Origin of the sequence: Vibrio sp. McD22-P3 (assembly GCF_021568915.1) — a bacterium.
In the GTDB taxonomy this organism is placed as follows: domain Bacteria; phylum Pseudomonadota; class Gammaproteobacteria; order Enterobacterales; family Vibrionaceae; genus Vibrio; species Vibrio mediterranei.
The window spans coordinates 346,028-403,698 of sequence record NZ_JAKGTN010000002.1 but is presented as its reverse complement, the minus strand read 5'-3'; the positions used below and the strand labels follow the sequence as shown (position 1 = coordinate 403,698).

The window sequence follows — 57,671 nt, the reverse complement described above, 5'->3', positions numbered from 1 at the left end:
GCGCGAGTAACCATCCATCATCGCCGCCTCTTCTAACGCAAAAGGAATCGTGCGGAAGTAGTTACCCAGCATATACAGCGCTACTGGCAATGTTTGCACAATATAGATGGCGAAGAGACAGAACAGACTACCCCACATACTGGTCGCTAACCCGACGTTTACCGCCATTTGATACAGCGGTACCATCAACAGTACGCCGCCCACCATATAAACGAAGAGCACCGAGCGCTGAACAATTACCTGCCCAGTAAATCGCAGGCGCGAAATGGAATAAGCCCCCATGACTGCGAATATGAGTGACACCGTAGCCGCTCCCGCAGATATGGCGAAACTATTCAGCATAAACCGGCCAAAGGGAAACACATCAGAGTTACTGGCGTATTTCGCCATAATGGCGTCTTTCTTATCTTGAGGCAGCTTAGGGTTCTCAAGAATCTTTTGTATTGCTGCCGGTATCTCTACCTGTTTTTGCTCAGTTAAACCTAATAATTCCTTATAGGCGTCGAGATTAACGACCTGCGGAATCAATGACGGGTTGCCCCAGTCAAACTGATGTTTTAGTGAAGTCGACAGAATTTGCGCAAATGGAAGTAAGCAGAAGCTCACCAGTAAGAAAATTGCTAACGCAAATCCAATACGTCCTTTAATTGTTGGTTTTCCTAACATAATGAATTACCACTTAAGAATTTTCTTAACATAGAACCAAATCAGCACACACAAGACGCTGAACTGAATCACGGAGGTTGCAGCAGCAAGCCCTTGATCAATGACCCCGGTGAAGGCTTGGTAGTACGTAAATACTGGAAGAGTTTGAACATTGGGCGCTAAAAGGAACACGTCTTCAAAGCGGTTCAGGTTCCAAATCAAACGTAGAATCACTACCGTTGCCAATACGAAATAAATCTCTGGCAGCGTCACATGGAAGAAACGTCCAATTGGTCCATAACCGTCAATCGCCGCCGCTTCGTATTGGTCTTTAGGAATCGACGTCAACTTGGATAGGATCAATAGATATGCAATTGGGAAATGCTTCCAAACATCAAAGATAATAACGACCCAAACAGCCGAACCCGGCTCACCAATGAGGTTGGTTCGTTGATTCCAGATATGCAGTACATCAACCATTAACCAGTTAAAGACACCGTTGACAGGGTCAAAAAGAAATTGCCAACCAAACACAACGGAAATAACCGGTGCAAAATATGGCATAAGGATAGCAGCACTCACTAGGCCACGACCTCGGAACGGATTACGCATCAATAATGCGACTGCGAGTCCTAACAACGTAGTGCCAGCAACAGTACCAAATAGGTAGATACCGGTTGTTGCAATTGATGAGTAATAGTCTGGATTTGCCAGTAAGCGAGCGTAGTTGGCAATCCCGACAAAAGTTTTGTCACCGTTCAGCTTTACATCAAAGAAGCTTAGATAAACATTAAAAACGATTGGATAGAGTATCAAAAGCCCAATAATGCCAATGGTCGGAGCGACAAGCTTCCACCCGAACCGCGCTTCTGCTCTCTCTAATGGTGTCATGGTAATTCCTTGTTAATCTGAGGCAGCGCACCATGCTGCCCCGTAAAGGTTCTTAGTGAAGGTGCGCCGCTGGTTAGCCAGCGACGTCTTTTGCTATGCAGAGTTAGTTTTTGATAAGCTGCTGCATCTCGTTTTCAGCCCAATCCAACGATTTTTGCGTGTCTTGTCCTTCAATCACAGAGCTATAGATCATGCGTGGAATGATTTGTTTCGAGAAGATTTCACCAGATTCAGGGAACGCCTTACCGTCCACAATGGAGAAGTTCTTGATGTTCTCAAAACCGGCAATGATCTCCTTAATGGACTCTTTACCATAGTTAGCAAAAATGCCTTTTGGATCATTAAGGAATTCATCAGTTTCAGCGATGTCTCGAAGCATAGGAAGGTGGCCACCAGGTGCCATATGAGAGTATGCAACAACCTGATCTTTCTCGTTCATGTATTCAATGAACGCTTTAGTCGCTTCCACTTCATCCTTGTTGTCGTTCTTCATGATAGAGAAACCAACCAAGGTACCAAATGTAGAAGCTGAAGTATGAGTGATTGCTGGAGCTAAACGCGTGTTCTTCGCTAGATTAGGATCAAACGTCGCGCCTTTAAGATCTTTGAAGTTCTCGTTACTCAATGAACTTGCCGCAGCTTCGGCGAGTGCAATGTCATCCATGATATACGTGGAGTAGAAGAACATCGCTAGCTTGCCTTGCAAATAGTAGTCACGTGCGCGCCATGTTTGTGGACCCGGAGGTGTGTACTTTGAAAGATCTTTATAAAAGTCTAAAACTTCTTTTTGCGCTTCAGAGTTGAATATTAGGTTGCCGTCTTTATCAAACTGACCTGCATCGTTTGATAGGGCAAACTGCGTATAAACTTGCTCAGCATAGCTATCCGCTTTAGTGCCAATTAAGATGCCGTATTGGTTTTCCTGAGGCTTATTAAAGTACTTCGCCGCTTTTTGAATGTTTTCCCATGTTGTCGGTGGCTCTAAACCCGCTTCCTCAAACCAGTCAGCACGATACCAAATACCTTGAACCCAACCACGATATGGTAGAGCAACAAATTTATTGTTGTCTGGGTCTTCTACCAACTTCAATGAACCTTTATAAAAACGGTCTTTACCTACTGCTTCTATGGTTGCGGTCGTGGCGTCTAAATCAACAATGCCTTGCTCAGCAAACGCTAATGACAGGTTAGAGCCTACTTCAATCATAGCTGGGAGCGTATTCGATGCGGCAGCTGCAGCAATCTGCTTTGGCATGTCATTTTCATCTACTGCCACTACTTTTACATCGATACCTGGGTTCAATGCTTCGAACACATCAGCCATCACTTCTATCGTCTGAAGGCGGTCTGATTGGGTTTGTGTTGTCCAATACTCAACTGTAGTCGCTTGTGCAAGGCTGGATAAGCCTAAACTAGCTACGGCAAGTCCAAGGGTCAGAGTTTTTAGTTTCATCGTTATATCCTTTACGATTTAGGATTCATGTAATTTATGAGTCGCCAGCTAGGCTGGCTCTATTTTCTACTTAGCTAACCACATCACTTGATATGGTTGTACAGTAACAACACCACTTAAGTCGTTACCAGAAATCAAATCGTGAGAGACTCCTTTAAGCACTGCATTGGTATCTAGCTCAACCGCTTGATTTGAAATATTAATAGCCACCAATATTTGCTCATCACGCACAAAAGTGACCAATTGCTCACTGGTTGCCACTACACGCTGACTTGCGCTAGGAGCAAATGCTCTCTGTTGCTTACGAATACCCAGAATATGTTTAAAGCGAGATAGCACTTGGGCACGACGAGATTCTGGATTAGCCAACTCAGTTTCCACTTCAGTACGTTCGAGCTTTTCACGGTTAATCGCGCGGTTATACCCTAGGCGTTCCAATCCTTCTATATCGTTTCCCGACCCCAATAGACTGTGTACATATATTCCAGGAACCCCCGCCATCGAAATGAGAATGGACTGGGCCGCCATAAAGCGATCTAGGTTAGTTTGGTCATCCGAATTCGCATCACGGATGGCATCGAAATAGTTGATATTCAGCTCATAAGGGCTTTGTGTACCGTCACCGTTATCTTTGTATGAAACGCGGCCACCATTGGTCTGCACTACCGATAGTAAATGGTCGACTTGCTCTTTGTTTAAGATACCTTCTACAGGACGCACACCAATGCCATCATGAGAGGCTAAAAAGTTGAAGAATGTGGTCTGTTCCGAACACGGCTCTAAGCTCGACATCCATTCAACAATCTTTTCACTGTTGCCAGTTTGCAATGTATGCAGTGTTAATGGCGGTAGCGGGAACTGGTACACCAAATGAGCTTCATTCTCACCATTGCCGAAATAACTAATATTGTCGTTATGCGGTACATTGGTTTCAGTGATCAATTTAACGTGAGGAGCCACGGCACTCATTAATGCTCGCAGCGCCTGAACAATGGCATGAGTTTGGGGCTGATGAATACAAGGGGTATCCAACTCTTTCCACATAAATCCAATCGCATCAAGGCGAATAAAAGAGGCTCCTTGCTGAGCATAAAACAGCAGTAGCTCGGCAATTTTCTGAAACACTTCAGGACAACGGAAATTAAGGTCAATTTGATCTTCGCTGAACGTAGTCCAGATATGTTTTGTACCGTTTGCGGTTTCAAAAGTCGTCAGTAATGGTAATGCTCTAGGGCGTGTAACTGAACTGTAGTCTCGGTTTGGATTAGCTTCGGTGAAAAACTCTCGATACTGCGTTTCCCCTTTTAAATACCCTTGAAACCAATCACTGGATTTTGAAATATGGTTGATCACCCCATCAAACATTAGGTCATAGTTGTTCGACAATGATTGAACATCTTGCCAATCACCCAATTCTGGGTTGATTTTCCAATAATCAACGACAGAAAATCCGTCGTCTGAGGTATAGGGATAACACGGGAGAATATGCACCGCAGAGAGCACATCCGCAGCATTATCGTTTAAGAACTCTCTTAGGGTATGAAGAGGTGCTTCTCCTTGTTTTTTGATTGAATCACCATACGTAATCAGCATGATGTCGTTTTGATCTACCCATTGCTTTTTGCCCACATACTCAGGCTGATTCGCAATAACATTGAGAAGGTTGGGGATGAGTTCATTAAGTTGAGCTGGCGAATACACACCTGCCAAGATTTGTTGCAGGTCTTTTTTAACTTGAGAGTTAGCCGTCTGTTCCTGAGCCATGTTGATATCCATTATTACAAATCAAACAACCAAAACCGGTTTTGATACTTTTCCAAAAAATAGTGGCTTTTAATTTAACCACTTGATAATTGCGACTTGCACCTAGTCTAAACAGGCTTTATTGATTATTAATTGAGCCAAGTCTCATTTTTTCAGATAACCAAAACCGGTTTTGGATTATCGTGAATTCGATCACTAATTTGTAAAACTATCATTATATCCGTTTATATAATCCTCTAAATTACGTCCAACCACATTCAGAAATTATAGGGAAAGTGAAACATGAATATCCTCCTTACACACTTTCGTGTAGGCGAAACTGATGGCGTATCTCTTGAGATGGACAAATGGAAATGGGCTCTGGAGAGCTTGGGCCATAAGGTTTTCTATCTAGCCGGGAGTTCAGGCAGTACAGACGCTGATCTCGTGCCAGAGTTACATTATTTAGAGCCATTCAACGACAAAATCATTCACAACGCTTATGTGAGCCGCGATGATTACGCATCAGAATCGGTTTTGTTAGACGCCATTGAACATCGAGCCAATGACATTGCCGCAGGTATCATCAAGGTTATCGACCAACGAGATATTGACATTATTGTCCCAAATAACATGCTGTCACTTGGCTATCACCTACCAGCCGCACTCGGTATTATGAAAGCGGTCGAAGCCACGCAGACTCGTGTTATTTGCCATCATCATGATTTTCATTGGGAACGTGTTAAATACTCAAACCCAACGTCTCCAGGCATTCAGCAACTGCTCAACACCCTCTTTCCTCCTAAACACCCACTGGTTGAGCACTGTGTGATCAACCGTATCGCGCAAACAGAACTTCAAAAACGCCGCGACATCGAATCTACGGTGGTGCCTAATGTGTTCGATTTTCAGGGCAGTGATTGGAAAGTTGATGAATACAATCAAGATCTGCGAGCACGATTCGGTGTCGGCGCAAATGATATCCTGTTTCTGCAAGCAACACGTATTGTTGCAAGAAAAGGCATCGAACTGGCAATCGACTTGATTGATGCAATGAGCAGACAGCGTGAAGAGCTCGTTGGAAAAACGCTCTATAACGGAGAAATATTTAGTGCAGACAGTCGCTTAATCCTTATGTTTGCAGGAATGTGTGAAGAAGACAGTTATCTTGACTTATTGAAGAATAAAGCCAAGGCCTGCAACGTGGAATTACTGTTTATCAATGATTGGGTAGGTCATTCTCGCGGTGAGAAAGAAGGGCAAAAAGTCTATTCTTTGTGGGACGTCTACTCACACGCAGACATCATCACCTACCCTAGTTTGCTAGAAGGTTGGGGAAATCAATTTCTAGAAGGACTTGTCGCTAAAGTCCCTATGGTAGTGTATCGCTATCCTGTATTTGACTTAGATATCGCCGATTACCAATTTAACATTATCGACCTTGGCAATGACCATCAAGTGGATGAATCTGGACTCGCTGTCATCGCTCCAGAAACGTTAAACGGCGCCGTCAATTCAACACTTGAGTATCTGTTTGATGCTGAATTGAGATCATCCGGTATGCAACAAAACTATGACATTGGCGAAAAGCACTTGTCTTATGGCGCATTAAAAGCGATGCTTTCGGACATTTTTCAAGGATAAGGTCTAGTCATGAAAGCACTTAGCTGTTTTAAAGCTTATGACATTCGCGGCAAGTTGGGAGACGAACTCAACGAGGATATTGCCTACCGCATTGGCAGAGCATATGCGCAATTTCTAAAACCTAAAACCGTAGTTGTGGGTGGCGATGTTCGTGAGACATCAGAAAGTCTTAAACTTGCCTTGGCGCGTGGCATTATGGATGCAGGTTCCGATGTTGTTGATATCGGTATGACAGGTACAGAAGAGATTTACTTTGCGACCCAGTCATTGGACGTAGATGGCGGAATCGAAGTCACCGCAAGCCACAATCCTATTAACTACAATGGGATGAAACTGGTTCGAGATAACGGTAAGCCAATCAGTGGTGATACTGGTTTGAACGACATTAAACAGCTCGCTGAACAAAATGACTTTGAGTCAATTGCTCAAGTTGGACAATACAAAAAATTGTCTAACCTTGATGAATACACCGAGCATTTGCTTAGCTACATTACGCCGAACAACATCAAGCCACTTAAGCTGGTAGTAAATTCAGGCAATGGTGCTGCAGGTCATGTTATTGACGATCTGGAAGCAAAATTCGCCAATTTGGGCATTGCCATCGAATTTATCAAAGTTCATCACCAACCTGACTCTAGTTTCCCAAATGGTATTCCTAATCCACTACTACCGGAAAACCGTGCCGCCACTTCTGAAGCAGTTGTAAAACACGGTGCTGATATGGGTATTGCATGGGATGGTGACTTTGACCGTTGCTTCTTGTTTGACGAGCAAGGTGAGTTCATTGAGGGCTACTACATTGTGGGTCTATTAGCAGAAGCGTTCTTGCAGAAGAATCCAAATGCTCGAATCATCCACGATCCTCGTTTAACTTGGAATACCATCGACATCGTCACAGAGAATCGCGGTACTCCGATAATGTCTAAAACGGGACATGCTTTCATCAAAGAGCGTATGCGTTTGGAAGATGCAGTGTATGGCGGCGAAATGAGTGCGCACCATTACTTCAAAGACTTTGCCTACTGTGACAGTGGAATGATTCCTTGGCTGCTTGTCAGTGAGCTTCTTTGTGTGAAGCAGCAGCCGCTCTCTAAGTTGGTTGCCGATCGTATTGTCGCGTTCCCATCTTCGGGCGAAATCAACGCCAAACTGCAAGATCCAAAAGCTGCCATCAAGCGCGTTCAACAAACTTTTGAACACGATGCCCTTGTTGTCGATTATACCGATGGTCTCAGCATGGAGTTTAATGACTGGCGATTCAACTTACGTACCTCTAATACTGAACCAGTGGTGCGACTGAACGTAGAGTCACGACACAATACCGAATTAGTGTCCTCAAAAACTCAGCAGATTCTCGATCTGCTTAGCTAGCCTTCAGAGAGGGAGTGACCACTCCCTCTCTCTTTTCTCTTCCTCAAAAAATCTCAATTAAATTAACCAGATTAATATAAGCTGACTATTTACATGCGTCAGATCACACTATCCAACCTTTTCCATCAGTAAATCCGTCAATAACGCTTATCACGTGACCACTTTCACAGATCAATTAAATTAACTTAGTTAATATAATTGCAATAATGAAGCGCTAGACTCCAAATCTGTGCAAACTTCTACTGAAACGGAATGCAACTCAATGTCCCGATTAGAACTAAAAAATATCTGTAAAAATTTTGATGATTTTGTCGCATCTAAAGACATTAGCTTTGTGGCGGAAGAGGGAGAGATGGTTACTCTTCTTGGGCCTTCTGGCTGCGGCAAAACAACGTTGTTAAAAATGATCGGTGGTTTCCACACTCCCGATTCTGGTGAGATTCTAATTGGCGATGAAAACATCACTAATGTTTCTCCAGAAAAGCGCAATACCTCTATGTGTTTTCAATCTTACGCGCTTTTCCCTCACTTGAGCGTTGAGCACAACATTGCCTTCGGTTTGAACCAAAAAGGCGTAGCAAAAGCAGAACAGATTGAGCGCGTTCAAGAAGCCGTCGCACAAGTCGATCTGGGTGAACATTCTCATAAAATGCCAAGCGAATTGTCAGGTGGACAACAACAACGCGTCGCACTTGCTCGCGCGATGGTGACTCGACCTGCTGTAATCTTATTCGACGAGCCATTATCTAACCTAGATGCGAAATTAAGAGAGTCGGTTCGTTTTGAGATCCGCGAACTTCAAAAACGCTACAATCTTACTGCTATCTACGTGACACACGATCAGGCAGAAGCACTAGCCATGTCAGACAAAATCGTTGTGCTTAATCGTGGCCGTATCGAACAGATTGGTACCCCGGAAGACATCTACTATCGTCCAGCAAACCGCTTTGTTGCTGACTTTATTGGTGCCGCTAACATTCTACCTGCACAAGTAAACAAGACAGAGCAAGCCAACACTTACTCGGTCACAACAGAAATTGGTGATTTCATCGTTGAATCTGATGAACCACCAAAGTCAGACAATATTTTTGTTTGTTGGCGACCAGAAGACGCTCGCTTAGCTGAAGATAGCGATATCAACCGCTTCCAAGTGCGCGTCAATCAAATGGCTTTCATGGGTAATGTCACCGACCTTCTAGTGGAATCACTTAATGAAGTTCCACTAGAAATGCGTATTCAATTACCAAAACAGCCTAAGTTCCAAGATAACCAGTTAACATTCAGTTTGCCTAAGACTGGCATTAGGTTCCTTGAAGAGGTGCCGCATGACTAGTCTACGCACCCACTGGAAAACCTGGCTCATGCTATTGCCTGGCGTAGGCACCATCTTACTTTTGATGGGTTCAACGTTTTACATGGTGGTTGCCCAGAGCTTTGGTTTTCATAACATGATGGGAGAGAGTGGCTTCTCCACTGAATTTTGGCGTGATGCACTTGCTGACCCAACACTTCACAAGTCACTGATTTACTCTATTAAAGTATCAGTCATTGGCGCTCTTGGCGCGGTGTCTCTGGCCTACCCGCTTGTGCTCTGGCTACGTAAGCCCTTTACCGGTTCAACCACGATTACAGGTCTATTGCGCGCTCCTATGTTCATTCCAGGCTTGGTTGCCGCTTTCTTGTTGGTTAACGTGATTTCGTACCATGGTGTGGTTAACCAAGGCTTGATGTGGCTTGGCATTACTGAAAAACCGATTCGTATGCAAAACGACAACTTCGGTTGGGGAGTTATTATTCTTCAAATCTGGAAACAGCTGCCGTTTGCAATGATTCTACTTGCGGGTGCGGTGAACTCAATTCGAAATGATGTTCTCGATGCCGCCTCAGATCTTGGCGCAAACGCATGGCGTCGCTTCACTGGCATCGTGTTCCCACTATCTATACCAGCCCTGCAAGTCTCTTTGATTCTAATTTTCATCGGTGCTCTAGGTGACTACTCGTTCTACTCGATTGCGGGTCCTAAGAACACTTACTCGCTATCTATGTTAATGCACATTACCTCAACAGAGTTTATGGAATGGAACAAAGGTGCTGTTGTGGCCGTCATCATCATGGTGACCGCTGTAATCGCCTCACTGGCTATCTCTCTACTGACTGCCCCACTAGCCACTAAGAAAGGGAAGCTGAAATAATGACTGCACTCGCCTCAACAGCAAAAGCACCACGCCGCAAACTGCCGAAAATAAGAACGGCAAATGGCAAACTGATCAACAAAATCGCTATTGGACTGTTTCTTGCGGTCAACTTCTTCTGGTTAGGTGTGCCATTTATTATGGCGCTCATCTGGTCACTCGTAGACCCGGAACACCCATGGAGCTATCCAGATGTTCTTCCACCGGTGATGTCATTCGGACGTTGGACAGACATGTGGGAAAACTCAGGTCTAGTGGAAGCACTAACTAACAGTTACTCGATTGCTCCAGCAGTCGCTCTTTTGACAGTATTGCTCGCACTTCCAACGGCTTACGCACTAGGCCGCAAGGATTTCCCGGGCAAGAAAGTGGCCGAAGTTGTCACACTTCTACCGCTTGTTATGCCGGGTATGATCATCGGTGTCTTCTTTAGCTCGATGCTGATCAACCTTAATTTGTCTAACGCCTACCTTGGCATTGTGATTGGCCATACGGTACTGGCTTTGCCTTATGCTATCCGTATTTTGTCAGCCAGTTTCAAAAGCGTTCCTCAAGATCTTATTGAGGCAAGCCGTGACTTAGGTGGCAGCCCTTGGACAACATTTAAACACGCGTATCTGCCAATGCTAAAACCTGGCTTATTGGCATCGTTGATCTTCTGTCTGGTGATCAGTATTGAAGAATTCAACATCGCCTTTGTTCTTGGATCACCGGATTATGTCACCGTACCGACCATCCTGTATTCCTACTTAGGTTACTCTTTCATCCGTCCAAACGCGGCGGTGGTATCACTCATCCTTGTGATTCCAAACGTAATTTTGATGCTCATTATCGAGCGTTTGCTTAAAGGCAACTATCTGGCGGACTCTACCGGTAAAGCCTAACTGTACCTACAACTATAAAGATATTAAGAGAATGGATTTATGAAAAAATTAGTTCTAACCGCAGCCATGACTGCACTTGCAGGTCTTTCTACCAATGCATTGGCTTATGACCTAAACGACATGACATGGGATGAAATTGTCGAGCAAGCGAAACAAGAAAAAATGGTGAACGCTTACATCTGGTATCTACAGCCTGAATTCAGAAAATTCTTTAAAGAATTTGAGAAAGAGTACGGCATTAAAGTTCGCGTGCCAGAAGGTAATGAATCAGGTAACCGCAATAAGCTACTTGCTGAAGCACGCCGCGACCAAGGCAGCATCGATGTGATGGCACTCGATACTGTGAAACTGCCGATGCTACTGCAAAGCAACGTCGTTTATGGTCCACTGACCGATATTATTCCGGGTAGCGAAAAGTTAAGAACTAATCTTGTTGGCGTCGACACTCAAGGTTATGCCTATGCGTTCTGGGGCAACCAAACAGGTTTTGCTTATGACCCAACTCGAGTCGATGAAAACAACCTGCCTCAGTCTTTTGATGACCTGACAACTTGGATCAAAGAACACAAACAACAGTTTGGTGTGAACGATCCAAACAAAGGCGGTGCAGGTAATGCCTTCATTCAACGTGCAATTTACTACGCATCAGGCAACAACGATGTCTACTTCCAAAATGAAATGGACAAGTCTGTAATTCCTACTTGGTCAAAAACGTGGGAGTGGTTTGAAGGTAATCAAGACAACATCGTTATTACCGCTTCAAATGCAGACAGCTTAACGCGCATCAATGATGGCGAAATCTCTATGGCACCAGCTTGGGAAGATCATCTAGCAGGTCTACAGAAAAAAGGGGCGATCACTAAACGTATCAAGTTCTATATTCCAGAGTTTGGTATGCCAGGTGGCGGTAACATCATCCTAATGCCGAAAAATGCTAAGAACAAAGCAGCGGCAGCGGTATTCATTCACTGGATTACGTCGGCACAAGCACAAACGGGCTTAAACGCAACGTTTGGTGCAGCACCGCAACATCCAGATGCTGATGACTCCAACGCACTTATCGACAACGCACAGCGTAAGTACAGCTCTGAGTTCTTTACATCAGAGTACGCAACGGAAGCCAAGAAAGCATTTGTTCAAAACGTACTTATGTAACATTTTTGCCCGGTCTTTGGCCGGGCCTATTTGGTTTGAAGGTTAAATGTGTCAATGTATGTCATTGATTTAGCTTTCAAATCAAATAGAAAGAGATTTTCAGTTAAGGAAACACCATTGATAGATTTCGGAACAGACACACAGCGTTCAATTCTTGCATTGATCCGTCAACAAGCCCCAACCACACGAGCAGCCCTTGCTGAGACCAGTGGTTTAACGCCTGCGGCCATTACAAAGATCACCAAGAAGATGCTTGATGAAGGTCTTATTGTCGTCACTGGTAAGCAACAGGGGGGCAGAGGTCAACCTGGTATTGAGCTAGGTATTAACCCTCAAGCAGCCTATAGCTTAGGGGTAAACATAGAGCTGGAAAAAATCAGCATTGAATTGGTAGACCTTGAAGGAGAAGCTATTTTCTCTAAAGCCATTCAAGGCATCTATTCAGACCCTCAAAGCGCACTTGAAGAACTATCTAGTCTTATCGATGTCACTTCTGTTGCCTTTGGTAGCGAGTTTTCTAAGCTAATTGGAGTTGGCGTTACGACCAGTTGCAACTTCAACAAAGAGTCTAACACCCTCACCATGCCTCCTCACTTAAAAGCCTGGGAGCAGATCGACATCAAAGCCGCGGTAGAAGCTAAATTCAATTTGCCATGCTGGATTGAGAACGACGGTATAGCCGCGGCATTGGGTGAGTCTGTGCGCTCCCGCCGAAGTACTGGTGCGAACTTTTTCTATCTATATCTTGGTTATGGTATTGGTGGCGGTCACTTCTTTGAAGGCGAGGTCTATCGCGGTGCACGAGGCAATGCAGGTCGCATTGGTAAGCTGTTTCCTGAGCGTGACAATCGTCCTTCTCTGTCTTGCCTGTATGAAAAACTAGGGCTGTCGGAGCCTAGCGCTCACCGAGCCGATACGCTTGCAACTTTGTTAGAAAAGAAACCGGAAAAAGTGGTCGAATGGAAAAGTAATGCTCAGTTGCAACTAACGTCTGCGCTGCAAGCTATTCGCTCTATTTGCGATCCAAACGAGATCATCATTGGCGGCTTGTTACCACCACAATTAGTCGAAGAACTACACCTTGCTGCCATTGCATCCATTCAACAGTATCTCGAACCTGATGAAGCCATGCCTAACATTGTTCCGGCGGCCATTTCCGGTGACAAAATTGCAGCTACAGGTGCGGCTATGCTGCCTCTATACAACCTCGCTTACTAAAACAACTAGCACGAAATAAGAACAACAACCATGAACACCAAATGTTTTCCAGAGCGAGTCTCTAACAACGTCACAAGCATGAATTCCCAATGTTGGGAGCCTATTGATATCGAGCCAAATCGTTACTTCAACCCATCCGTGGTGCCTGGCTATGAAATTAAACATGGCCCGAAAGGCAACCCTTTACATGGTTGTGTTGAGCCCGCCTTTGAACAAGGACTGGCACAACGATACCAACAGTTAAAGCATGAAAAGCCATCTTTAAAGGTAAAAAGAGCGCATTTTGCAATGCCGCAGCTTGACGCTGCGCAACTTCCTAGCGCCTCGGATTACGAGCTAATTAGCGAGCCTCGTTCACTATGTTCTACATCCGTTTCTTTAGTGTTAGCACCACAAGCAGACATCGATAAAGCGCGCATTGGCTATCACTTCAAGGGCAATAAGCTAGAGGACCTGAGAGATCGACTTGAATCAGAAAACAATCTGGATGGGTTGATTGGTAACCTTGGCTACTTTATGACTAAAGAGCTTAATATCGGAGACCATATTTGGTCACACAGACGCCGCTTTCCAAACCCAGACCATCAACTGCCAGAAGTGCTGTCATACCTAGGTTTCTACTATTTCTCAGATGAAAATGGCAAGGTTGAAACTGCCGGTTTCCCAAGCGCCCATGATGCCGCTGTTGCCATAGATTGTGCAGGCAATGTGCAGATCGTTCCATCTCTGACTTTTCGCCAATTTAACGTCACTATTGGTGGAACAAACTTTGACGTTGATTGCTTTAACCCGTCGCTAGAGTCACTTTCACAGCACGATGTCGCTCTGTTTAATGTGAAGTTTCCGATGAAGCACCAAGGCGACCTAGTTGAGTTCTCTCCAATGCTTGAATTAGAAGGAAGAGTGAACCTGTTTCTAGCTAATCAAGGCGACGGCGTTAAGCCATTCGAAGAGGTTGTCGCGATATGGAATGGCACATGCCCTCTTCCTTCTTTCGGAACGCTAATATCCATTGAGGAGGGATATTTTGAATCGCTGTTCTCTGAGACACCTCAAGTCGGACAAGCGGTTAAGGTTATCCCTGTCGCAAACGAGATTGACCTTTGCGACTATAAACAGATTTTAGGTGGCCTAGTTCCTTCTGTTATTAACGGACAATCGTTGGTTCCAACTGGTCCTACAGTATCCGCAATGCAAGCAGAAGCCGCACTAGATGCTGTCGCCAACACCGATTCTCCTCTATCGCGTTCAGGAAAAGAAACCAACAATTTTGATGCGCTCATCCGAGAACCTTCTGGTCTATTTATCGAAACTGAAAACCACATCGGTTACCTGCTGTTTGATGGTCGACACGAGATGAGTATTGGCGCCAACATTGTTGACGTTGCCAACCTTGTTCAGCGTTTATCACAACCCGATATCGACTTCTTCGATGGTGAATCTGTCATTAACGCGATTTCCATCGACGGTGGCTCAGCGATGAAGGTATACGCCGCAAAAACAAGCACCACTGAAGCACCAACAATGGATTTACTTAACCGCGTTGCGGCCGGAGGTAGGAACGCTCCAGGAAACGATCCTCAAGGCCTCAACTTGTATTCAACGGTCATCTTGGAACTCAATAACGCATGAGAATACTACTAACGCACTATCGTGTTGGCGAAACCGACGGTGTTTCGCTAGAAATGGATAAATGGAAGTGGGCATTAGAGCAGCAGGGTCACCAGGTTTTCTATCTGGCAGGCAGTGCTGGAAATGTTAATGCTTCTTGTGTCGAAGCACTTCGTTATGAAGATGAGTTGAACGCTAAAATTACTCACGACGCTTTTATTGAGCCTAAGTTTTTCACTAGCTCAGATGACCTACTCACTGCCATTCACACTCAAGCTGATGATATTGAGCACGCAGTAACAGCTATCATTCGAGACCTTGAAATAGATATTATCGTTCCTAATAATATCTTCGCAGTCGGGCACAGCCTCGCTGCCGCAATTGGATTGGAGAAAGCCATTCGCAACACTCATGTTAAAGTTGTCAATCACCATCACGATTTCCACTGGGAACGCGAGAAATTCGCTAAACCCGTGTACCCAGAAATCCAAGACATATTAGACGAATACTTTCCTCCACGTCGCGACGCCGACCAACACTGCGTAATCAATCAGATTGCTTTTGAGTCACTCAAGAACAAAACTGGCAAGCATGCCACCGTCGTCCCCAATGTGTTTGATTTCGACAACAGTCATTGGTGCCTTGACGACTATAACCGAGACTTGAAACAGAAAATCGGACTAACCGATAACGACATCGTCTTTCTACAAGCCACTCGAATCGTTGCACGCAAAGGTATTGAACTGGCGATTGACCTTATTGCGAAGCTCAATCGGCAACTGCCAAACTGGGTTGGACAAGCACTTTACAACGACAAAACCATCACTAAAGAAAGTCGAATTGTCCTTGTTCTAGCAGGTATGAACGAAGAACAAGAGTACTTTGATAAGCTGAAGCAAAAAGCAGATCAAAACAATGTGCAGATGCTGTTTATCAATGATTATATCGAACACAGTCGCTGTGAAATAAATGGCGAAAAATGCTATTCCCTCTGGGACGCTTATGTTCATGCGGATATTGTTACCTACCCGAGCTGGCTTGAAGGTTGGGGTAATCAGTTCTTAGAAGGGTTAGTGGCTAAAGTACCACAAGTCGTTTATCGCTATCCTGTTTATGAAACCGATATTGCGCAGTTCAACTTCAATATCATCGATCTTGGAGAGAACCATTCGTGGGATTCACAAGGCTTAGCCACGATATCTGATGAACAATTGTCACTGGCTGCTGAGCAAACCAAACAATATCTATTTGATGCAGAGTACCGCCAGGAAGCGATGAATGACAACTTTGTTATTGGGCAAACGCATTTGTCTTATCGAGCACTTGGCGAAATTCTAGGCAAGGTCTTTAATTGAGTTAAGGTGGGATGAAAAAACGGAGTCGATAGACTCCGTTTTTTATTATATGTCAGTAAGTTACTTTTCCAACGACAACAGTTTTACTGGTTTGAACTCAAACATGTCCTCAAAGACACAGAACTCCACCGCGCCATGAGTAAGCACTCCAAAAGACTGATTGAGCCTTTCTTCAATACGCTGGCAAGTTTGCTCCAATTCGGCTTGTTGCTTTTCGTCAAGATTAATAACCTTGTAACTTAGCGTAATATGGAAGTGGTACTCATCATGCGTTGGGTGACGAATACCTGTCAGTTCACTCAAATTATCACGACATACTTTAAGTGCAGACTTAGTTTCGTCGTTCGCAGGCTTAAGCCTTAATACGGTTCCGCCCGCGCGACTGTTGTACACGTAATCAAACTTCATTTGGAAGTTAGGTGTCGCTGCAGCCTCTTGTAACCAAGCTTGGAAACTTTCTGTTGCCGATTCAATATTCACATCTTCGGCCAACTTTGAGCTCCAGTGTGTCGTCTCTCGAATCTGGTCGCACAGACCTTCAATAACCGTCATATGCATACTAGCTTCTGGCAAGAAGGCATAGTTAGTTGCGCACTTCATCGCTTTTAACTGCTGCTGTGCCCATAACACTTCTTGGTATACCGGGCTAGTTTTATCAACGTGACAAAGGAAGGTGTTGCCGGGGAATCGGCGAACGGTGCCGTCCTCATTAAATTTGACACCGACAGACGGAGCATAATTCATAGGGTTCTCTCCAAATTGTTTCTATTGACACATTCTATAGCAATTAAATTAACCCAGTTAATTTAATTGCTATCATCGTGGTAATTTTGTGAGCGCTGCATAATTCCGCGTCAATGCACTAGGCAGTCCATATTGTGAATACTAAAAAGCGCCCCAAATGGGACGCTTTGAATTCTTGTATTTCGTTAATACGGTAAGACTTTACATCGTGCTCGATCAACTATTGAAGTACAAACACACTCGACGACCATCTACGTCACGGATATCAAATGGGATCTCGTAGATGGATTCCATAATCTCTTGCTGCACTACTTCTTCGACTTTACCCGATTTAACCACCTGCCCTTTTTTCATCGCCACAATGTTGTCCGAGTAACAGGATGCAAAGTTGATATCATGAATCACAATTACTACAGCTTTGTTGAATTCATGAGCCAGTCTACGCAGCGTATGCATGATCTCTACAGAGTGTTTAATATCCAAATTGTTTAACGGTTCATCAAGGAACACGTAGTCAGTGTCCTGAGCGACAACCATAGCGATAAACGCCATTTGACGCTGACCGCCACTGAGTTGGTCGAGGTATTTATTTTGGATCTCTTCAATACCTAGATGCCCTAGTGCTTTATCGATAATTTTATTATCTTCATCGGTTAGTCGACCTTGAGAATGTGGAAAGCGACCAAAAGAGACCAACTCTCGGATCGTGAAGCGCATGTTGATGTTGTTTGATTGGCGCAGTACCGCTAAGTGTTTAGCCAGTTCTTTGGTGTCCCACTGAGCGAGCAACTTGTTTCCAATCACAACTTCACCCGCATCACTCTCCGTGAGGCGACTTGCCATAGACAATAGAGTACTTTTACCGGCACCATTTGGGCCAATAATTGACGTCACTTCACCTTTAGGAAATAGTGCATCGGCATCCTTAACAACAAATGTCTTCCCGTACTTTTTACTTAGACCTGTTAACTTAATCACTTCATTACCCTTAATTAATTCTGTTTCTTAGTAGTAAGAACAGGAAGTAAGAACCACCTACGAGGTTAATAATCACGCTGATCGTGGTTTCGAATGCGAGAACTTTTTCTACGAACCATTGACCGCTAACTAACAGTAATACCGCGAGTAAACTGCTCGCGATAATAAGAAAGCGATGCTGGTAGTGATTGAACATTTCTCGGGTCAGACTCACTGTAATAAGTCCGAAGAACAGGACAGGACCCACCAGCGCCGTTGAAATCGCGATCATAATAGTAATCAAGATCATAATCCGCTGAGTAAGCTGTTTGGTGTTAACACCCAAACTGGTCGCATTATCAATGCCTAACCACAACACATCCAATTTCGGAGCATAGTAGAACAGAATCGCCAAACAGAGAGACAGCGGAATCAAACTCCAGTACACCAGCTTAGCGTTGACGTTATTAAAGCTCGCGAACATAGAACTCTGGATGGAAGCAAACTCATTTGGATCAACCAACATCGTCAAGAAACCTGTGACGCTGCTGAACAAACTTCCGCAGACAATACCAATGAGCAATAAGGTAAACACATTGCTATCCTGGCGTTTGAAATAGAAATGGAACAACAACAGTGAAAAACCAATCATCACTGCAGTGGACAACATAAAGTTGCTCATCGCATGGATAACCCAAAAGCTTGTACTGCCTAGAATCACCACCATTAGCACCTGTACCATAAGATACAAGCTATCAAACCCGAGTATGGATGGCGTTAAAATGCGGTTATTGGTAATGGTTTGGAATACCAAAGACGATGCTGAAATCGCAACGGCCGCCAGAATAATGGCCAATACTTTAGGAATACGACGAGACAAGAAAAACTGGTAGTTATCCGCTGTCAGCCCCTGTCCAATAAACCACGCAATGATCGCCAAACAACCTGCGATAAGTAGAGTTACTTTCAACGAATCACGCATTGGCTTTATCTCTCAACACCAGATAAATAAACACAGCACCACCGAAAATACTGATGATCATCGAGATTGGCATTTCGTAAGGGAAAATAATTAAGCGACCTAAGATGTCACAGGCGAGAACCAGAATAACGCCCCAATACGCCGTCCAAGGTAGAATGCGCTTCATATTGTCCCCCATAAATAGAGAGACAATGTTCGGTACGATCAGCCCTAAGAATGGAATCACACCAACAATCATTACCACTGTTGATGAGCTCACCGCCACCAAAATAACGCCAATGAAAACGATTTTTTGGTAATCGAGACCTATATTCTTAGCGAAGCTCTCACCGACACTAGCCGCGCTAAACTGACGTGCATATAAATACGCAAGTACGCATGCTGGAAGCGCAAGATATAGGATTTCGTAATTCCCTTGCAGCACACTCGCAAAGTTAGCCACCGTCCAAGAAGACATGGTCTGCACTAGGTCGTGCTTATAGGCTATAAAGGTTGTCAGTGCGGATATCACATTGCCATACATAATACCGATAAGAGGTACAAGAACCGCATTCTTGAATTGCAATCGTTGCAAGAATTTCACAAAGATCAATGTGCCTGCAACGGCAAAAAAGAAGATAACACCAAGATGCATCCACTGACTGGCACCACCCAAAAAGATAAGCCCAGCAACGTAGCCTAAAAGAGCGCAATCGATAGTGCCTGTCGTTGATGGAGAAGCGAAGCGGTTTTGTACGATCTGCTGCATGATAAGACCCGCAACGCTAAGACCAGCACCAGCCAGAATTATTGCTAGTAGTCGCGGAACTCGACTGACAACATAGATGGAATAAGCATGTTCATCGCCACGGAACAAGTCCGCAATGGACACGTGAGCAGCACCGAGTACGAGGGAACTAACCGCTAATGCGACCAGTAATGTGCATGCAAGAATGTATTTATGGATGGTCATTGAGAATGTGATGGCCAGTAATTAACAACAAGAATTAGAAAAGTCTCTCCTAGAGAACTAAGAGAGACTTTTTGAATACTTTAATTAGTTCAGAGCTTTATCGATATCAGCAATCATGGTCTGTGTAGCGGTTACACCACCACCTGAGATATACCAAGCATTTGGATTGATATAGACGATTTTTTTATTTTGCGCCGCAGGCGTTGAGTTCACTAGAGGGTTGTTAAATAACTCTTTCGCCTTACCCACACTGCGACCAATGGCTTGTTCACGGTCTAAAATGAAAATAACTTCAGGCTTTGCATCAGCCACATATTCAAATGAGATCAAGTTACCGTGAGACCCTTGGATCGGCGCAACATTTTGACTAGTCGATTCACCAAAACCAAAATCATCAAATACGATAGAAAAACGGCTACCTTTGTTGAACATCGCCACGTTGTTGCCATTGTTCATCAACATAAGTGCGTCCAAATCTTGCTTGGAAACCGCCTCAGCTGCTTTATCAAATTGAGCTTGAGTCTCTGCGATTAGCTTTTCTGCTTCCGCTTCTTTATCAAACAGTTTGCCAAGCATACGCCAGTTTGCTTGCGTATCTTGCCAGTACTCACCGTTATCAACATAAAACATCACTGTTGGTGCAATTTTGTTTAAGTCATCGTAAACGCGAAGCATGCGGTTTTCAGCGATAATCACATCAGGTTTCAACGTGAAGATAGCTTCAAAATCAGGCTCGCTTACTGAACCTGTATTCCCCGTCGACGCTTTGTACTGCGCTAAATAGTCTGGAAGCAATGAATGTGGAGCACCAACTGGTTGTACACCTAAACGGTCTAAAACATCTAAGCTACCATTACCTAACACCACTACTCGCTTAGGGGTTTCATCAAACTCTGCTGTGCCTTTGAAGTGCTGAATAGTTACTGCACTTGCGTTCGCAACCATGGCGAAGCTGGCCGTTAGTGTCAGCGCGACACGCTTGATGAAACTCATAGACTGACTCATTCCGTTTTCCTTATATATTTTATGGTTATATTAAACAGAATCATTATCACTTACGATCAAATGGGAATCAATATCATTTTCATAGCTAATTGCATTTTTATTGTTATAACGCAAAGAAATACGGATTTTTAGCTCAATGGTGTAACCAGTGATAATCATTGGCGGAAAGACAAACAAATAAGAGGCAAGAAGAAAACTCGATCAATAACAATATAATTTAATAAAAATAACCATATTGTTTTAACTGGTGGTTTTTTTGGCTTAGTATGAAGAATGTTTATCATGTTGCGAGAATCTATTCACTATGTCCACCACCAAAGCTAAGTATTCTGATATCTATCAGGCGATCAAGGAGAGGATTCTCTCTGGACAGTACACAACTAACCAAAAATTACCTGGTGGTAGTGAGTTAGCAGTAGAATTCGGATGCAGCGAGCTCACCATAAAGAAAGCACTCGATATTCTCGTCACCGACGGTTTAGTGGTGAGAAAACGAGGGTCTGGCTCGTATGTGAAACGTCCTCTTGGTAACTCCGGTTATAAGCATCTTTACGGCACCAAAGCCAATGTGCAAGACAGTGGTCAAACCCTAACCACAAAAGTACTGGAGTTCTCCGTCGTCCCTGCAGACACCTTCTTAGCAGAGAGATTGAACTGCGACATTGAAGATATGTTGTACAAAACAACGCGGGTACGCATCATTGATGACATACCGGGTGCGGTTGAGGAGACTTATATGCCTATTAATGTCATTCAAGGTTTAAAGCGTGAACATGCCCAAGATTCTATTTATAGCTATATCACAGACACACTAGGTCTCAAGATCCACAGTTCAACGATGGAAATCACGGTCGTCAAAGCGAATGAGTTTTATGCCACTGAGTTAGATATAAAACTAGGCGAACCTTTAGTCAATGTAGAACAGATTGTTTACCTCGATAACGGCGAAATTTTCGAGTACTCCAATGTGAAGCATCGATGGGAAGGTTACAAGTTCGCCACTAACTTTGTGAAACTGTAAGACTTATCTGGTTGAACACCGACATTTGCTTGCTAGCTTGTTAAAGTCCTAATTAGTGTTACATTTGCTTACAGGCATGACGACTTTTTCGCAAACAGGTAACGCTTATGGCTGGTTTGAGTCTATTAACTCTTCTCGATGATATTACTGCGGTATTGGACGATGTTGCGCTGCTCTCAAAAGTAGCAGCAAAGAAAACCGCCGGGGTATTGGGTGACGATCTCGCCCTTAATGCCCATCAAGTCTCTGGCGTTTCCGCCGAACGTGAAATCCCTGTTGTGTGGTCCGTCGCGAAAGGATCTTTTAAGAACAAATGCATTCTTGTGCCCGCCGCGCTCATTATCAGTTTTATTGCTCCGTGGCTAATCAATCCATTATTGCTGCTTGGGGGGCTGTTTCTCTGCTACGAAGGTGCTGAGAAGATTCTGGAAAAGCTGTTCCACAGCAAAGAACACACTGATGATCAAACTGCACCGGATCTTGGTGGTGACTCCGTTGAGGAATACGAGAAAAAGAAAATTGCCGGCGCGATTCGCACTGACTTTATCCTATCAGCGGAGATTATAGTTATTGCTTTAGGGACGGTCCAAGGACAGTCCACCAGCATCCAAATCATGGTGGTTAGTCTGATTGCCGTTGTAATGACTATTGGAGTATATGGACTGGTTGCGGGTATTGTTAAACTCGACGATTTAGGTTTTTACTTAGAACGAAAGTCTCAAGGAAAAGGACTATTATCCAGCATTGGTAGAGGATTGATTGCCTTTGCCCCTAAACTGATGCGCACGCTCACTATCGTTGGTACTGCGGCTATGTTCTTAGTGGGCGGCGGTATTGTTGTCCATAACGTACCCGCCATTCACCATCTTATTGAACCTATCATCATGGATATTCCCAACCTATCCGTTGCTCAAGCCATTATCCCAGCTCTGCTCAACGGCGTTATCGGTATCATCGCAGGCCTCATTGTTGTGGCTGTATTTAGCGTAATCGGCAAACTTAAAGCCGCCGCTTCTTAACAATTGACTGAGGTTGTAGCTGACTAACAGCTACAACCACATGATGACGTACCACCCGACTTCACTTGCTGCTTGAAATTTTGCAGCGACACTTTTCGGATTTGGTCGAGGTCTCGACGCTTAACTATCACTTCTGTATTCGACTTAGGCTTACTTGAACAAGCATAAGTTTGCTGGCCATCCACTTCAACCAAACACGCTTTACAGCAACCATGCTTGCGTTTATTTTTCAAACATGGAGCGGGGATCCTTACCCCTACTCTGCTCGCTAATTCGACTAAGTTCTTTTCTGAAGCACCAATAACTGTCGTTTGACCATCAATAGTCAAGGTGGCAGGTTTAATCTGAAACATATTTCTCAACTGTTCTGTTTTAACTCTCTTAATAAGACGAAGCAAAATCAAAAAAGACGACCAATTCTCGAAATATTATTCAATTTAGTGTTTAGAACAAGTTCAGATCTTATCTCGCGAGAATCTCGCATGATAAGGGTCGAGCTCATTTCCCTGCTTTTCGGTTAGCTCTTGGTATAGCTCTGGCCTGCGACCGCGAATCCAGCGACGGCCAGTACACATTTCTAATTCCTGACCGTCCAGTACAGCGACAACCATGTCGTCGTCAAGACTCTTTGACTCAGTAATCACTTCACCATAAGGGTTAAGAATCATCGCGTGTCCCGTGCGCACTTCATTCATGTCCACACCAACCCCATTACTAAATACTACAAATAGTCCATTATCATGAGCTCTAGCAGGCAACCAGCGCATTAACCAAGCACGGCCTTTCCTACCTTGCATTTCATTGTAGATAGTCTGTGGATCTTGATGTCGATTATGCCAAAGCTGAGGATCAATCAGCCCCATCGCATTTGGACTTCGAGAGTCGCAACCGCCTGTTTGATGGGGCGCAATTAAGATATCCGCTCCTTTTAACGCCGTGATTCTCACGTTTTCAACCAAGTTGTTATCCCAACAAATCAGGATTCCAACCTTACAGCCGTGAGGGGTGTCAAACACCGTATACTCATCGCCACTACTCATATGGGGGCTGACAAATGTATGCAGCTTTCTGTGCTTTTGAACCACACCGTTCGGCATCACAAACACGTAGGTGTTGTATAACTGACCGCACTCACCCTCTTCAATCAGCCCCGCGCCAATACTCATATTATGACGTTGTGAGAGTGCCAACAGTGCTTGGCTCGTGTCGCCCGATGGCACAGGTTCTGAGAGTTCAGAAATCTCATCACGAGTAAGCGCTGAAACATGCCAGTAACCAGTAACGCACATTTCGGGAAAGCTGATGATATCTACCTTGTTAGCAGCGGCTCGAGTCACAAATTGCTCTATTATCGCTAAATTGGCAGATTTATCTCCCGACTTATGATTGAACTGAACTGAGGCTACTTTTACCGACTTCATACTTTCTCCTTATGAGAGCTTAACAGTGAAGTCACAGTGTAAAAAATACTGTTGATTCCTTATAATGAATTTAAATCACAAATTGATTACCATTTGGAATCATGAATATCGACCTTCTAAAAGCGTTCGTGACCTTGGCTCGCAGCGATACCTATCGCAGTGCTGCTGAGGCACTGTTTATCACTCAGTCAGCATTGACGAAAAAAATATATCGGCTAGAGAGTGATATTGGCGCGACCTTATTTGACCGTAATCGAGGCGGGACGAAATTATCCATTGTTGGAGAGTGCCTGCTCCCCGAAGCGAAGCGCGTCATTGCGAGCGCTGAGAAGTTTGATCAGTTATCCAACCAAGTTGCAGCTGGGCAATCCGGTTATCTTAATGTTGGCTTCGGTATTTCGAGTTTTGACATTGCACCTCGACATATCTCCGAGTTCAAGCAGCGTTTCAGCGATGTCCATGTCACGCTTAACGATCTCCCATCTCAGACACAGACAGAGCAACTCCTGTCAGGCGAGTTGCATATCGCCTACTCACGCCTCCCATGTGAAAGCAGTCTATCTTCAATCACACTCTCCAGTGATCGACTTTGCGTAGCGGTCAACCGCAGCCATAGTGAGTCGTCACTGACGTCTATACTTACTTCTCTTCCCTACTTAGCATTGAGACCAGAGCGAGGAATGGGGTTACACCAACAGATCTCAAAGGTTGCTGCGGAGCTAAATTGGCAGTTCACACCAAGCCAATTTGCCGATGACATCTTGACCTTGCTGTCATTGGTTAAAGCCAATATAGGATTTATCATTGTTCCAGAAAGTGCACGCTCTTTGGTTGATGACACGATACGTTTCCTCCCGATCCCCTCGACAGATAATCATTGGGATATTGGCGTTATTTGGAACCCCGATGTTATCAATCCGGTAAAAGACCGCTTTCTCGATATGTTGAAAGAAAACGGCCTTATTCTAGATTAAAGTTGACGATGGACTTTGTAGCATAGAGTGACGATCATAAGCATTGAGACCGCAACAAGTGATAACCCTAAGTTAGCCACTGCACTTGATGCCGATAATCCAACAGCAATCAGTATGTAGTACAGCAGACCTAAAATCGCACTCGCACTACCAACCGCTTGTTTGTAGTTCACTAACGCTTGACTTAGTACGTTAGGAATACCAACACCAAACGCCATAACCACGACCATCATAGGCAGTAAGAACCATAGGCTGTCTTGCGTCATGTAAACACCTAAAGAGCCCAGGGCAGATAAAGTAACAGCCAATTTGATTAACGATGCCGAGGTTCTACCTTTGGTAAGAAGCCGTTTGTTTATAGAGCTGCCTAAAAACGTTCCAAGCGCCAATACCACACCTGAGTATCCGAACTGTTGAGCGTCAAAACCCAGTTCACGAAATAAAAACGGGCCAATCTGGTAATAGTTGAATACTACGATATTAAAACCAGCGACCAATAGTGCCGACACCCAGATATGTTTATCAAACAGCATCTGTTTAGCCGTCTGGGTTAAGGACGTTTTGCGCGACTCTTGGCAGCCTGTTTCTGGCAATCGTAACGCACTTTTACCAAGCAGTATCACCGCCAGTAGGCATAGCGCCCAAAATACGTAGGTGTGTCCGCCTAACTGGGTGAGCTGTCCGCCTACGAACATGCCAACAACCGGACTAATGGCGATGCCCATCCCCATTAAAGAAAATACTTTCCCTAATTCCTCACCGGAGAATTTATCACGCAGCATGGTTTGTGTGACCACTGAGCCTGCTGCTGCGCCAAAAGCACTAATAGCACGAGCGACCAACAGCATCTCGAACGATGTCACAAATACGGCCGTAAAAACACCGATAGCGTAGGTTGCTAAACCCAATAGCATACTTGCTCGACGTCCTAATACATCAGACAGAATACCCCAAGCCACGACTCCTATCGCAAATGCATAAAAATACGTTGCAATGGTTGCTGCCGCGAGACTATCACTCACCCCAAAATGTTGCCCAATATCTCCTAGCGCCGGGCTGTAGATAGTTTCAACAATTTGAGGAAACATAATAAGTAGTACCATTAACCACAAAGGGGGTTTCGCTGTTTCCCCATATTTCGTTTGTTGAATCATTGTGATTCCTCCTCTTAATTTGATGGTGAGGAGTTTAGCCTTAATGGGTTTTGTACTAATATCATCATAAGAACAAAAAACATCGAAAATAAGACAAATGGCGCTAATTGATCACCAGACACGTTTCGATGCTGACGCATTGAGTGCACCTGTTATTGGTATTGCAGCAAGAGTGGGCAAACATGATTCAGGCATGCACCAGCATCAGAAAGGACAACTGCTCTACGCACCTCAAGGTTGCATGACTATCGAACTTCAAGGATGTCGTTCGGTTTTGCCGCCAACTCAAGCCGCTTGGATACCACCAAACACAGAACATCGAGCGAGCATGAATAATGTCGTCGAGTATCGCTCGCTATACTTTGATACCAACCTGTTTATTAGTGCCCCAGACACCATACAGTACCTTACCGTAAACGAGCTGTTGAAAGCCTTGATTGATAGAATGAGCTTTTGGTCTTGGGACATTAGTATCGAACAAACCCGCAACACCACAGCGCTGTTTTGGGAAGAGTTTCAATTAGCGTTAGCAGAGGTGCACCTCTTACCTATCCCCAGCGATCCGAGAGTCACGGGCATCTTGAATCATTTTTTGACCGGAGAGCAAAGCCTCCCTTCACTAGAGGAGTTTTCCCGTCATGTGGGGGCCAGCAGCAAAACCGTCAGTCGAATTTTCGCTAAAGAAACCGGTATGAGCTTTCAAGCTTGGCGACAACAATGGCGGTTGCAGCGAGCCACAGAGCTATTGGCACTGGGGCAAAGTGTTCTAGATGTTTCTTATACTTTGGAATTTTCAAGTGACAGTGCTTTTATCGCTTTCTTTAAACAACATATGGGGATCACCCCCAAACAGCTCTTTTAGTGTCGGAAAATAATATTCCATGATTTAATTTTTTGATAAAGCACTGATATTTCCGCCAAACATTCACAATGAGATTTTTCCTATACTACTTAATAAAAACAGTACGTTAGCTTATTAAACATTAGCTACATTTATACTTCGCTTCAACGATAACTAATGCCAATATATCGATAAATATTTGTTGTCGTTATGGTCATTTTTTTTAGTTTTACTCCTCCTCTTTCAAGCCTCATAGTCGCGGCGAAAACCTAATCAATTTCTCAATTCTGTTTCGATTTTCCAACGACTATTTAGGAGGCTCTGCTAGTGGAAAACACACCTGATTTCGCAGTAAAAACTGGCTTTAAAGTACCTGTTATTGCGCTATCACTTTATGCCGTCGCATCAGGTTATTTGATGAGCTTAATCCCGCTTATGCTGGGTGAATACGGTATTGATGCAAGCAACGCAAGTTGGCTAGCAAGTGTGTTCTACGCGGGTCTTTTAGTTGGTGCTGTTGTTATTGAACCGGCTGTAAAGCATATCGGTCACCGTGTCGCATTTATCGCCTGTCTAGCGCTATTTATCGCTACGATCGTTGCGCTGCCACTGATGCCTGTCGCATGGGCTTGGCTGATTGCACGCTTTGTCGCAGGTATTGCTGTCGCGGGTGTCTTCGTTATCGTTGAGTCATGGCTACTTGTAGGTGATGAATCAAGCCGTGCCAAACGTCTTGGCCTCTATATGGGTTCGCTATATGGCGGCTCTGCACTAGGTCAGCTTGGGATTGGTTTTATCGGTGTTCAGGGTAGTCTGCCATTTGTGGCGATTCTCTCTATGCTAAGCGCAGCTATTCTGGTTCTGATGTTCGTTCCAACACAGCAACCACAGAGTGCTCACTCGGCGACACTATCGTTCAAACAAATTGCAAAACTGAACCATGCTGCAATCATCGGCTGTATTGTTTCAGGCTTAACCCTTGGATCTATCTATGGTCTGATGCCTGTAGAGTTAACGCACCGCGACGTGTCACAAAGCAGTTTAAGTGCATTAATGGCCTTAGTAATCCTTGGCGGTATGGCAGTACAAACACTAGTACCTCCACTACTTAAAATAGCGGGTCGCACTCCTCTAATGGGCATGTTCTGTTTATTGGGTGTATTTGGTGTCGGCCTAGTTATTCTCAGCGATGACCTGAGTGTACTGGCGATCAGCTTATTCTTAATTGGGATGGCGACGTTCGCCCTGTACCCGATTGCTATTAACTTAGGCTGTGACAAATTGGACGAGAGTTTTATTGTCTCTGCAACGCAAGTTATGCTGTTTTGCTACAGCATCGGCTCAGTCGCTGGTCCGGTACTTGCGGATTGGTTTATGGACGGTACGCAAGGTTTGATGGCTTATTTACTTGCAACCATGATGGCAACCGCTATCTATATGTTCATTGCCAGTATTCGTACCAAGAAACACTTGGTGGCTGGCAAGTAACATCACACTTTAAGTTCACGTACAGCGTAAACAACAAAGCGGCTTTCAAGGCCGCTTTGTTACTTTGAAACCTTCAGTTTCATCTCTGGTTCATGTTTTAAGTACTATAGTTAAATCAAGTCATTACAGGGGAACGATTATGCTATCCGAACAAGACCAACAAACTAAAACTAACGCCATTGTCGCTTACGCCTGTTTACTTTTAGGAAGTTTCACTGGCATTTTCTATCTCGTTGGCGGTATCTGGGCCATGCTTAAGCGCAGTTCCTCAGCAGGTAGTCCGTTGGCTGATCACCTCGAAAACGCAGTACAGACATTTTGGGTCTCCATTATTTTGACGGTCGTGGGTATCTTCTCCATGCCGCTGTTTGGCATTGGCTACTTAATACTTGTCGGGACATCCGTTTGGGTCATCTATCGCTGTGTGAAAGGACTCGTTAGGGTGCTCGACAATCAAGGTTACAACTAAAAAAGAGAGGCTCGATTGAGCCTCTCTTTTTCGTCAGTCAGTTAGGGCAATGACTTTGTCTATCCTTAACTGCTCTATGAATCCCATATCATGACTGACAACTAACACAGTCCCTGCGTAGCCGTTAATAGCAACAATCAACTGTTGTTTTGCTTCGAGATCCAAGTGATTATCCGGTTCATCCAATAACAGGGTAGCCACCTGTTTTTGGTGCGAAGCAATCAACATGGCTAGCTTCATTTTCTCGCCACCACTGAGTTGCTCGACTTTGTCATAGACTTTGTCTCGCCTAAAACCGATGCCAGCTAATAGAGTACGAGCAACAGGAATTGTCATCTCATTACACCCTTCACACACAGCGTCAATCAGCGCTAAATCACCGTTAAGTATAGAAAAGTGTTGATCTAAGTAAAAACACTGCGTATTGACTCGAAGCCCATCAGTCACATCACTTGAGTTTTGGCTAACAGCGAGTACTCGCTTTAAAATGGTCGACTTACCCGAGCCATTACGACCTTTTAGCCACGCATGCTCGCTGGTAAGCACCGTCGCACGAATCGGTACACCAAGCACATTAGCATGCTGAAATGCGTCAAACGCGATGGCTGTCTTACCCTTCGTTTGAACCACTCCGGTGTACCATTTCTGCGCTTTATTCTGTTCTATTTGATCCGTCACTTGCTGAAGTTTTTGATCCAAAACCGCGAACTGGCGTTCACTTTGAGCGGCAATCGCGGCGTTAGCATTCTGTGCGCCTTGCTTTTTACCATCCATCAGTATTTTTGGCTGGCTACCACTCGTCCTTTGCGCTTTACCTCTTGTCGCGAGTTTTTGAGCTGTGATTAGCCGTTGGTGTGCTTTCTCTGCTTTTACCTTTCTTTCCTTAATCAGTGATTTTGCTTTGTCCTGCAACGCTTGCAGATGCTCATTTTTGTGAGCTACGAATGTTTGGTAGTTGCCTCCATAACAGGTAATACCTAACGAGTTCAGCTCGAGTATTTTGTCAACGTGATTGAGGAACGCAATATTGTGGCTTACTACCAGCACCGGTCTATCTATTGTTTTCAATTGCTTCACTAACCAATCAACATGCTCAGAATCTAAATGGTTAGTAGGCTCATCAAGAACTAATGCGTCATAATCTTGCTGCAGTAGTACATAAAGCCTTAATACCGCACGTTGCCCACCACTTAATTGCGCGAGTTTGATATTGAGATCGGTAGGCAAACGCAGTTGCGTGAGTAGCCTTGCTAATTGTTCAGCAAGATCCCATTCATCATCGGCAATCATGTCAAACCAATGACAAGAGCTATCACCTTGCTGAATGTGCTCAAGGGCGAGCAACTTTTTTTCCACACCTAATAGTTGAGCAATACTTTGAGACAAGTCTGATTCACTTTCTAATTGGTTATAGAAGCCAACAGATCTGATCTGGTTCCCCCACTCCACTCGCCCTTCAGACGGTGGGGTTAATTTAGCGAGGATCTGCGCCAAATGACTCTTGCCACTGCCATTTTTTCCTACTAACGCTGTGATGCCTTCTTCAGTTGAGAAGCTAATCGATGAAAATAGTCGGTCTCCATCAGGAAACTGCTTTGAGATTGAAATTGCATGAAATGCAGTCATACATCCTCCTTTACAGAGCATGTGACGCTTGGCAGATAGTACTATTTCAAGTCAGCTATATGCTGAGGATAGAGATGTGTAGATAGAACGAGCCAACGCCCACTAACTCTGCGATTTCAAAAGTTACTTGTATAAAACGATCGAAATTGAGTTAGTTGTTCATGTAGGCGTGTACTCCTAGGAAAGTGATAGTGAATTTATAACTCAAGCGGCATGAGAAAACTACTGTTCTGCTCAAAAAAGCAAAATTCTCTGCGTCTTTTTTGAATTAGCACCGTCTAATTTAATGACCACTTATTTATGATAAGAGAAACCTATGTTTAAAGTAACCTCATCAACGTCCGCTACGCAGAACAACTTTATCAAACATGATTCTGTCATGTTGAACCAGTTTTACGGAACAAACGATGTCATACCCTATTGGGTCGCTGATATGGATTTTCCCATTGCAAATCCAATTACGCAGGAATTACAACGTCTTGTTGAGCGCGAAGTTTATGCTTACGAGTTCGACTCTTCTCGAGTTTTTTCAGCCATTGCGCGCTGGAATGAAACAGCACATAACCTGTCATTAGACCCAAATCACTTCGTGCAAGTACCGGGCGTCTTGAGTGCTATTGCCCTGTTGATTCGCCAATTTACCCAGCAAGGCGACGGCGTATTGATTCAAACACCGGTTTATCATCAGTTCCGCAGATTGATTGAATCGGCAGGCAGAGTGGTTGCAGGTAATTCTCTCAAGATCGAAGATGGACACTACACCATCGACTTTGACGATTTTGAGCAGCAACTCAAACAGGGCAATGCCAAAATGGTTCTTTTGTGTAACCCTCATAACCCTGTTGGTCGTGTTTGGACTCGCTCTGAACTTCAAACGATGGTCGATATTGCCCGCCGTTACGATGTGATTATCGTTAGTGACGAAATCCATGCCGATATCGTTTTCGACGCTCATACATTCACATCAATTGTCTCTTTGGGATACGAAAAAGCGATCTCCATTATCGGCTCACCCGCTAAAAACTTTGGACTTAACAGCATAGCGAACGGATATATATACACCGATAACGACACTTTGTATCAACAAATCAAATCAACCGTGAGTTCATTGGCTATCGACCATGGGAATGCGCTAACAACTTATGCCACCATCGCTGCTTACGAGAAAGGTAGAGAATGGTTTGAAGGCTACTTGCAATACACTCAAACCACTGTTCATTGGATCGCCGAGTTTGTTGCCTCATCTTTGCCAGAAATCACCATGTATAAACCTGAGGGTACCAACCAAATCTGGTTCGATTTTTCCAAGTTACAACTAGCGCCGGATGCGCTGAAGTCTTTGCTAGTTAACGAGGCAAAAATGGGGCTGACTCCGGGTGCATGGTTTGGCGAAACCAACCCTAATTACTATCGCATGAATATCGCAGTGGACAGAGCACAGATCCAAGCGTCATTTGCTAGGTTGCACACCGCAATTAAATCTCTCTAAATCCCACTCCCCTTAATGGCTAAGGGGAGATTCACTGCCGATTTAACCACGCTTCCTTTGGAGCATAATCGGTCACACCGCCGTGACCGATTTCGATATCACAACATCGCATGATATGCTCCCTCAGCTTGATTCGGCTTCGTTGAATTCGACTCTTAGCACCAGATAACGATATCCCCATTCGCTCCGCTATCTCTTTTTGAGATATTCCCTCAAGTTCTGCCAGTATTAAAGGTGTGCGATACTGCTCTGGTAATTCATCTATGAGCGGTCTTAAACATTGTGACACCTCTTGATGAGCCTGCTCTGCCGTATCCGGCTCTTCATGAACAAGATCTTGCGGTAACTGGTCGAAATCACGACGCTGACGGTAGTGATCCATAATCGTATTATGGGCAATGCGAAATAGCCAACTACTCAAACTTTCTTGGGACTTGAGCTGATGTAAATTATCACTCGCTTTGATGTAAACATCCTGCAAAATGTCGTCAACAAAATGCTCATCATCCACTTGTTTCGCGATGTAATTTCTTAGTTTTGTTTTGTGATTTTGCCATTCTGCAAGCATAAACCCAGGCTCCTAACCCCACATTGCCTTAATTAATCTCTTTAAGACGAAGCAACCCCATAAAAGACGCAACTTTTCTGCCGATGCATTAAGGTCATGATAAAACACGAATAGGCTGAATATCTTGCGTCTCTGGGAAAGTGTTGTTGAGCGTCGTTTGATCCGCCCCCATATGCTGCTCTAATACACCTTTGATGACAGCACGAACATCCAACGTTGGTTGTAAGTCACGCCCCTGATAGAGCTGATTGCTAGCTAATCCTGGCCAATCGGATAAAACCTTAGAGCGTTGTACTGCTCCTCCCATCACCAACATCGCATTGCCTGTGCCGTGATCGGTCCCTTTGGTCCCATTCTCGGCGGCGGTTCGTCCAAACTCACTCGCTGCAATTACCACAGTCGACTGCCATTTTTCGCCTAATGCGGATTTTAACGCTGCCATACCTTGGTCAAACTTATTGAGCTGATTGGCAAGTCTGCCTTTTTCCGCCCCTTGCGACGAGTGTGTGTCCCATCCGCCCAGCTCTAGCACTACGATATTAGGCCCATTGGGCGAGCTCACAAACTTGCCAGCCTGCTTGGCTAAGTTGGTAAATTGTTTATTTTGATTGCCGCCCATGGACATTGACTCTAACTTCATTGCTTCTTCAAAGTTTGCAGAGAGTTTGGCATCAGATTGGAACATTTCGACAAGTAAATTGGCTTGTTCTTCTTTAGCTTTTAGCTTGTGAGGAAACCAACTGCTGACTTTGACATCACCTTGAGCAATCAATGGTAGCCCGGCATCAATAGCAATCGCTTGGTTGTTCTGTTGTGTCGACAAAAAGCGATTCAACCACCCCACAGGATCAAATGGATCCGTGGAGCCATTTTCTAGAATCTTCTGACCATCAAAGTGAGAACGACTTCGATAACCAGTGGCACAAGCATGAACAAACATGGCTTGCTTGTCTTGATACATCTGATGAACACTTTTTAATGCTGGATGTAAGCCAAACCCTTTCTCTAACGGGTTAAGCTGATCTTTGGTGAGTGCTATTGTTGGCCGTAACTTTTGGTAATGCTCATCAAAACTTGGTACTACCACGTTGAGGCCATCCATCGCGCCACGAAGTGTTATCCAAATCAGTACATTTGGGCTTTGCGTTGACGCAAAGGAGAAATTGGGTAGCAAGGTAACCAGAGACGCCGCTCCTACGCCTTTCAAAAAATGTCGTCGTGTCGTCATAACCGTTTACCTATATTGAAACTGTGGGCTCATCCAAAGCGCAACAAACTTGGAACTGGCATCTTGTGCCTTTTCTAACGCAGTCAGTAGGTGTTCATCGACTTCATTACCATAAAGGCGTTGTGCAATCTGTGTCACCCTGTCATCCGGATTCTGTTTACTGCGCTCAATCTGGGTAATCAAAAGCTTAGCCACTTGGTTGGCGACTTGCCAACGCTGAGTCAATGCGGCCGAGCTATTATAATCAGCGTCGTTATCAGGCCACCCTGCGGGCGACCCTGACATAAACGGTTCTTGCCCTAATTGTCTCAACATTGAATGCATCTGCTTCTGGTTGGGTTCAAAATCGGCGCTGCGGAGCACGGCAAAATACCATTCCTGAGGTGTACGAAAACGCAGGCGCTCATCCTTATTTTTGAGGCTGCTATTAATCAATGTCAGATATACCGGAATTAACATGCCTTCGTTATCTATCCAGACTTTGGTGAGTTTATCTACCAATGAAGAGTGTCCTACACCGTAGAAATGCTCGACCAATTTGCCACATAGATGTCTTGCGGTATTTTCATGATTTGCAAGATCGCGAAGACAGCTCATGCCCTGTTCTTCACCTTGCTGATCGTACACTTTACCCAATACGTTAATCGCACCAGGTTCATGCATGGTCGATGAAAAGCGATAACCTGGACTGTCCGGTTTAAAGCTCACCGTCCAACCAGTGATACCCTGCGCGAGCTCAACAACATCGTTTTGTGTATAGCCACCATCCACGCCTAAAGTATGCAACTCTAAAATCTCTCGAGCTAAGTTTTCATTGAGTCCTTTATTGCGCTTTTGCCCTGCTTTGGAATTAGGCCCAACTGACTGGTGGTTATCAAGGAAGATCAGCATACTGGGGTGTTGAATCACGCCTACCAGCATACTCGGAAAATCGATAGACCAAAGCTCTCTGATTACTTCATTTTCAACACCAGAAGCAATTGGACGGACTCTACGTGTATCCGCGGAGATCGCAAAATGGTTGCTCCAAAATTGGATTAAACGTTCTTGAAAGCTTAGTGGAGTGTATAGGGTATGTAAGTTTCGCGCATGAACAAGATTGCGAAAGTTTTCTTGAAAAAACGCATTATTGGTTTTGGTAAACTGTTTTTTCTCTTCTGCGCTTTTTGCTGCCTTTCGTCTTCGATTCAGGTCACCAAAATGTGCCAACATTTCATCGGTAGATGGAAGCGATGAAATCGCCTTATGAGTATAAGCCTGAGCTTTGAGTTGCTCATTTAAACTAGGTTCAAGCTTAGCATCACCAACTCTTGGCCCAAAACCAAATCGCTGCGAAACAATGTATTGAGCAGTGTCCTTGTTCTCCATGGCAACCTCTGTAAGTATGCGATACCTAAAGCATTACACACTAAGCAAAAATTGCACACCTGCCCTGACGATAAAATAACAAACGGCGCTCATTTGAGCGCCGTTTTGACTTTATCCGGATAGGATTAAGAACGTTTAGGTTGCTTGTAAGTCTTACCTGCCGCCTTATACGTGTCACTTTGCTTCATTTCAAACATAGCGTCGAAGAACCAAGCGACAAACTTAATGATATCGTCACCTTCGTTCATAATGTGCTCTACGTATTCTTGCTCGTCACCGTTATCATCGATATCGGTGAATACATGATAAATACGCTGTTCACCATCGACATCCGCTAATGCAAATTGACCGCTTAAACTGTTTGCTGCCTCGACAATCTCTTGGTTCTCGACGCTTTTAAGCTTATTCAATGCATCTGGGAGCGTTTTGAACTCGCAAAGCTGCATGACAAGTAGTTGAAATTCTAGTTGTTGCATTATCAATACCGTTATTAACCTAGCGAACTACAAGCTCGCCAGTTTAGTTTCTTGTTTCTCAAGCATAGAGTCTAACTCATCACGACGAGCAATAAACTGCTTGAGCTCGTTCTTGGGCACAGAGTCTGCCATAGGAATGTTCGCTCGCATAGCATTAACTGGTCGCCCACGAGAAATCAATTCGTAATGCAAGTGAGGCCCAGTCACTCGCCCAGTCGCTCCAGACAAGCCGATACGAGTACCACGAGTCACCTTTTGACCTTTCTTCACCAGAATCTTACTTAAATGAAGATAACGAGTCTTGTACGGACCACCATGGTCGATAACGATATACTTACCTGCATATGGGTGGTTGCGCACCATAGCAACAACGCCATCACCAGTGGTATAAACATTCGTACCAGTACGAACACCGAAATCAGTGCCGTTATGCGGGGCAATCCTGCCTGTTACAGGATGGCGACGGTTAGGGTTGAAGCCTGAGGTAATTCGATGATTTTTCACAGGGTAGCGCATAAATGCACGCTGTAAACTGTCACCTTTAGCATCATAGTACTGACCATTAGTATGAAGGTAAGCTGAGTACATCGCGCCACGGTTAAAGATCTTAATTGCTTGTATTTCAGAGTTACCTGTCGCGGTGCCATCAACAAACTGACTGTTTTTGACAACTTCAAAACGGTCACCGGCACGAAGGTCACGAGTGAAACTCAGTTTGTCTTTAAGCAGTGTAACAACTTGCTCAATCTCACGAGGGTTTAAACCTAATTTGTTCGCTGAAGAAGAGAAGCTGCCATGAATTTCACCGACCAAAGCCACGCTTTCCCACACGCCAGGAATAGAGACATCCTTAAATTCAAAGCTACCGTCGTCTAGTCGAGTATAAACCGCTTTTTCGGCCACACTGCGTTGAACTTCCAATTGACCGAGTGCGCCAGTGGCTTCATCTTGCCAAAATCGCATCTTGTCACCGGGACGCAGCGTGTCGAGCACTAAGTAATCCAAATCGGTTTCCATTACTGACATCATGTCTGAGTAAGGAAAACCAAGTTGGTCGAAAATTTGGCTCAAGCTGTCACCTGACTTCACGGTATAGGCGAATTTAGGTGGTAGTTCAGCTTTGGTTGGCTCAGGAGTAATGGCTTTGGCGATAGGTGAATCATTAAGGTCTAGCTCTACCGTTCCGTTGAGGTTTGAGCTAGGCAGACTATGAAGAAACAGAAACGCCGCGATAAGAGGCACGGTAAAAGCGAGGCCGCGTTTTAGTTTTCGTGACGGCGTCTTTGCCGCGCATACGCCGTCTATAGGTTGATTCGATTGCACAATGGTTCCAATGCATTCCATTAAAAAGAGCCAACAGGTTAATCGTTTCTTCGGCGAATTGCATCCGATTGAGAGGAAAATTAAGGTAAAACCTGTGATAAGAATGTAAAAAAGCGAAGCTTGTCGCTTCGCTTTCTACAAAATCAGCATTACTGAGAATCAGGCTTCACATACCTGTTCTGTTTTTACAATACAGTTGTCGGCGCCGAAGCCATTTGGTACATAGTTATCCGCTTCAGCATCATTAACCCAGTCGTTCTCATTCACAAGGTAGCGGAACTGAAACTCCGCGTTTTTTGGCAAACGAGTTTTATATTTGAAAGATTTGGTTTTCGCAACTTTCTTCATTGGCATAGGTTGCCAATCGTGAAATTCTGCCACTAGTACCGCACTTTCAATATTGGTCGCATCCAGTTCGAACGTGACTTCTACTTCATCTTTAGTTTTAAAAAAACGCTTATTGATCATTTGCAAGCTCCGTTTGTCTAAAAAATAACAACATCAAAGTGTCATATTATGTAATCAAGCTCACATTCTCAACATAATAAGTGACAAAGATGCATATCATTTACGAGTGGAAACAAATTCCAATTAACATCCTGTCAATTTGCCATTTTTCAGTGTGCAAACCAGTGAATTTTCCTTTGTCGGCGTTTCTGTCATTGACTGTTCAGGGCCATGGCTTTTGAACATTAATGTTGCATCCTGTCCGGATAAGTCTAGAGATTCAATGTCCACTCGATCCCCAGCTAGTTTAGCGTCTGTAAGAATTACTCGCTGCCTTGATTCGTCCCAATTAAACAAGCCAAGGTAATAGAAGACTCCCGAGCCTTGGTTACTCACGGCAAATGGTACAACAGCGAAATGAAGCTTATTGTTTTCAAACATGAGTTGCTTAAATTGATACAGTAGGTAGACGTTGCCACGCTCCATACCATCATCATAACTACCTGCAGCCACTTTTTTATCAACATCGATATCAGTAAGCAAAGAGAACGCGCTGGTTTCTGGTACCTGAATTGTCCATGGATTTGCCACTTTAACGCCTAGAATAGTCTCTACGACGACATCGGCCTTTTCTGCTTGGTGAGATGGGAATTTGGCCAGTATCTCCTCATCACTCATCGAAAATCGATAGACTCCAGCCACAATGACAACGACGAGAAGACAAAGTGGGATCAGTAAAATCAGTGGCACTGGAAGTTTCTTGCGAGGCATTGTGATAATTCTCAATAAGTTAAGTTCTTCGTTTAGTGTAGCGCTTTCGATTACTAAGCTCAAAGAGTAACAACCCACTATACTTAGACAGATTTACAAAGCCTTAGCACCGAACATTGTTTTGCATATCATTTACGACATCAGCACTAAATTATGAATATTTAGTCCTTATTGATGAATAGTATTGCCTTGATTGATAAAAAGCAGTAATCTTGCGCGCAATGAGCAAATATGGATGTTTAGTGAATAAATAGGCAACGGAATTGTCCATTATTAACTAGTTGTAACACGAGAGAAAAATGCAAAATAGCGCTCAATCTGTTCCTGAGTCTGGAAAGAAAGGCAACTTCTGGATGTTCTTCATCCCGTCTTTAATTGGCCTGTTCCTGTTCATGGCTCCAATCACCTTTGACGGCGGTTTAACTATACCTGTCGCTGTCTTAGCTAAATCACTACAAGCGGCGGTTGGCGATTTCATCGTACCTCTAGTTACAGCTATCATCGCATTTATGGCTATCGCGTCAGTCATCACCCGCATTGCTAAGCCAACATTCATTAATAACAATGAATTTTTAAACGGTCTATTTAATCCAAGCCCAATGTGGTTAGCAGTTCGTTTGATCGGTGGCTTAGCGGTAGTAATGACTTACTTCCAAGTTGGTCCTCAAGCGATTTGGGAAGAAAATACCGGTGGTCTAGTACTCGAAGGTCTGCTACCCACTCTATTTGCTGTATTTATCTTTGCAGGTTTATTGCTTCCTCTTTTGCTTAACTTTGGTTTGTTAGAACTATTTGGTGCGTTACTAAGTAAAATCATGCGCCCAGTATTCAACCTACCAGGTCGTGGTGCTATCGACTGTATGGCATCTTGGTTAGGTGACGGTAGTGTTGGCATTCTTCTAACGAGCAAGCAGTACGAAAACAAATTCTACACCATGCGTGAAGCAGCCGTTATTGGTACTACTTTCTCAGCAGTATCAATCACGTTCAGCTTAGTGGTTATCGCTCAGGTTGAGCTTGAGCATCTGTTTTTACCGTTTTATGGCGCTATCTGTTTAGCAGGTGTTGTTGCAGCGATTATCATTCCTCGTTTGCCGCCACTACGTAACAAAAAAGACGTGTTCATTGACGGTACTAAACCAGCTAAAGATGCTGAAGTGATTCCTGAAGGCCATTCTACTTTCTCTTGGGGTCTTGATTTAGCACTTAAACGAGCAGGCACTGTTACTTCTGCAAAATCGGTGTTTGGCGAAGGTATTAAGAATGCCGTAGATATGGTGTTTGGGGTTCTTCCTGTGGTTATGGGCCTAGGTACAGTCGCGCTTGTTATCGCTGAATACACTTCAGTGTTTGAAACGCTCGGTACACCATTTATTCCTTACCTAGAGTTATTGGGCGTACCTGAAGCAGTTGCGGCATCCAAGACTATGGTTGTTGGCTTTGCAGACATGTTTATTCCGTCAATCCTAGCAGCATCAATCAATAGTGAAATGACGCGTTTTGTTATCGCCGCGATGTCCGTTACTCAGCTTATCTATATGTCTGAAGTGGGTGCTCTACTACTTGGTAGCCGTATCCCAGTAAACATCTTCGAACTGTTCGCTATCTTCATCCTGCGTACTTTGATTACGTTACCTGTTATCGCTGGTGTCGCGCATTTGATTTTCTAGTAAAACATATTGCTCAGTTAAAAGGCTCACTTCGGTGGGCCTTTTTAGTATGGCTTACCTTTTGCGTTTCCATTCAAACCATCGTATCAACCATAATCCAAACCTTTCCCCTTCACTAATTACTGTGCTCAATAACAAACTCGCTAATTTAGGCGCCCACATGGCAACAGAGTAGTGTTGTTATTGATTATTGGACAATGCCTACTGTTATTGATTACGGTCCAACATCGCATCGTGTAGAGGCTTTTTGGAGAGATAAGTTATGAGGAAATCAATGAGAACATCATGGTGACGGTGGGATATAGTAAGCGCTCACCGAGGACAAGCCGCAAGGGGAGTGTTTCGGCGTAATCTCAGGTAGTTGTTCGACGATTGAAGCTCTAGTAGTCTAAACAAGAAAACGGAGCCGATGGGCTCCGTTTATATAAGGCAGTGTTTCTGTTCTATACGGCTAAGCGCTTAGAAGAAGTACTTGAAGCGTACGCGGAAACCAGTGTCCTTGTCTTCTGAAACGTCTTGCTGAACAGTTTTGTCGTTAACTTTAGTGTGGTATGCACCCACGTAAATAGAGAAGTCTTCAACTTGAAGTACATCTGCAAACTCGTAAGAAGCATAAACAGTGTCTACATTTACTTTACCATCTAGGTAAGTACCAACTTTCTTACTTTCATAGTCGTTCTCTGCCCAAACGTAACCAAGACCAAAGCCTTTGTAAAGAGCGTTTAGACCAAGGGACATGTTGTTCTCATCAACTGCATCCATGTATGCAAAGTTTGCAATCAAGTTCCAGTCATCAGTTGTATAGTTTGTAGTCACACCGTAACCCATACGGTCAGAGATATCTACATCGCCATCTACACCTTGTACAACAACAGCGTCTTTAATTAGGTTTGCTTCCATAGAGGCAGCAATGCCAAAGTTGCCCGCTTGATAGCCTACAACTGGACGAACTAGTAGAGAATCCTTAGAGCTCTTGATTTGTACGTTGTGGTATTCTTTGTCAGCAAATAATACAGAACGGTCACCGATCATTGTGGCAAGTTCTAGGTAAAGGTTGTCAAAGTTTTGGCTATACATGATTTGACCATCAGCACCACGACCACGGCCTTCTTTCATTTGATAAACATATGGTGCGTCGCTTGATACTAGATCATTAGATGTATCACCAGAGTATTCAAGGAACGTGTCTTGACCTACTGGGAACATGTCAAATGCTTCGAAACGACCCATACGCACGTTCCAGCCATCTTGAGCACCGAACGCAAACCATGCGTCATCCAGTGCAACTTCACCGTTGCTTTGCATTAGCGGTTGAACATTTACTTGGAAAACATGACCTGTAGAAGTTAGACGCTCTCCTGAGAACTCAAGAAGAATACGACCAGATTGGCTAAAATTGTAATCAGATTCGCCAGCAGCTGGGTGCTCGCGGTCAAAGTTCTCATAGTTGAAATCAAATTCAACATCACCACCGATAGAGAAGTTACCAGTTTCGTTGTCAACGATGCTGATACCAGCGTTTGCCGCCATTGCAGAAGAAACAAGTACTGCAGCTAGCGATAGTTTGAAAGTATTTTTCATTATTAACCCCAAGGATTGTAATTAACTATTTTTGTTATTTTTTAAAAGCTATTGAGTTGTCGTGAATAAGCGTCGTTAAACTTTGAAAACTCATTCACCAGTCACATTACTCAAAAGTTTGAAAATCATGTACCGAATGAACGAGACAAATTTTCACTAATATCCCGACATGCAGCAATCCTAAGAATTTGAAAATGCCTATCTAAATCACGTTTTTATAAAAATGCAAATATTCTTATTTATCAATAGTTTATATATAAATAAATATACATTTAGCTTTAAAAACATTTATTGAGGTAATTTAGGGGAACTTTTTGGCGGATAAATTACTTTCAGTGATCTTGCTCACACACATAGTAATTCTTAACTACTATTTAAATTATTAATTATCAGTTTCCAAAATGTAACAATGGTGTAAATGTATTTTCTATATCACCTCTAATGCTCATGTTTATTTTTTCCACACTATTTGTATTGCCTTTCTATTAATCTAGTTCTCGTTATCCATGCAGTGTTATAGATATCAAGTGTAACAATATGCATAAAAAGCCTTGCTATTAGACTCATATGGTCTAAGTTAGAGATAAGGAAAAACAAAGGAGTGATGCTGATATGAACCATGCGCTAGAAAAAGACATTGTCGACGCTATGCATCATTTAAATACTGAGCAGCTTCGCGACGTGAAGCGATTTGTTGAGCGTTTATCAACACGCCAACAGCCCAGCGATTTGGTTACGGAAGAAGAATTAGCTATGATTATGGAACTAAGCACATCCAAGCGAAGCTACCGCTAATCTAGACGAGTGACCATACCTAACAAAAACGACCAGCCGAGGCTGGTCGTTTTTGTTTTCATCTATTCGTAATGAATACCACTTAAGTAATGTATCTGTCCGGTTGCTTTGGACAAATGAAGTTGGTTCAAATCGCTAACGAAAATACGTGATGTGAATACCGTCTCTCCGAAGTCACAGAATATTTCAATACTGGAATGGTCGACAAACACACGCACTAGGCTGTCATTACTTTGCCGCAGAGCGTATCGAACTGTGCCAAACTGCTCAGCATGTGTTTCCGTCACATGTGTCCTGTCTAAGCACCACTCCGTTTCATTGCCAGAAAACGTCATTTTGTCGCCACTCTGATTAGCAAACTCTATAACGAAGTCTTGCTCCACACTCACTTCAAGTTCAAAAGCTCGACTAATTAGTTCATGTTGTGGCCTTAATACTTCACTACTTTCGCGCAAGTCAGTAAGTTCCACGAGCGGTGTTTGGCGCAGTTTATTACCTTCTATGCTTATCTCTCTTGGCAATGTCAGCATATGCGCCCAGTAATTCTTATCCGTTGGATACTCGCTTTTCGAATTACCTAACCAACCAATCAGAATGCGGCGTCCTTTGTTGTCTAAATAAGTTTGAGGGGCATAGAAATCAAAGCCTTTATCGAGTTCAAAGTAGCCCTGATGTTCGAACTTAAGATTCTCAGTATCTAACGGTTTACCAACGATATAGACCACAGAAAACACATTATTGAAATCGTACTTACTATCAGAAGTGACGCCTTGAGGAGAGAAAATAAAGACGCCACTACCAGTCTCCTCATAGTAGTTAGGGCACTCCCACATATAACCAAACTCACCAATGCCTATATCAACATTCCCCTTGTATTGGTAGGCATCGATTTGTCTCCCGTGATAAAGCGCCAACTTACCTTGCTGTTGATGGCTCTCAGCACCAATCAACATATAATAGTCATCTTCTCTCTTCATTGTGACAGGGTCACGCATGTTATGTGTGTAGTGTTGAGAGTTGTAGTCAACAACGACTCCTTTCTTCTCTATCTTCCCTTCTTTATCCATAACAGCGAGAACTTGAGTCGGGTGACCGCTGTTTGGTTCATATACCAAATGTCCGGTATACAGCAGGTTAAGCTGCTCACCCTCAACGACTGCCACACCAGTATGACACCCGTGTTGGTCGTAATCCTGATCAGGATACAGTGCGACTCCTCTATCTTTGAAGTGCACGAAATCCTTCGTTGATACGTGATACCAGTGCTTAAGTCCATGAACGGGCCCTAATGGAAACCATTGATAGAAAATATGATGTTCACCATTAAAGTAACTAAGCCCATTTGGGTCATTAACCAACCCATGTTTGGGTGCTATATGGTAACTCGGATAATAGGGGTCATTTTGAGTCAATGACTCAATATGTTTCAGATACTCTGCTGACACTTCGTCTAGCCGCACGAAGCGGTTTTGACGATTAGAAAAATCCATAACGACTCACTGTAGCTTTAAAACGCAAAATCCCTTCATGTCACCTAGTCGCGTCCATGAAGGGATAAAAAGGAAATAAGTTATTGAGGTTCTTTGTAGAACAACTTAGTCATGACAAAAGCTACCAAAGCAGCAACCAACATGACCACGATATACATACCAAGACCACCACCGAGGTACAGCAGCATTCCAGGAAGCATCGTCGCCCCCGTACCCGCTGAACCAATTCCTGCGATAGCACCTAGGCAGCCACCGATTGCACCGCCAACGCATCCATAAAGGAATGGCTTAACGCGAGGTAAGGTCACTGCAAACATTGCCGGTTCAGTAATACCAAATAACGCAGGTAGCGCTGCCCCAAACATGCCTGACTTTTTCACCTTGCTGGTTTGCATAGTCATCACCGCAATCGCCGCACCAAATTGACCTGCAATCGCAGCGGTACCCAGTGGGTTGATATAGTCAAAACCAGTTTCAGTCACCATGGCAATGGTAATTGGCACGATAGTATGGTGCATACCCGTAACGGCCATAAACTGAATCGCGCCACCGTAAATCAAACCGCCAATACCGTATGGAATTTGTAAAAAATACACTACGACATCGGTAATTAGCTTTTCGATACCTAATAGTAATGGTCCAACGAAAACTAATCCTGCAATCAGCGACACCAACAGCGTAATGAATGGAGTAAGGATAAGATCCAACACCTCCGGCACGTACTTGCGTGATGTTTTCTCAACAGTTGCAGCAAACCAACCCATAAACACGGCAGGTAAGATAGAACTCTGCAAGCCAGTGACGGCAATATTAAAGCCGAAGAAAGGAATCATCAGTGCTTCTGCATTACCAAAAGCGACATCCCATTTGCTTGCTAATTGAGGAGCAACCAGCATCAATCCGAGTACAATACCGAGTACTGGATTGCCACCGAACACTCTCATCGCTGACCATGTCACTAAGACTGGAATAAAGATAAACGCGGTATCAGTAAGCACTTGAGACAGCGTCGTCAATTGAGGTGACAATTCCACCCCAAAGCCATTAACGATCAGTCCGCGCAATCCCATCAATAAACCCGTCGCAACTAGCGCAGGAATAATGGCAACAAAGATATCTGAAAACGTACGAGTCACTCGTTGGAAAGCACTACCCGCTTGCTCTTTTTTCGGTGCGGCACTGGTTTCAACATCACCATTGCCTGTTAATACCGCAAACACCTTACCAACAAAGCCCGTACCTAGTATGACTTGGTGTTGGCCATTTTTAAAAAAGTAACCGTGAACGCCTTCTGTTTCGCCTAGTTTTTCCGCATCGACTTTAGAGTCGTCTTTCGTCACGACCCGCAACCGCGTTGCACAATGTGTCAACTGCTCGATATTGGTTTCTCCACCAAGCAGCGCCATCACTTCTGTTGCAACGATTTGAGCATTTCTTGCCATTTTTTCGTTCTCTCCCAAGAGCACAAGATAACAACCTGTATTCAACATGTATTAATGTAATACAGGATAAATACAAGTTGTATCTATTTGTGCTTTTGAACTTTAGAAACGTGCTTATCATCACATTCAATAATAGTTAGCTCAGATACAAAAAAACCACCTCATTAAGAGGTGGCTTGGTAACTAATTGATAAGATTATTAAAGTCTGGCAGTTATCTCAAAGTCATAGACACTGGACTTATAATAGACAATGGAGTACTCATAAGGCTGAGATTCAGTGCGAAAATTGATCGATTCATTGATCAGTATCGGCTCTAACTTATCTACAGACAGCTGCTTTTGAATGAATAGGCTTGGCAACGCTGGTTTTATCTTTTGTTGTGTTTTCACCATTTCAATATCACGTTGCTTAAGATAAGCAAATTTGGAGCCCGAAAGAGACTGGGCATCTAAATCTGGAAGTAACGCCCATGGTATATAGAAATCTTCGTAAGAAACAACCTGTTGATTTACAACACGCAGTCGACCGCAATGATAGACGAGATCGCCCACTGTTATAGACAGCTTGGAGGCTAATGATTCATCTGCTTCCACCTTCTCAAAGTGAATCACTTGGTTGTGAGCCTCAAGCCCTGCTCCCTGCAACTCTTGAGCAAAGCCCGCCATCCCTAAGAAATCATGCTTAAGTTTTTGATGAGCAACAAAAGTACCTTTACCTTTTTCGGAGGTGGTATAGCCAATATCGGCAAGTTGACCTAACGCCTTTCTGACCGTGACACGACTTACACCTAAACTCTCTACTAACTGACTCTCGGAAGGCAACTTCGAGCCTTGCGGATATAGCCCTTCATCAATCCGCTGTTTTAGCGTATCGGCCACTTGAATATATAAAGGCTGTAGAGATTTTGATTCCATGTCCGGTTAGTAACTCCGCTGATGAAGGTGCGCTTTAACACTAATCTTGCTTTGATATTGAGAATTAGACAAGGTCTTTTGTAGACAGTCAAAGATCTCTGACGCTAATTCGACGCAATTTTGCTCTATTGAGTCTATCTGCAATGGCAAGCAATCTAATATGGCATAATTATCAAACGTCGCAATTCGCATCCGTTCGTTGATTGCGGTAGCAAATAGGTCATGTTCGTTAAGATAGCGCAGCACCCCTTCTAACAATGAATAAGATGCCGTAAATAAACAGTGTGGCAATCGACCAAGTTCATCAACACACGCAGCCATCATGTCGTAACCACTTGAAGGCTGATAATCACGATTGAACACTAAGCTCTGATTCAACGGAATTTGGTTTGTAGCTAACGCATCTACATAACCTTGATAGCGTTCTTTACTTGGTGAAAGTTCTAATTGTCCACCAATAAAAACACACTCTGCCACGTTTTTCGTATGTTCCGTTAATAACAGTCTCGTTGCATCGTAAGCGTCAGTGGTCACCATATTAAAATCTGAAGATTCGAACGAACGGTCAAAGAAAACAAGCGGAAGATCGTCAGGTAATCCGCTATAGAAAGCATCACTGGTGAGACAAGACGCAATCATGATGCCGTCGACTTGACGTGATATTAGATTGTCTACTGCTCGCATTTCTGTTTCAGGGTCATCATCGGTTGAAGCCAGTAATAACTGATAGCCTGATGCTAAGCAGAGACGTTCTAATTCTTTGGCAATAGACGCAAAACCAAGGTTGAGTAGGTCGGGGATCACAAGTCCAAAAGTAGAGCTCTTTTTCGATTTTAGCGCTCGGGCATAAACACTAGGCGAATAGTTATTCTCTTGCACAACATGCAGTACTCTCTCCACGGTTTCTTTCGTGATTCGATGCTTTTCTGCATGCCCATTCAATACAAAACTCACCGTTGATTTCGATACACCAGCGAGTTTTGCTATGTCAGCAAGTTTTAATTTTTTGCTCATTCCTTCCTACTCATCCACTCGGTCAGTTTGATCTTATTTTCCTAAAAGATCGTGTGTGAGATCACAAATTCATTTTCAATCCATTAGACGTCTATTAAAACACATTTTCTTTGCTAAATCGATTTAGTAAACTAAAAACAACTTAGTTAATACAGGATTTTTCTCATGAGCAAAGTGTGGGTAACCGGAGATGCTGTCGTAGATTTAATACCAGATACGGCAACTACCTATTTGAAATGTCCAGGTGGTGCGCCTGCAAACGTAGCTGTGGCTATCGCACGTTTAGGTGGTAAAACTGGATTTTTCGGTCGCGTCGGACAAGACCCGCTAGGTCGCTTTATGAAGCAGACTTTGAGCGACGAAAACGTCAATACCGACTATATGCTGCTTGATGAGCAACAGCGCACTTCTACCGTTATTGTTGACTTAGATGACAGCGGTGAGCGCAGCTTTACCTTTATGGTTAAGCCTAGTGCCGACCAATTTATGCAAAAAAGTGACATTCCTGCTTTCGAAAAAGGCGATTGGCTGCACGTTTGTTCAATCGCCCTTGCCAATGAACCTAGCCGCAGTTCTACGATTGACGCAATGAAACAAATAAAGGCTGCTGGAGGCTTTGTTAGCTTCGACCCCAACCTGCGTGATGAGGTCTGGGGCGATCAAAACTTGATCAAACCTGTTTGCCGAGAAGCTATTGCGCTGGCCGATGTAGTTAAGTTTTCAGATGACGAACTCATGTTCCTCACAGACACCAATACCTTAGAAGCAGGTATTGAAGCACTTGAATCCTTTAGCAATACATTGGTCTTGATTACTCAAGGAGCGAAAGGAGCACTGGTTATTCGTGGTGCACAACAAGAGTTGATTGCTGGCACTCCAGTAAAACCCGTCGATACGACAGGTGCAGGCGATGCCTTTGTTGGTGGTCTGCTAACTCGCCTGTCGAAAACAGAAAGCTGGGTAAATGATGAAACCATTCATGACGCTGTACGATGGGCTAACGGTTGTGGGGCATTGGCAACCACGCAAAAAGGCGCAATGACCGCACTGCCTAATGAAAAAGCACTTTTGGAATACATCAAGTAGCTCCTGACACAACACAAAAACGCCTAACATGATTCATGTTAGGCGTTTTTTTAGTTCTATTGTTTGAAAAGGCAAACTACACCGACACAACACACTGTTCCATCAACGCTTCTGGATTTTTCCATACATAGATAAACTCATCGACGTGGCGCCCACATGGCGATTCGCCACGCTGTTTCATCGCTCTGTTCGCACCTATGGATTCATAGAACTTAATGGCGTTCGAATTATCCGCCAGTACTTCCAAAAACACACCATTGTCCGGATAGTACTTACTTGCCCATTCCATCGCCAACGCAATCAGTTTCTTCGCCACACCTTTGCCTTGCGCACTTGCCCTAACGTGAAGGTTATCAATGATAGTACCGAACTCGACATTGTGATTACCAAACAGGCAGATAAAACCCGCTAATTCGCCTTGGTGCTCGGCAATAATGACATGTTGGCTGAAAGGAGGGTTTAATAGTCGGGTTTGCCAAATCAGTTGCTTGTCTTCAAGAACCGACTCGTCTAAATAGGACTGACGCATGATGCCTTTATAGGCTTTTTGCCAACTTACCGCGTGTAGTTCCGCCACACTTTGGTAGTCAGAATATTCTGCTACTCTAAATTCCATTTTATAGTACCTACTGCTTAAGTTTTTACATATCCTTTCATTACATACTAATTATCTGCAACTAAAATGCAATCCATGCTGCATAAGTAATGGGCAAGTTGCACAAAAAAAGGGAGATCTTTCACGATCTCCCTTTATAAGTAGGATTACTGCCCTACTGGCAGCATATTACGCTAGCAATAGGCTCTTGCGAACTTGCCAGCACAAGTCACGCTGTAGTTACCCGCAGAGGCAGGGATGAACACTGAATGACCGCGTTCAACCGTAATGGTTTCGCCATCTAGATGCGTCAATACGATTGGCTCATCCAATGCAAATAGAATCTCTGGTGTTGTGACGTTGACAAATCGGTCTTGCTGGTCAACGTAGACGCTAAATTTAAAGTCTTCTACCGGAATTGGATAGTGCTCTGCACCATTATCCATTTCTGGTTGAGTTAACAACTCCTCACGCAGCTTAGGTTCAAAAATGGTACAAGAAGCCAGCTCTTCAACATCAATGTGTTTTGGCGTTAGGCCTGCACGAAGTACGTTGTCTGAACTCGCCATAATTTCAAGTCCAGTACCACGACAGTATGCGTGTGGAGTACAAGCGTGAAGGAACATCGCTTCGCCCGGCTCAAGCGTCAATACGTGTAAGAATAATGGCGAGAAAAGACCGATATCACCAGGGTAGAGATCTTTTAGCCATAAGATGAGTTCAAAGGTTTCGTCGCCTTGTTTGGTCTCAGCGAAAGCAAGCAACTTATTCAATGCCGTATCTTTTGCTTGGCCGTCAAGCTTCAGCATACTAACAAACAACGTCTCAAGACCTGTTGCGTCCAGAGATGCTTTATAAGCATTAATAAGAGGCGCTAACTCCTCAATATTAAGCTGTTCGAAGTTGTTTAAGATCTCTTCATAAGAGCGGAAACCATTCATTGCTTGGTAACGTGTCAATGCGTAAACCAACTCTGGTTTATGGTTTGGATCTTTATAATTGCGGTTTGCTGCGTTACGGGCGATACCATCGGCTTCTTCTTTGGCAAACCCTTGTTCTGCTTGAGCTTTGCTGGGGTGAACCTGAATAGACAAAGCGCTCGCTGCAGCAAGGACTTTGAACAGGTAAGGCAGCTCACCAAATTTCTGGCTAATGGCTTCACTCAAAACATCACTTAGGTTATCAGTAACAAACTGATCCAGACGCAAAGTCTTATCTGCGGTGACCACTTCAGAACAGCCGCCTGGGTGTGCACCCATCCAGATCTCAGCTTGTGGTTTGTTATCTGGGTTGGCAATGCCAAACAGAGTGTTAATAGACGTCACGCTACCCCAAGCATAATCTTGGATTACGTTCTGCATAGGTAAGAAATGTTGATGTTTCATTTTTCAGTCCAAGCGATTATTAAATTCTTCTGAGCAGCAATGTATCTTAATCATGGTGTCGAGATTTTGATCACTCTCATTTTGTCAGCACAAATTAGCAGACTTTAGAGTAAAACTGTATAGTTTTTAAGTAAGAGATTGAAAAAAGATATTCAACGCAGAAATGGTATCTTCGGGAAGAAACCAATCCATTAACCCGCTGTAATCAATACATTTTATTTCATTGCTTAAGCGGTTAGAGAGTATTAACCGCTGAAGGGAACAGACAAAAACTGTGATAGACCCAAGATACAATTTGGTTTATCACTCCTAGACAAATTGCCATGAACATTAAAAAAGCCCCCTCGGGCTCGAATCGAGGGGGCTTACATTATCCTACGTAACGTCGTTCTATTTCGCTACTTCTGCGATGATGGCTTCCAGTTTGTCTAAACCTTCTGCCAATACATCTGATTCAATCGTTAGTGGCGGGAGCAAGCGAATAACATTGGCTTTAACGCCACAAGACAACAGAATTAAACCATTTTCTTGTGCTTTGCTAATCACCGCTTTGGTAACATCTTGAAGTGGTTGCCCCGATTGTGGATCGGTAAACTCAATCGCCATCATTGCACCAATGGTGCGAATCTCACCAATCGCAGGCACCGTTTTTTGAAGCTCAACCATACGTGCATTAACCACTTCACCAATACCTTGGGCTTTAGCGCATAGCTGCTCTTCTTCAATTATCTTAAGCACTTCCAAACCGGCAACACAGCCTAATGGAGAACCAGCATAAGTACCGCCTAAACCACCTGGTAACGCAGAATCCATAACTTCCGCTTTACCTACAACAGCAGAGATTGGAAAACCACCAGCAATGCCTTTCGCCATCGTCATCATATCTGGTTCAATATCCAGATACTCCGTTGCGAACATTTTACCGGTGCGGGCAAAGCCTGTTTGGATTTCATCTGCTATTAGCATAATACCGTGCTGGTCACAAAGGCTGCGTAGTGCCTGAGCAAATTCCGCTGGCGCTTGGTAAAAACCACCCTCGCCCTGTACAGGCTCAAAAATGATCGCAGCAACGCGACTAGGTTCAATATCGCAAGCAAACAAATCTTGTAATGCCTGTAAGCTATCTTCTGTGCTGATGCCGTGGAACGCATTTGGATAAGGTGCATGGTAGATTTCGTTCGGGAAAGGACCGAAGCCCGCTTTGTATGGTGCGATTTTTCCAGTCAATCCCATGGTCATATTGGTACGACCGTGAAAACCACCTTTAAAGGCAATGACGCCGCTACGCCCAGTATGAGCACGTGCTACTTTCACCGCGTTTTCAACCGCTTCGGCACCCGTTGTTAGGAAAATAGCTTTCTTTTCCGAGTCGCCCGGAGCAATGTCAGTCAGCTTTTCTGCCAGCTCAACAAAAGATTCATACGGTGTCACCATAGCGCAAGTATGAGAGAAGTTGTCGATCTGGGCTTTTACAGCGTCAGTGATGCGCGAGTTTGAGTGCCCAGTATTTGTCACCGCGATGCCCGCTGCAAAATCAATGTATTTGTTACCATCGACATCCCATACATGAGCGTTGTCAGCCTGCTCGACATAAAGTGGGTACAGCGCGCCCATACCCTGAGCGATAACTTTGCTTCTTCTTTCGTGTAGTTGTTGGTTTTTCATTGTTTAATCCTTTATTCGTTACCGCTAGACGTTTAGTTGCCACCAAAGCACAGGTATTTCACATCCATATATTCGTCGATGCCCTGCTTCGCACCTTCACGTCCAATACCCGACTGCTTCACACCGCCAAACGGCGCTACTTCTGTCGAGATAATACCTTCATTAATGCCGACCATGCCGTATTCCAGTGCTTCTGCTACTTTCCAAACACGGTGGATGTTCTGGCTGTAGAAGTACGACGCCAAACCGTAAATCGTGTCGTTCGCCATTTCGATAAGTTCTTCATCCGTATCAAAACGAATTACCGGAGCCACCGGACCAAATATCTCTTCTTGAACGATATCCATGCTGTGTTTCACGTCTTTGAGGACGACTGGCTGCATAAACAAACCGTCAAGTTGTTTAAGAGGGGTGACAGGCACTGCACCTTGCTCTACCGCACGGTCAATCAGTGCTTGGATGCCCTGTTTTGCACTTTCATTGATAACTGGTCCAATGTTGACACCTTCATCTAAGCCGTTTCCGACTTTTAGCTGCTGTACTGCTGCATCAAATTTCGTTACGAACTCATCGTACACTTTACTATGCACATAGAATCGGTTCGCACAGACGCAAGTTTGACCCGCATTACGGAACTTAGAGGCCATAGCTCCCTGCACGGCTGCATCAATATCAGCATCATCGAAGACGATGAATGGCGCATTACCACCCAGTTCCATTGACGTGCGTTTGATGTCTTTTGCGGCTTGTTGCATTAACACACTGCCCACTTGAGTAGAACCAGTGAAAGACAGCTTGCGAATCAGTGGGTGAGAAGTGAAGATCGCACCGATTTTGCGTGAACTTTCACCTAGAACCACTTGCAGCGCGTCTTTCGGAATGCCCGCTTGGTACGCGAGTTCCACAATTGCAAATGCAGACAGCGGTGTTGAATCCGATGGCTTAACGACGAAACTACAACCGGCAGCCAATGCAGGACCTGCTTTACGTGTGATCATAGCGATAGGGAAGTTCCATGGCGTAATCGCACATGCGACACCAATAGGTTGCTTGATGGTTACTAAGCGCTTGTCTGCCGTTGGTCCAGGAATGGAGTCACCGTAGGTGCGTTTGGCTTCTTCAGCAAACCATTCAATAAAGCTGGCACCATACAGAACCTCACCCGCAGCTTCTGCCAATGGCTTACCCTGTTCAACAGTCATGATGCGAGCAAGGTCGTCTTTGTTCTCAAGAATTAATTGATACCAGCGGTTTAATAATACTGCACGCGACTTAGCCGGCACTTTGGCCCACTCTTTCTGCGCCACATGAGCTCGCTCAATAGCATCCATCAGCTCAGGTTCAGATGAAATAGGAGCATGACCCACAAGTTCGCCTGTTGCTGGGTTTGTCACGGCTACAGCGTTGTCCGCTGCCGTTACCATAAAGGAGAGTAAGCTCTTATTATTTATTTGCTGCATGGTAATTCCTTTTGTTCCTAGTCCTAGCTTTCGCTAGGAATGCTGTGGATAAAAAGCAGATGAATCCTAAGCGGGAATCTGCTGGGTAATGCAGTGAATATTGCCACCGCCTAGTAAAACTTCTCGTGTTGGTATGCCAACAATCTCATAATCGGGAAGCGCTTTTGTCAAAATCTCGATAGCAATATCGTCATATTGGTCATCAAGTAATGGCAAAAAGATATGTCCGTTCACCATCAGAAAGTTAGCATAGGAAGCACTCAGTCGCTCCCCTTCGTGACGATTCATACCATCGCTTGATTCAATTCCATTCGCTTCTTCTTGCGAATAGTAAAGAGGACCCGGAACTGGGATTTTGACAATCTCAATGGCTCGACCTTGTGCATCGGTTTGTGCACTAAGCGCCGCATGCGCTTCACGTGATAACTTAAATTGCGGATCGAAGGGATCATCCGTCCAGCTGAGTACCACTTTTGCTGGAGCGACAACGTGAAGTAAGTTGTCGACATGCCCATCCGTTTCATCATTAAACAAACCGTTTGGAAGCCAGACGACCTTTTCGATACCAAGATACTCGGCTAGTAGCGCTTCTATCTGTTGTTTACTTAGTTCTGGGTTACGTCCCGGACTCAATAAGCATTCTTCAGTTGTGTATAACGTGCCTTCGCCATCTGTATGAATCGCGCCACCCTCCAGAACAAATGGAGCGCGATAATGATCGATTCCCAACACATCACAGACGGATGCGGCAACTTTATCGTCATCACTCCAGTCTTCGTAAAGGCCGTTAAACTCGCCTCCCCAAGCATTGAACTTCCAACTGACGCCGCGTCTCTCTCCCGATGAATTCACTACAACAGTAGGACCGATATCGCGCATCCAAGAATCGTTGAATGCCATTTCAACCAGTTTGACGGACGAGTGCAGCATGCTTCTTGCGGTTTCATATTGCGAAGAGCTTACTGCAACAGAAACACACACTACGTCCGCAATCGCATTCGCCACGTTGGCAAAGGTTTGTTGCGCAGGTTTTGCACTAGCGCGCCAATTATCACGACGCTCAGGCCATGCCAACCAGACCTCTCTTACTGGTTCATATTCAGCAGGAAAATAGAAACCGTCTTGCTTTGGGGTCGTATCGAGTTTCATCGTCCACCTCGTTACTTAGCTAAGCTCATTATGTCTTGATATAAGTCCGGACGACGGTCACGGAACAATCCCCACGCGTGACGCGCTTGCGCAGTAGCCTGTAGGTCAATTTCCGCGTAGATGATAGTTTCACCTTCTCTTGGAGCTTCTGCCAGCTTACCGCCAGTATGATCAGTGATGAATGATGAACCATAGAAGGTAGTTTCAATGCCATCATCCACTTCTACCCCTACACGGTTAGACGCGATAACAGGTACAAGGTTGGCAGCCGAGTGGCCTTGCATAGTACGCTGCCAATGGTCACGTGAATCCAGAGATAGGTCTTGTGGCTCTGAACCAATTGCTGTTGGGTAGAAAATAGCTTCTGCACCGTTAAGCACTAAGCAACGTGCCAGCTCAGGGAACCATTGATCCCAACAAATACCTGCACCGAAAGTACCGAACTTGGTTTTCCATACTTTAAATCCTGTATCACCAGGGCTGAAATAGTATTTCTCGCTATAGCCAGGACCATCTGGAATATGGGATTTGCGGTAGTTTTCTAGTACCGTACCATCTGCATCGATCATCACTAAAGAGTTGAAAAAGGTGTTTCCCGCTTTCTCAAAATAGCTCACAGGTATAACCACATTCAGTTCTTTAGCTAGCGCGCTAAGCTCTTTGATCAGACGAGAATTATCCGTTTCTTCAGCAAGTTCAAAATACTTGGCTTCTTGCTTCTTACAAAAGTAAGGCGCTGCCATGAGCTCTTGAGGTAGTACAACATTCGCACCATTTGCCGCAGCTTCGCGAATCGCACCTTTGATTTTTTCTAGATTCGCTTCTAAATCCCAAGTTTTGGTTAACTGCATCGCAGCAAATTTAACTACTCTACTCATCGGATCTTCCTTTATCTATTCTTTGTTTGAGGCTGACTGAGTGCCTGTCATAGCAGGCACTTCTTGTTATTTTCTGAATTAGATTGCTAGTTTGTCGCGTAAGTTGTAATAAGCTGCCCCCATCGCTGTCATCGGGATAGCAAAATGACGACCGCCAGGGAACGCGATGTGGGTTAAATCAGCGAACGCGTCAAAACGTTCTGCGTGTCCGGTTAGTGCTTCAGCCAACAGTTTGCCAGCAAGGTGAGTACAAGTAACACCGTGACCACTGTAGCCCTGTAGGTAATAAATGTTGTCTGCAAAAGCACCAAATTGCGGCATGCGGGAATAAGTCAGTAGGAAGTTACCCGTCCACTTATAATCAATACCGATACCTTTTAATTGTGGGAAGATCTTCTCCATCTTAGGACGAATGATGCCTTCGATATTTTCTGGGTCACGAGCACCGTAAACTACACCGCCACCGAATAGTAAGCGCTTGTCTGCGCTAAGACGGAAGTAGTCCAATAGATAGTTGCAGTCTTCAACACAGTAATCTGATGGCAAGATCTCTTTAAGTTGCGCCTCGGAAAGGGGCTCAGTGGCTATGACCTGTGTACCACACGGGATCGCTTTATTGCTGATGTTTGGAGCAAGCCCACCTAGATAAGCATTACCCGCAAGAACGATGTATTTCGCTTTTACGCTGCCTTTTTCTGTATGAGCAACAGGATTGGCGCCTTTTTCCAGACGGGTCACACCGGACTGTTCGAAAATTTGTCCGCCAAGTGCCGTTACAGCTGCTGCTTCGCCCAACGCCAGTTTGAGTGGGTGAATATGGCCACCACGCATATCCAGTAGAGCGCCTTTATAAGCTGTGGTACCTACTGCGGCTTCCACTTCGCTCGCATCCATCATACGAAGCTGATCGTTACCATAACGTTCCCAGTGCTTTTTGTGCTCTTCTAGACCTTTTAATTGCTTATTATTCAGAGCAGTAAACATTCCCCCCTGCTTGAAATCACAATCAATGTTATGTTTGTCGATAAGGCCGCGAATGATATCACCACCTTCAAAAATCATGTCACACAGTGCCTTAGCTTGCTTTTCACCATAGCGACTTTCAATAACGTCTACGTCGCGGCTATAACTGTTAACAATCTGGCCGCCATTACGACCTGTCGCGCCGAACCCTACTTTCGCATTCTCCAGCACTACAACCTTAAAGCCTTTTTCTGCTAAATGAAGAGCTGAGGAAAGGCCCGAGAAACCCGCGCCTACGACACACACATCACACTCAATATTGTCTTGCAGTTGTGGGTACTCACTTACATTCTGGATTGAGTGAGCATAATATGAATCAGTATGTTTGTTCATGGTTATATTCCTTTCGATTACAGCTTCAGGCTTAAGGTTGGAGACGAATCCATGTCGTCTTGGTTTCAGTGAATTTTTCGATGGCATGAATCGACTTGTCACGTCCATTACCACTCATTTTGAATCCACCAAATGGGACGGTCATATCGCCCTCGTTGTAGTTGTTCACCCACACAGAGCCAGCTTCTAACTGCTTTGCGACTCGATGTACGCGATTAATATTGTCACTCCAAAGTGCAGCGCCTAAGCCATATTTGGAGTCATTAGCAATAGCGATAGCTTCTTGCTCTGTTTTAAATGGAATGACGCATAACACTGGGCCAAAGATCTCTTCTTGAGCCACACGCATACTGTTGTCCACATTATCGAGAATCACTGGTTCAACAAAGGCGCCTTTACCGCCTGCGTCACCACCACAGCGCAGCGTAGCCCCTGCGTCTAGACCTAACTTAACGTAATCGAGCACTTTTTCTTTGTGTTCACGGTCAATAAGCGCCCCCATAGAAGACGTGGGATCCATTGGATCTTTAGGTATGAAACCCTGAGCTGCGCTAATCACTTTATCGATAAATACATCTTTAATGCTTTCGTGAACCAAAAGGCGTGTTGCTGCTACGCATACTTCACCTTGGTTATAGAAACAACCTGCGGCTGTTTCTGCAGCTGCGCGGTCAAGATCGGCATAATCATCAAAGACTATATTT

General features: G+C 44.3%; 52 protein-coding genes (2 of these 52 running past the window's edge). 19 read left to right on the top strand and 33 right to left on the bottom strand.

The features are described from left to right. From L2W36_RS03860 to L2W36_RS03845, 4 genes are all read right to left on the bottom strand, one after another. Nucleotides 1-666, bottom strand: partial view of a carbohydrate ABC transporter permease gene (locus tag L2W36_RS03860; RefSeq protein WP_006070823.1) — the 5' portion only. The gene continues 297 nt to the left of window position 1, outside the view; 666 of the gene's 963 nt are visible here — the first part of the coding sequence; its start codon is at nucleotides 664-666; its stop codon lies beyond the left edge, outside the window. A gap of 6 nt (nucleotides 667-672) precedes the next feature. Continuing rightward, entirely contained in the window at nucleotides 673-1,536 is an 864-nt protein-coding gene (locus L2W36_RS03855) for a carbohydrate ABC transporter permease (RefSeq protein ID WP_006070822.1), read from the bottom strand. Nucleotides 1,537-1,639: 103 nt separating this feature from the next. Further along, a complete protein-coding gene (locus L2W36_RS03850; protein WP_236109373.1) occupies nucleotides 1,640-2,989 on the bottom strand; it encodes an ABC transporter substrate-binding protein in 1,350 nt (449 codons plus the stop codon). 66 nt (nucleotides 2,990-3,055) lie between these two features. After that, nucleotides 3,056-4,753, bottom strand: coding sequence for an alpha-amylase family glycosyl hydrolase (locus L2W36_RS03845; RefSeq protein WP_236109372.1), 1,698 nt, complete (start codon nucleotides 4,751-4,753; stop codon nucleotides 3,056-3,058). A 282-nt stretch (nucleotides 4,754-5,035) separates the two neighbouring features. Between L2W36_RS03845 and L2W36_RS03840 the strand changes: the two genes are divergently transcribed. From L2W36_RS03840 to L2W36_RS03800, 9 genes are all read left to right on the top strand, one after another. Next, nucleotides 5,036-6,376, top strand: coding sequence for a glycosyltransferase family 4 protein (locus L2W36_RS03840; RefSeq protein ID WP_236109371.1), 1,341 nt, complete (start codon nucleotides 5,036-5,038; stop codon nucleotides 6,374-6,376). Between the two features lie 9 nt (nucleotides 6,377-6,385). Beyond that, nucleotides 6,386-7,747 carry a phosphomannomutase CpsG gene (gene cpsG / locus L2W36_RS03835; RefSeq protein ID WP_236109370.1) on the top strand — a complete coding sequence of 454 codons (1,362 nt, stop codon included), beginning with the start codon at nucleotides 6,386-6,388 and terminating at the stop codon, nucleotides 7,745-7,747. Between the two features lie 262 nt (nucleotides 7,748-8,009). Then, nucleotides 8,010-9,080 (top strand): ABC transporter ATP-binding protein, encoded by a 1,071-nt coding sequence (locus tag L2W36_RS03830; RefSeq protein WP_006070814.1) that lies wholly within the window; start codon nucleotides 8,010-8,012, stop codon nucleotides 9,078-9,080. Beyond that, nucleotides 9,073-9,939, top strand: a complete 867-nt coding sequence (locus L2W36_RS03825; protein WP_038227318.1) for an ABC transporter permease — start codon at nucleotides 9,073-9,075, stop codon at nucleotides 9,937-9,939. Before L2W36_RS03830 ends, L2W36_RS03825 begins: the two co-directional genes overlap by 8 nt. Then, nucleotides 9,939-10,823 (top strand): ABC transporter permease, encoded by an 885-nt coding sequence (locus tag L2W36_RS03820; protein ID WP_006070810.1) that lies wholly within the window; start codon nucleotides 9,939-9,941, stop codon nucleotides 10,821-10,823. Before L2W36_RS03825 ends, L2W36_RS03820 begins: the two co-directional genes overlap by 1 nt. Nucleotides 10,824-10,862: 39 nt before the next feature. Further along, on the top strand, nucleotides 10,863-11,978 hold the full coding sequence (locus L2W36_RS03815) for an extracellular solute-binding protein (RefSeq protein WP_006070807.1): 1,116 nt from the start codon (nucleotides 10,863-10,865) through the stop codon (nucleotides 11,976-11,978). Nucleotides 11,979-12,095: 117 nt separating this feature from the next. After that, a complete protein-coding gene (locus L2W36_RS03810) occupies nucleotides 12,096-13,196 on the top strand; it encodes an ROK family transcriptional regulator (protein ID WP_124941431.1) in 1,101 nt (366 codons plus the stop codon). A 30-nt stretch (nucleotides 13,197-13,226) separates the two neighbouring features. After that, nucleotides 13,227-14,828 carry a hypothetical protein gene (locus tag L2W36_RS03805; RefSeq protein ID WP_236109369.1) on the top strand — a complete coding sequence of 534 codons (1,602 nt, stop codon included), beginning with the start codon at nucleotides 13,227-13,229 and terminating at the stop codon, nucleotides 14,826-14,828. Then, a complete protein-coding gene (locus tag L2W36_RS03800) occupies nucleotides 14,825-16,162 on the top strand; it encodes a glycosyltransferase family 4 protein (protein WP_062456000.1) in 1,338 nt (445 codons plus the stop codon). Before L2W36_RS03805 ends, L2W36_RS03800 begins: the two co-directional genes overlap by 4 nt. 60 nt (nucleotides 16,163-16,222) lie before the next feature. On the opposite strand, the gene L2W36_RS03795 is transcribed toward L2W36_RS03800, so the two are convergent. From L2W36_RS03795 to L2W36_RS03775, 5 genes are all read right to left on the bottom strand, one after another. Continuing rightward, complete coding sequence (locus tag L2W36_RS03795; RefSeq protein WP_006070433.1) at nucleotides 16,223-16,906, bottom strand: DUF1868 domain-containing protein; 684 nt, start codon at nucleotides 16,904-16,906, stop codon at nucleotides 16,223-16,225. 216 nt (nucleotides 16,907-17,122) lie between these two features. Next, nucleotides 17,123-17,884, bottom strand: a complete 762-nt coding sequence (locus tag L2W36_RS03790; RefSeq protein ID WP_006070432.1) for an iron ABC transporter ATP-binding protein — start codon at nucleotides 17,882-17,884, stop codon at nucleotides 17,123-17,125. A 10-nt stretch (nucleotides 17,885-17,894) separates the two neighbouring features. Further along, the gene (locus L2W36_RS03785) at nucleotides 17,895-18,845 is read right to left on the bottom strand and encodes an iron chelate uptake ABC transporter family permease subunit (protein ID WP_038227327.1); all 951 of its coding nucleotides are present in this window, start codon (nucleotides 18,843-18,845) and stop codon (nucleotides 17,895-17,897) included. Next, on the bottom strand, nucleotides 18,838-19,797 hold the full coding sequence (locus L2W36_RS03780) for an ABC transporter permease (RefSeq protein ID WP_236109368.1): 960 nt from the start codon (nucleotides 19,795-19,797) through the stop codon (nucleotides 18,838-18,840). Before L2W36_RS03780 ends, L2W36_RS03785 begins: the two co-directional genes overlap by 8 nt. 84 nt (nucleotides 19,798-19,881) lie before the next feature. Continuing rightward, on the bottom strand, nucleotides 19,882-20,802 hold the full coding sequence (locus tag L2W36_RS03775) for a siderophore ABC transporter substrate-binding protein (RefSeq protein WP_006070429.1): 921 nt from the start codon (nucleotides 20,800-20,802) through the stop codon (nucleotides 19,882-19,884). A 304-nt stretch (nucleotides 20,803-21,106) separates the two neighbouring features. On the opposite strand from L2W36_RS03775, the gene L2W36_RS03770 reads away from it, so the two are divergent. Then, nucleotides 21,107-21,823 (top strand): GntR family transcriptional regulator, encoded by a 717-nt coding sequence (locus L2W36_RS03770; RefSeq protein WP_006070428.1) that lies wholly within the window; start codon nucleotides 21,107-21,109, stop codon nucleotides 21,821-21,823. Between the two features lie 107 nt (nucleotides 21,824-21,930). Further along, a complete protein-coding gene (locus L2W36_RS03765; RefSeq protein WP_236109367.1) occupies nucleotides 21,931-22,842 on the top strand; it encodes a DUF808 domain-containing protein in 912 nt (303 codons plus the stop codon). Between the two features lie 23 nt (nucleotides 22,843-22,865). Here L2W36_RS03765 and L2W36_RS03760 read toward each other — a convergent pair whose 3' ends face one another. Next, on the bottom strand, nucleotides 22,866-23,195 hold the full coding sequence (locus tag L2W36_RS03760; protein ID WP_236109366.1) for a 2Fe-2S iron-sulfur cluster-binding protein: 330 nt from the start codon (nucleotides 23,193-23,195) through the stop codon (nucleotides 22,866-22,868). 102 nt (nucleotides 23,196-23,297) lie between these two features. Beyond that, complete coding sequence (locus tag L2W36_RS03755) at nucleotides 23,298-24,263, bottom strand: nitrilase family protein (protein WP_107306020.1); 966 nt, start codon at nucleotides 24,261-24,263, stop codon at nucleotides 23,298-23,300. Nucleotides 24,264-24,364: 101 nt separating this feature from the next. Here L2W36_RS03755 and L2W36_RS03750 point away from each other — a divergent pair, with 101 nt between their 5' ends. Beyond that, on the top strand, nucleotides 24,365-25,237 hold the full coding sequence (locus L2W36_RS03750; protein ID WP_038227334.1) for a LysR family transcriptional regulator: 873 nt from the start codon (nucleotides 24,365-24,367) through the stop codon (nucleotides 25,235-25,237). Here the strand turns inward: L2W36_RS03750 and L2W36_RS03745 are convergent. Further along, nucleotides 25,234-26,391, bottom strand: coding sequence for a multidrug effflux MFS transporter (locus L2W36_RS03745; protein ID WP_236109365.1), 1,158 nt, complete (start codon nucleotides 26,389-26,391; stop codon nucleotides 25,234-25,236). The genes L2W36_RS03750 and L2W36_RS03745 overlap by 4 nt on opposite strands. A 97-nt stretch (nucleotides 26,392-26,488) precedes the next feature. Between L2W36_RS03745 and L2W36_RS03740 the strand changes: the two genes are divergently transcribed. The 3 genes from L2W36_RS03740 to L2W36_RS03730 all read left to right on the top strand — a co-directional run bounded on the left by L2W36_RS03740 (nucleotide 26,489) and on the right by L2W36_RS03730 (nucleotide 29,189). Next, nucleotides 26,489-27,253, top strand: a complete 765-nt coding sequence (locus tag L2W36_RS03740) for an AraC family transcriptional regulator (RefSeq protein WP_031493562.1) — start codon at nucleotides 26,489-26,491, stop codon at nucleotides 27,251-27,253. A gap of 306 nt (nucleotides 27,254-27,559) precedes the next feature. Next, the gene (locus L2W36_RS03735) at nucleotides 27,560-28,720 is read left to right on the top strand and encodes an MFS transporter (protein ID WP_236109364.1); all 1,161 of its coding nucleotides are present in this window, start codon (nucleotides 27,560-27,562) and stop codon (nucleotides 28,718-28,720) included. A 139-nt stretch (nucleotides 28,721-28,859) separates the two neighbouring features. Next, the gene (locus L2W36_RS03730; protein ID WP_062456033.1) at nucleotides 28,860-29,189 is read left to right on the top strand and encodes a DUF4870 family protein; all 330 of its coding nucleotides are present in this window, start codon (nucleotides 28,860-28,862) and stop codon (nucleotides 29,187-29,189) included. A gap of 33 nt (nucleotides 29,190-29,222) precedes the next feature. Here the strand turns inward: L2W36_RS03730 and L2W36_RS03725 are convergent, their stop codons facing one another. Further along, nucleotides 29,223-30,815 (bottom strand): ATP-binding cassette domain-containing protein, encoded by a 1,593-nt coding sequence (locus tag L2W36_RS03725; protein WP_236109363.1) that lies wholly within the window; start codon nucleotides 30,813-30,815, stop codon nucleotides 29,223-29,225. A gap of 316 nt (nucleotides 30,816-31,131) precedes the next feature. On the opposite strand from L2W36_RS03725, the gene L2W36_RS03720 reads away from it, so the two are divergent. Then, nucleotides 31,132-32,304, top strand: a complete 1,173-nt coding sequence (locus tag L2W36_RS03720) for a MalY/PatB family protein (RefSeq protein ID WP_236109362.1) — start codon at nucleotides 31,132-31,134, stop codon at nucleotides 32,302-32,304. A 31-nt stretch (nucleotides 32,305-32,335) separates the two neighbouring features. On the opposite strand, the gene sigZ is transcribed toward L2W36_RS03720, so the two are convergent. The 7 genes from sigZ to L2W36_RS03685 form a co-directional block, all read right to left on the bottom strand. After that, nucleotides 32,336-32,872 carry an RNA polymerase sigma factor SigZ gene (sigZ, locus tag L2W36_RS03715; RefSeq protein ID WP_236109361.1) on the bottom strand — a complete coding sequence of 179 codons (537 nt, stop codon included), beginning with the start codon at nucleotides 32,870-32,872 and terminating at the stop codon, nucleotides 32,336-32,338. Nucleotides 32,873-32,966: 94 nt separating this feature from the next. Next, entirely contained in the window at nucleotides 32,967-34,100 is a 1,134-nt protein-coding gene (locus L2W36_RS03710; RefSeq protein WP_236109360.1) for a DUF1501 domain-containing protein, read from the bottom strand. Nucleotides 34,101-34,106: 6 nt separating this feature from the next. Then, complete coding sequence (locus tag L2W36_RS03705) at nucleotides 34,107-35,468, bottom strand: DUF1800 domain-containing protein (RefSeq protein WP_236109359.1); 1,362 nt, start codon at nucleotides 35,466-35,468, stop codon at nucleotides 34,107-34,109. Nucleotides 35,469-35,593: 125 nt separating this feature from the next. Continuing rightward, nucleotides 35,594-35,944 carry a hypothetical protein gene (locus L2W36_RS03700; protein WP_006070412.1) on the bottom strand — a complete coding sequence of 117 codons (351 nt, stop codon included), beginning with the start codon at nucleotides 35,942-35,944 and terminating at the stop codon, nucleotides 35,594-35,596. 27 nt (nucleotides 35,945-35,971) lie between these two features. Then, the gene (locus tag L2W36_RS03695; RefSeq protein ID WP_051868058.1) at nucleotides 35,972-37,288 is read right to left on the bottom strand and encodes a peptidoglycan DD-metalloendopeptidase family protein; all 1,317 of its coding nucleotides are present in this window, start codon (nucleotides 37,286-37,288) and stop codon (nucleotides 35,972-35,974) included. A gap of 138 nt (nucleotides 37,289-37,426) precedes the next feature. Continuing rightward, nucleotides 37,427-37,735, bottom strand: a complete 309-nt coding sequence (locus tag L2W36_RS03690) for an isoamylase early set domain-containing protein (protein ID WP_038227352.1) — start codon at nucleotides 37,733-37,735, stop codon at nucleotides 37,427-37,429. Between the two features lie 123 nt (nucleotides 37,736-37,858). Further along, nucleotides 37,859-38,485 (bottom strand): hypothetical protein, encoded by a 627-nt coding sequence (locus L2W36_RS03685; protein WP_236109358.1) that lies wholly within the window; start codon nucleotides 38,483-38,485, stop codon nucleotides 37,859-37,861. A gap of 299 nt (nucleotides 38,486-38,784) precedes the next feature. On the opposite strand from L2W36_RS03685, the gene L2W36_RS03680 reads away from it, so the two are divergent. Continuing rightward, on the top strand, nucleotides 38,785-40,155 hold the full coding sequence (locus tag L2W36_RS03680) for a YjiH family protein (RefSeq protein WP_236109357.1): 1,371 nt from the start codon (nucleotides 38,785-38,787) through the stop codon (nucleotides 40,153-40,155). Between the two features lie 459 nt (nucleotides 40,156-40,614). Here the strand turns inward: L2W36_RS03680 and L2W36_RS03675 are convergent, their stop codons facing one another. After that, nucleotides 40,615-41,736 carry a carbohydrate porin gene (locus L2W36_RS03675; RefSeq protein WP_236109356.1) on the bottom strand — a complete coding sequence of 374 codons (1,122 nt, stop codon included), beginning with the start codon at nucleotides 41,734-41,736 and terminating at the stop codon, nucleotides 40,615-40,617. Nucleotides 41,737-42,348: 612 nt separating this feature from the next. Between L2W36_RS03675 and L2W36_RS03670 the strand changes: the two genes are divergently transcribed. Then, nucleotides 42,349-42,531: a hypothetical protein gene (locus L2W36_RS03670; RefSeq protein ID WP_038227355.1), complete on the top strand. Its 183-nt coding sequence runs from the start codon at nucleotides 42,349-42,351 to the stop codon at nucleotides 42,529-42,531. 62 nt (nucleotides 42,532-42,593) lie between these two features. Here L2W36_RS03670 and L2W36_RS03665 read toward each other — a convergent pair whose 3' ends face one another. The 4 genes from L2W36_RS03665 to L2W36_RS03650 form a co-directional block, all read right to left on the bottom strand. Then, nucleotides 42,594-44,021 carry a sucrose-6-phosphate hydrolase gene (locus tag L2W36_RS03665; protein WP_236109355.1) on the bottom strand — a complete coding sequence of 476 codons (1,428 nt, stop codon included), beginning with the start codon at nucleotides 44,019-44,021 and terminating at the stop codon, nucleotides 42,594-42,596. An 80-nt stretch (nucleotides 44,022-44,101) separates the two neighbouring features. Further along, complete coding sequence (locus L2W36_RS03660) at nucleotides 44,102-45,463, bottom strand: PTS transporter subunit EIIC (protein ID WP_006070403.1); 1,362 nt, start codon at nucleotides 45,461-45,463, stop codon at nucleotides 44,102-44,104. 199 nt (nucleotides 45,464-45,662) lie between these two features. Then, nucleotides 45,663-46,379, bottom strand: coding sequence for a GntR family transcriptional regulator (locus L2W36_RS03655; protein WP_096442154.1), 717 nt, complete (start codon nucleotides 46,377-46,379; stop codon nucleotides 45,663-45,665). 6 nt (nucleotides 46,380-46,385) lie between these two features. Then, nucleotides 46,386-47,393 (bottom strand): LacI family DNA-binding transcriptional regulator, encoded by a 1,008-nt coding sequence (locus tag L2W36_RS03650; RefSeq protein WP_236109354.1) that lies wholly within the window; start codon nucleotides 47,391-47,393, stop codon nucleotides 46,386-46,388. 165 nt (nucleotides 47,394-47,558) lie between these two features. Between L2W36_RS03650 and L2W36_RS03645 the strand changes: the two genes are divergently transcribed. Beyond that, nucleotides 47,559-48,479 carry an aminoimidazole riboside kinase gene (locus L2W36_RS03645; protein ID WP_236109353.1) on the top strand — a complete coding sequence of 307 codons (921 nt, stop codon included), beginning with the start codon at nucleotides 47,559-47,561 and terminating at the stop codon, nucleotides 48,477-48,479. Nucleotides 48,480-48,555: 76 nt separating this feature from the next. Here the strand turns inward: L2W36_RS03645 and L2W36_RS03640 are convergent, their stop codons facing one another. The 8 genes from L2W36_RS03640 to L2W36_RS03605 all read right to left on the bottom strand — a co-directional run. Then, the gene (locus L2W36_RS03640) at nucleotides 48,556-49,095 is read right to left on the bottom strand and encodes a GNAT family N-acetyltransferase (RefSeq protein ID WP_006070399.1); all 540 of its coding nucleotides are present in this window, start codon (nucleotides 49,093-49,095) and stop codon (nucleotides 48,556-48,558) included. A 173-nt stretch (nucleotides 49,096-49,268) separates the two neighbouring features. Further along, on the bottom strand, nucleotides 49,269-50,459 hold the full coding sequence (gene manA / locus L2W36_RS03635) for a mannose-6-phosphate isomerase, class I (protein ID WP_236109352.1): 1,191 nt from the start codon (nucleotides 50,457-50,459) through the stop codon (nucleotides 49,269-49,271). A 390-nt stretch (nucleotides 50,460-50,849) separates the two neighbouring features. Beyond that, nucleotides 50,850-52,124 (bottom strand): 4-aminobutyrate--2-oxoglutarate transaminase, encoded by a 1,275-nt coding sequence (gabT, locus tag L2W36_RS03630; RefSeq protein ID WP_236109351.1) that lies wholly within the window; start codon nucleotides 52,122-52,124, stop codon nucleotides 50,850-50,852. A 32-nt stretch (nucleotides 52,125-52,156) separates the two neighbouring features. Then, nucleotides 52,157-53,584, bottom strand: a complete 1,428-nt coding sequence (locus L2W36_RS03625; protein WP_006070396.1) for an NAD-dependent succinate-semialdehyde dehydrogenase — start codon at nucleotides 53,582-53,584, stop codon at nucleotides 52,157-52,159. A gap of 66 nt (nucleotides 53,585-53,650) precedes the next feature. Then, the gene (gene aguA, locus L2W36_RS03620) at nucleotides 53,651-54,733 is read right to left on the bottom strand and encodes an agmatine deiminase (RefSeq protein WP_006070395.1); all 1,083 of its coding nucleotides are present in this window, start codon (nucleotides 54,731-54,733) and stop codon (nucleotides 53,651-53,653) included. Between the two features lie 11 nt (nucleotides 54,734-54,744). Further along, on the bottom strand, nucleotides 54,745-55,611 hold the full coding sequence (aguB, locus tag L2W36_RS03615; protein ID WP_031493990.1) for an N-carbamoylputrescine amidase: 867 nt from the start codon (nucleotides 55,609-55,611) through the stop codon (nucleotides 54,745-54,747). 78 nt (nucleotides 55,612-55,689) lie between these two features. After that, on the bottom strand, nucleotides 55,690-56,967 hold the full coding sequence (locus L2W36_RS03610; protein ID WP_236109350.1) for an NAD(P)/FAD-dependent oxidoreductase: 1,278 nt from the start codon (nucleotides 56,965-56,967) through the stop codon (nucleotides 55,690-55,692). Between the two features lie 31 nt (nucleotides 56,968-56,998). Then, nucleotides 56,999-57,671: the end of an aldehyde dehydrogenase gene (locus L2W36_RS03605; RefSeq protein ID WP_236109349.1), read on the bottom strand. The gene runs 812 nt beyond the window's last position; 673 of the gene's 1,485 nt are visible here — the last part of the coding sequence; its start codon lies beyond the right edge, outside the window; its stop codon occupies nucleotides 56,999-57,001.

Excerpts from the sequence above, each read along its gene's own strand:
- L2W36_RS03775 (WP_006070429.1), bottom strand. The coding sequence starts at position 20,802 with ATGAGTCAGTCTATGAGTTTCATCAAGCGTGTCGCGCTGACACTAACG.
- L2W36_RS03765 (WP_236109367.1), top strand. The coding sequence starts at position 21,931 with ATGGCTGGTTTGAGTCTATTAACTCTTCTCGATGATATTACTGCGGTA.
- L2W36_RS03695 (WP_051868058.1), bottom strand. The coding sequence starts at position 37,288 with ATGGAATGCATTGGAACCATTGTGCAATCGAATCAACCTATAGACGGC.
- L2W36_RS03785 (WP_038227327.1), bottom strand. The coding sequence starts at position 18,845 with ATGCGTGATTCGTTGAAAGTAACTCTACTTATCGCAGGTTGTTTGGCG.
- cpsG (WP_236109370.1), top strand. The coding sequence starts at position 6,386 with ATGAAAGCACTTAGCTGTTTTAAAGCTTATGACATTCGCGGCAAGTTG.
- aguA (WP_006070395.1), bottom strand. The coding sequence starts at position 54,733 with ATGAAACTCGATACGACCCCAAAGCAAGACGGTTTCTATTTTCCTGCT.
- L2W36_RS03855 (WP_006070822.1), bottom strand. The coding sequence starts at position 1,536 with ATGACACCATTAGAGAGAGCAGAAGCGCGGTTCGGGTGGAAGCTTGTC.
- L2W36_RS03625 (WP_006070396.1), bottom strand. The coding sequence starts at position 53,584 with ATGCAGCAAATAAATAATAAGAGCTTACTCTCCTTTATGGTAACGGCA.
- L2W36_RS03740 (WP_031493562.1), top strand. The coding sequence starts at position 26,489 with ATGGCGCTAATTGATCACCAGACACGTTTCGATGCTGACGCATTGAGT.
- L2W36_RS03700 (WP_006070412.1), bottom strand. The coding sequence starts at position 35,944 with ATGCAACAACTAGAATTTCAACTACTTGTCATGCAGCTTTGCGAGTTC.
- L2W36_RS03705 (WP_236109359.1), bottom strand. The coding sequence starts at position 35,468 with ATGGAGAACAAGGACACTGCTCAATACATTGTTTCGCAGCGATTTGGT.
- L2W36_RS03820 (WP_006070810.1), top strand. The coding sequence starts at position 9,939 with ATGACTGCACTCGCCTCAACAGCAAAAGCACCACGCCGCAAACTGCCG.
- L2W36_RS03640 (WP_006070399.1), bottom strand. The coding sequence starts at position 49,095 with ATGGAATTTAGAGTAGCAGAATATTCTGACTACCAAAGTGTGGCGGAA.
- L2W36_RS03770 (WP_006070428.1), top strand. The coding sequence starts at position 21,107 with ATGTCCACCACCAAAGCTAAGTATTCTGATATCTATCAGGCGATCAAG.
- L2W36_RS03655 (WP_096442154.1), bottom strand. The coding sequence starts at position 46,379 with ATGGAATCAAAATCTCTACAGCCTTTATATATTCAAGTGGCCGATACG.
- L2W36_RS03825 (WP_038227318.1), top strand. The coding sequence starts at position 9,073 with ATGACTAGTCTACGCACCCACTGGAAAACCTGGCTCATGCTATTGCCT.
- L2W36_RS03850 (WP_236109373.1), bottom strand. The coding sequence starts at position 2,989 with ATGAAACTAAAAACTCTGACCCTTGGACTTGCCGTAGCTAGTTTAGGC.
- L2W36_RS03745 (WP_236109365.1), bottom strand. The coding sequence starts at position 26,391 with ATGATTCAACAAACGAAATATGGGGAAACAGCGAAACCCCCTTTGTGG.
- L2W36_RS03725 (WP_236109363.1), bottom strand. The coding sequence starts at position 30,815 with ATGACTGCATTTCATGCAATTTCAATCTCAAAGCAGTTTCCTGATGGA.
- L2W36_RS03760 (WP_236109366.1), bottom strand. The coding sequence starts at position 23,195 with ATGTTTCAGATTAAACCTGCCACCTTGACTATTGATGGTCAAACGACA.
- gabT (WP_236109351.1), bottom strand. The coding sequence starts at position 52,124 with ATGAAAAACCAACAACTACACGAAAGAAGAAGCAAAGTTATCGCTCAG.
- L2W36_RS03690 (WP_038227352.1), bottom strand. The coding sequence starts at position 37,735 with ATGATCAATAAGCGTTTTTTTAAAACTAAAGATGAAGTAGAAGTCACG.
- L2W36_RS03645 (WP_236109353.1), top strand. The coding sequence starts at position 47,559 with ATGAGCAAAGTGTGGGTAACCGGAGATGCTGTCGTAGATTTAATACCA.
- L2W36_RS03815 (WP_006070807.1), top strand. The coding sequence starts at position 10,863 with ATGAAAAAATTAGTTCTAACCGCAGCCATGACTGCACTTGCAGGTCTT.
- L2W36_RS03680 (WP_236109357.1), top strand. The coding sequence starts at position 38,785 with ATGCAAAATAGCGCTCAATCTGTTCCTGAGTCTGGAAAGAAAGGCAAC.
- L2W36_RS03670 (WP_038227355.1), top strand. The coding sequence starts at position 42,349 with ATGAACCATGCGCTAGAAAAAGACATTGTCGACGCTATGCATCATTTA.
- L2W36_RS03795 (WP_006070433.1), bottom strand. The coding sequence starts at position 16,906 with ATGAATTATGCTCCGTCTGTCGGTGTCAAATTTAATGAGGACGGCACC.
- L2W36_RS03755 (WP_107306020.1), bottom strand. The coding sequence starts at position 24,263 with ATGAAGTCGGTAAAAGTAGCCTCAGTTCAGTTCAATCATAAGTCGGGA.
- manA (WP_236109352.1), bottom strand. The coding sequence starts at position 50,459 with ATGAAACATCAACATTTCTTACCTATGCAGAACGTAATCCAAGATTAT.
- L2W36_RS03665 (WP_236109355.1), bottom strand. The coding sequence starts at position 44,021 with ATGGATTTTTCTAATCGTCAAAACCGCTTCGTGCGGCTAGACGAAGTG.
- L2W36_RS03610 (WP_236109350.1), bottom strand. The coding sequence starts at position 56,967 with ATGAACAAACATACTGATTCATATTATGCTCACTCAATCCAGAATGTA.
- L2W36_RS03660 (WP_006070403.1), bottom strand. The coding sequence starts at position 45,463 with ATGGCAAGAAATGCTCAAATCGTTGCAACAGAAGTGATGGCGCTGCTT.
- L2W36_RS03845 (WP_236109372.1), bottom strand. The coding sequence starts at position 4,753 with ATGGCTCAGGAACAGACGGCTAACTCTCAAGTTAAAAAAGACCTGCAA.
- L2W36_RS03685 (WP_236109358.1), bottom strand. The coding sequence starts at position 38,485 with ATGCCTCGCAAGAAACTTCCAGTGCCACTGATTTTACTGATCCCACTT.
- sigZ (WP_236109361.1), bottom strand. The coding sequence starts at position 32,872 with ATGCTTGCAGAATGGCAAAATCACAAAACAAAACTAAGAAATTACATC.
- L2W36_RS03840 (WP_236109371.1), top strand. The coding sequence starts at position 5,036 with ATGAATATCCTCCTTACACACTTTCGTGTAGGCGAAACTGATGGCGTA.
- L2W36_RS03675 (WP_236109356.1), bottom strand. The coding sequence starts at position 41,736 with ATGAAAAATACTTTCAAACTATCGCTAGCTGCAGTACTTGTTTCTTCT.
- L2W36_RS03800 (WP_062456000.1), top strand. The coding sequence starts at position 14,825 with ATGAGAATACTACTAACGCACTATCGTGTTGGCGAAACCGACGGTGTT.
- L2W36_RS03720 (WP_236109362.1), top strand. The coding sequence starts at position 31,132 with ATGTTTAAAGTAACCTCATCAACGTCCGCTACGCAGAACAACTTTATC.
- L2W36_RS03750 (WP_038227334.1), top strand. The coding sequence starts at position 24,365 with ATGAATATCGACCTTCTAAAAGCGTTCGTGACCTTGGCTCGCAGCGAT.
- L2W36_RS03805 (WP_236109369.1), top strand. The coding sequence starts at position 13,227 with ATGAACACCAAATGTTTTCCAGAGCGAGTCTCTAACAACGTCACAAGC.
- L2W36_RS03830 (WP_006070814.1), top strand. The coding sequence starts at position 8,010 with ATGTCCCGATTAGAACTAAAAAATATCTGTAAAAATTTTGATGATTTT.
- L2W36_RS03780 (WP_236109368.1), bottom strand. The coding sequence starts at position 19,797 with ATGACCATCCATAAATACATTCTTGCATGCACATTACTGGTCGCATTA.
- L2W36_RS03710 (WP_236109360.1), bottom strand. The coding sequence starts at position 34,100 with ATGACGACACGACGACATTTTTTGAAAGGCGTAGGAGCGGCGTCTCTG.
- aguB (WP_031493990.1), bottom strand. The coding sequence starts at position 55,611 with ATGAGTAGAGTAGTTAAATTTGCTGCGATGCAGTTAACCAAAACTTGG.
- L2W36_RS03650 (WP_236109354.1), bottom strand. The coding sequence starts at position 47,393 with ATGAGCAAAAAATTAAAACTTGCTGACATAGCAAAACTCGCTGGTGTA.
- L2W36_RS03730 (WP_062456033.1), top strand. The coding sequence starts at position 28,860 with ATGCTATCCGAACAAGACCAACAAACTAAAACTAACGCCATTGTCGCT.